This is a genomic window from Azotobacter tropicalis, from assembly GCF_059739045.1.
On sequence record NZ_AP046059.1, the window covers coordinates 2,172,450 to 2,227,684 of the forward strand.

General features: G+C 69.5%; 54 protein-coding genes and 3 pseudogenes (1 of these 57 only partly in view). 33 read left to right on the forward strand and 24 right to left on the reverse strand.

Annotated elements, in window-relative coordinates; genetic code table 11:
- Positions 1–50: 50 nt before the first annotated feature.
- The 9 genes and pseudogenes from Atro_RS10205 (at position 51) to Atro_RS10245 (ending at position 6,772) form a co-directional block, all read left to right on the forward strand.
- The gene (locus tag Atro_RS10205) at positions 51–962 is read left to right on the forward strand and encodes a glutamate/aspartate ABC transporter substrate-binding protein (protein ID WP_497927489.1); all 912 of its coding nucleotides are present in this window, start codon (positions 51–53) and stop codon (positions 960–962) included.
- A gap of 63 nt (positions 963–1,025) precedes the next feature.
- Positions 1,026–1,768, forward strand: a pseudogene (locus Atro_RS10210) (amino acid ABC transporter permease).
- Positions 1,765–2,433, forward strand: a complete 669-nt coding sequence (locus tag Atro_RS10215; protein ID WP_497927490.1) for an amino acid ABC transporter permease — start codon at positions 1,765–1,767, stop codon at positions 2,431–2,433. The pseudogene Atro_RS10210 and the gene Atro_RS10215 overlap by 4 nt, the downstream one beginning before the upstream one ends.
- On the forward strand, positions 2,430–3,164 hold the full coding sequence (locus Atro_RS10220; protein ID WP_497927491.1) for an amino acid ABC transporter ATP-binding protein: 735 nt from the start codon (positions 2,430–2,432) through the stop codon (positions 3,162–3,164). The genes Atro_RS10215 and Atro_RS10220 overlap by 4 nt, the downstream gene beginning before the upstream one ends.
- Positions 3,165–3,175: 11 nt before the next feature.
- Positions 3,176–4,272: pseudogene (locus Atro_RS10225) on the forward strand (type II asparaginase).
- 80 nt (positions 4,273–4,352) lie between these two features.
- Entirely contained in the window at positions 4,353–4,658 is a 306-nt protein-coding gene (locus Atro_RS10230) for a MazG-like family protein (RefSeq protein ID WP_497927492.1), read from the forward strand.
- Positions 4,655–5,413 carry a methyltransferase domain-containing protein gene (locus Atro_RS10235; protein WP_497927493.1) on the forward strand — a complete coding sequence of 253 codons (759 nt, stop codon included), beginning with the start codon at positions 4,655–4,657 and terminating at the stop codon, positions 5,411–5,413. The genes Atro_RS10230 and Atro_RS10235 overlap by 4 nt, the downstream gene beginning before the upstream one ends.
- Before the next feature lie 82 nt (positions 5,414–5,495).
- Entirely contained in the window at positions 5,496–6,089 is a 594-nt protein-coding gene (locus tag Atro_RS10240) for a DUF4136 domain-containing protein (RefSeq protein WP_497927494.1), read from the forward strand.
- Between the two features lie 104 nt (positions 6,090–6,193).
- Positions 6,194–6,772 carry a DUF4136 domain-containing protein gene (locus Atro_RS10245; RefSeq protein WP_497927495.1) on the forward strand — a complete coding sequence of 193 codons (579 nt, stop codon included), beginning with the start codon at positions 6,194–6,196 and terminating at the stop codon, positions 6,770–6,772.
- 20 nt (positions 6,773–6,792) lie between these two features.
- Here the strand turns inward: Atro_RS10245 and Atro_RS10250 are convergent, their stop codons facing one another.
- Entirely contained in the window at positions 6,793–7,836 is a 1,044-nt protein-coding gene (locus Atro_RS10250) for a patatin-like phospholipase family protein (protein WP_497927496.1), read from the reverse strand.
- 277 nt (positions 7,837–8,113) lie between these two features.
- On the opposite strand from Atro_RS10250, the gene Atro_RS10255 reads away from it, so the two are divergent.
- Positions 8,114–8,605, forward strand: a complete 492-nt coding sequence (locus Atro_RS10255) for a SixA phosphatase family protein (protein WP_497927497.1) — start codon at positions 8,114–8,116, stop codon at positions 8,603–8,605.
- A gap of 148 nt (positions 8,606–8,753) precedes the next feature.
- Positions 8,754–9,515: a CHAD domain-containing protein gene (locus Atro_RS10260; RefSeq protein ID WP_497927498.1), complete on the forward strand. Its 762-nt coding sequence runs from the start codon at positions 8,754–8,756 to the stop codon at positions 9,513–9,515.
- Between the two features lie 30 nt (positions 9,516–9,545).
- On the opposite strand, the gene Atro_RS10265 is transcribed toward Atro_RS10260, so the two are convergent.
- From Atro_RS10265 to Atro_RS10280, 4 genes are all read right to left on the reverse strand, one after another.
- On the reverse strand, positions 9,546–10,667 hold the full coding sequence (locus Atro_RS10265) for an eCIS core domain-containing protein (RefSeq protein WP_497927499.1): 1,122 nt from the start codon (positions 10,665–10,667) through the stop codon (positions 9,546–9,548).
- Positions 10,668–10,704: 37 nt separating this feature from the next.
- The gene (locus Atro_RS10270; RefSeq protein ID WP_497927500.1) at positions 10,705–11,070 is read right to left on the reverse strand and encodes a YidH family protein; all 366 of its coding nucleotides are present in this window, start codon (positions 11,068–11,070) and stop codon (positions 10,705–10,707) included.
- A 20-nt stretch (positions 11,071–11,090) separates the two neighbouring features.
- Positions 11,091–11,870, reverse strand: coding sequence for an arylamine N-acetyltransferase family protein (locus Atro_RS10275; protein ID WP_497927501.1), 780 nt, complete (start codon positions 11,868–11,870; stop codon positions 11,091–11,093).
- An 88-nt stretch (positions 11,871–11,958) separates the two neighbouring features.
- The gene (locus tag Atro_RS10280; RefSeq protein WP_497927502.1) at positions 11,959–12,450 is read right to left on the reverse strand and encodes a hypothetical protein; all 492 of its coding nucleotides are present in this window, start codon (positions 12,448–12,450) and stop codon (positions 11,959–11,961) included.
- Between the two features lie 573 nt (positions 12,451–13,023).
- Here Atro_RS10280 and Atro_RS10285 point away from each other — a divergent pair.
- Entirely contained in the window at positions 13,024–14,784 is a 1,761-nt protein-coding gene (locus Atro_RS10285) for an ABC transporter ATP-binding protein/permease (protein ID WP_497927503.1), read from the forward strand.
- Here Atro_RS10285 and Atro_RS10290 read toward each other — a convergent pair.
- Both Atro_RS10290 and aqpZ read right to left on the reverse strand, forming a co-directional pair.
- Entirely contained in the window at positions 14,770–15,876 is a 1,107-nt protein-coding gene (locus tag Atro_RS10290) for a glycoside hydrolase family 5 protein (protein WP_497927504.1), read from the reverse strand. The two genes, Atro_RS10285 and Atro_RS10290, sit on opposite strands and share 15 nt — an antisense overlap.
- A 109-nt stretch (positions 15,877–15,985) precedes the next feature.
- Positions 15,986–16,717, reverse strand: a complete 732-nt coding sequence (gene aqpZ / locus Atro_RS10295; RefSeq protein ID WP_497927505.1) for an aquaporin Z — start codon at positions 16,715–16,717, stop codon at positions 15,986–15,988.
- A 397-nt stretch (positions 16,718–17,114) separates the two neighbouring features.
- On the opposite strand from aqpZ, the gene Atro_RS10300 reads away from it, so the two are divergent.
- The 4 genes from Atro_RS10300 to Atro_RS10315 all read left to right on the forward strand — a co-directional run bounded on the left by Atro_RS10300 (position 17,115) and on the right by Atro_RS10315 (position 21,357).
- Positions 17,115–17,936 carry a shikimate dehydrogenase family protein gene (locus Atro_RS10300; RefSeq protein ID WP_497927506.1) on the forward strand — a complete coding sequence of 274 codons (822 nt, stop codon included), beginning with the start codon at positions 17,115–17,117 and terminating at the stop codon, positions 17,934–17,936.
- Between the two features lie 149 nt (positions 17,937–18,085).
- Positions 18,086–18,901 (forward strand): IclR family transcriptional regulator, encoded by an 816-nt coding sequence (locus tag Atro_RS10305; protein WP_497927507.1) that lies wholly within the window; start codon positions 18,086–18,088, stop codon positions 18,899–18,901.
- Between the two features lie 210 nt (positions 18,902–19,111).
- Positions 19,112–20,455, forward strand: coding sequence for an MFS transporter (locus tag Atro_RS10310; RefSeq protein ID WP_497927508.1), 1,344 nt, complete (start codon positions 19,112–19,114; stop codon positions 20,453–20,455).
- An 86-nt stretch (positions 20,456–20,541) separates the two neighbouring features.
- Positions 20,542–21,357, forward strand: coding sequence for a sugar phosphate isomerase/epimerase family protein (locus Atro_RS10315; RefSeq protein WP_497927509.1), 816 nt, complete (start codon positions 20,542–20,544; stop codon positions 21,355–21,357).
- A 67-nt stretch (positions 21,358–21,424) separates the two neighbouring features.
- On the opposite strand, the gene Atro_RS10320 is transcribed toward Atro_RS10315, so the two are convergent.
- Together Atro_RS10320 and Atro_RS10325 are read right to left on the reverse strand one after the other, a co-directional pair.
- On the reverse strand, positions 21,425–23,164 hold the full coding sequence (locus Atro_RS10320; RefSeq protein ID WP_497927510.1) for an FAD-dependent oxidoreductase: 1,740 nt from the start codon (positions 23,162–23,164) through the stop codon (positions 21,425–21,427).
- 263 nt (positions 23,165–23,427) lie between these two features.
- Positions 23,428–24,372 (reverse strand): SdiA-regulated domain-containing protein, encoded by a 945-nt coding sequence (locus tag Atro_RS10325; RefSeq protein WP_497927511.1) that lies wholly within the window; start codon positions 24,370–24,372, stop codon positions 23,428–23,430.
- 391 nt (positions 24,373–24,763) lie between these two features.
- Between Atro_RS10325 and Atro_RS10330 the strand changes: the two genes are divergently transcribed.
- From Atro_RS10330 to Atro_RS10340, 3 genes are all read left to right on the forward strand, one after another.
- Positions 24,764–25,618, forward strand: a complete 855-nt coding sequence (locus tag Atro_RS10330) for a universal stress protein (RefSeq protein WP_497927512.1) — start codon at positions 24,764–24,766, stop codon at positions 25,616–25,618.
- A 109-nt stretch (positions 25,619–25,727) separates the two neighbouring features.
- Positions 25,728–26,024: a hypothetical protein gene (locus Atro_RS10335; protein ID WP_497927513.1), complete on the forward strand. Its 297-nt coding sequence runs from the start codon at positions 25,728–25,730 to the stop codon at positions 26,022–26,024.
- Positions 26,021–27,385: an MATE family efflux transporter gene (locus Atro_RS10340; protein ID WP_497927514.1), complete on the forward strand. Its 1,365-nt coding sequence runs from the start codon at positions 26,021–26,023 to the stop codon at positions 27,383–27,385. Before Atro_RS10335 ends, Atro_RS10340 begins: the two co-directional genes overlap by 4 nt.
- Before the next feature lie 25 nt (positions 27,386–27,410).
- On the opposite strand, the gene speA is transcribed toward Atro_RS10340, so the two are convergent.
- The 5 genes from speA to Atro_RS10365 all read right to left on the reverse strand — a co-directional run bounded on the left by speA (position 27,411) and on the right by Atro_RS10365 (position 32,586).
- A complete protein-coding gene (gene speA, locus Atro_RS10345; RefSeq protein ID WP_497927515.1) occupies positions 27,411–29,321 on the reverse strand; it encodes an arginine decarboxylase in 1,911 nt (636 codons plus the stop codon).
- A gap of 47 nt (positions 29,322–29,368) precedes the next feature.
- Positions 29,369–29,740, reverse strand: coding sequence for a translation initiation factor Sui1 (locus tag Atro_RS10350; protein WP_497927516.1), 372 nt, complete (start codon positions 29,738–29,740; stop codon positions 29,369–29,371).
- A 122-nt stretch (positions 29,741–29,862) separates the two neighbouring features.
- Entirely contained in the window at positions 29,863–30,870 is a 1,008-nt protein-coding gene (locus Atro_RS10355) for a 2-hydroxyacid dehydrogenase (RefSeq protein WP_497927517.1), read from the reverse strand.
- A gap of 133 nt (positions 30,871–31,003) precedes the next feature.
- Complete coding sequence (locus Atro_RS10360; protein ID WP_497927518.1) at positions 31,004–31,537, reverse strand: NUDIX hydrolase; 534 nt, start codon at positions 31,535–31,537, stop codon at positions 31,004–31,006.
- A complete protein-coding gene (locus Atro_RS10365) occupies positions 31,537–32,586 on the reverse strand; it encodes a DUF2333 family protein (protein WP_497927519.1) in 1,050 nt (349 codons plus the stop codon). The genes Atro_RS10360 and Atro_RS10365 overlap by 1 nt, the downstream gene beginning before the upstream one ends.
- 208 nt (positions 32,587–32,794) lie before the next feature.
- On the opposite strand from Atro_RS10365, the gene Atro_RS10370 reads away from it, so the two are divergent.
- From Atro_RS10370 to Atro_RS10430, 13 genes and pseudogenes are all read left to right on the forward strand, one after another.
- The gene (locus tag Atro_RS10370) at positions 32,795–34,573 is read left to right on the forward strand and encodes a protein-disulfide reductase DsbD (RefSeq protein ID WP_497927520.1); all 1,779 of its coding nucleotides are present in this window, start codon (positions 32,795–32,797) and stop codon (positions 34,571–34,573) included.
- 166 nt (positions 34,574–34,739) lie between these two features.
- Entirely contained in the window at positions 34,740–35,183 is a 444-nt protein-coding gene (aroQ, locus tag Atro_RS10375) for a type II 3-dehydroquinate dehydratase (RefSeq protein WP_497927521.1), read from the forward strand.
- A gap of 22 nt (positions 35,184–35,205) precedes the next feature.
- Positions 35,206–35,676, forward strand: coding sequence for an acetyl-CoA carboxylase biotin carboxyl carrier protein (gene accB, locus Atro_RS10380; protein ID WP_497927522.1), 471 nt, complete (start codon positions 35,206–35,208; stop codon positions 35,674–35,676).
- Between the two features lie 17 nt (positions 35,677–35,693).
- Entirely contained in the window at positions 35,694–37,043 is a 1,350-nt protein-coding gene (gene accC, locus Atro_RS10385) for an acetyl-CoA carboxylase biotin carboxylase subunit (protein WP_497927523.1), read from the forward strand.
- A 233-nt stretch (positions 37,044–37,276) separates the two neighbouring features.
- A complete protein-coding gene (prmA, locus tag Atro_RS10390; RefSeq protein ID WP_497927524.1) occupies positions 37,277–38,155 on the forward strand; it encodes a 50S ribosomal protein L11 methyltransferase in 879 nt (292 codons plus the stop codon).
- A gap of 78 nt (positions 38,156–38,233) precedes the next feature.
- Positions 38,234–39,403 carry a DUF3426 domain-containing protein gene (locus Atro_RS10395; RefSeq protein ID WP_497927525.1) on the forward strand — a complete coding sequence of 390 codons (1,170 nt, stop codon included), beginning with the start codon at positions 38,234–38,236 and terminating at the stop codon, positions 39,401–39,403.
- Positions 39,404–39,576: 173 nt separating this feature from the next.
- Positions 39,577–40,575, forward strand: a complete 999-nt coding sequence (dusB, locus tag Atro_RS10400) for a tRNA dihydrouridine synthase DusB (RefSeq protein ID WP_497927526.1) — start codon at positions 39,577–39,579, stop codon at positions 40,573–40,575.
- Entirely contained in the window at positions 40,572–40,892 is a 321-nt protein-coding gene (fis, locus tag Atro_RS10405; protein WP_041806900.1) for a DNA-binding transcriptional regulator Fis, read from the forward strand. The genes dusB and fis overlap by 4 nt, the downstream gene beginning before the upstream one ends.
- A gap of 72 nt (positions 40,893–40,964) precedes the next feature.
- Entirely contained in the window at positions 40,965–42,572 is a 1,608-nt protein-coding gene (gene purH, locus Atro_RS10410) for a bifunctional phosphoribosylaminoimidazolecarboxamide formyltransferase/IMP cyclohydrolase (protein WP_497927527.1), read from the forward strand.
- A 119-nt stretch (positions 42,573–42,691) separates the two neighbouring features.
- Complete coding sequence (gene purD, locus Atro_RS10415) at positions 42,692–43,972, forward strand: phosphoribosylamine--glycine ligase (RefSeq protein WP_497927528.1); 1,281 nt, start codon at positions 42,692–42,694, stop codon at positions 43,970–43,972.
- Between the two features lie 132 nt (positions 43,973–44,104).
- Positions 44,105–46,884 (forward strand): annotated as a pseudogene (locus tag Atro_RS10420) (hybrid sensor histidine kinase/response regulator).
- 76 nt (positions 46,885–46,960) lie between these two features.
- Positions 46,961–48,226: an Hsp70 family protein gene (locus Atro_RS10425; RefSeq protein ID WP_497927529.1), complete on the forward strand. Its 1,266-nt coding sequence runs from the start codon at positions 46,961–46,963 to the stop codon at positions 48,224–48,226.
- Between the two features lie 125 nt (positions 48,227–48,351).
- Positions 48,352–48,726 carry a DUF6152 family protein gene (locus tag Atro_RS10430; RefSeq protein ID WP_497927530.1) on the forward strand — a complete coding sequence of 125 codons (375 nt, stop codon included), beginning with the start codon at positions 48,352–48,354 and terminating at the stop codon, positions 48,724–48,726.
- Between the two features lie 8 nt (positions 48,727–48,734).
- Here the strand turns inward: Atro_RS10430 and Atro_RS10435 are convergent, their stop codons facing one another.
- The gene (locus Atro_RS10435) at positions 48,735–49,619 is read right to left on the reverse strand and encodes an esterase/lipase family protein (RefSeq protein WP_497927531.1); all 885 of its coding nucleotides are present in this window, start codon (positions 49,617–49,619) and stop codon (positions 48,735–48,737) included.
- Between the two features lie 11 nt (positions 49,620–49,630).
- Positions 49,631–49,756: a hypothetical protein gene (locus Atro_RS10440; RefSeq protein WP_497927532.1), complete on the reverse strand. Its 126-nt coding sequence runs from the start codon at positions 49,754–49,756 to the stop codon at positions 49,631–49,633.
- On the opposite strand from Atro_RS10440, the gene Atro_RS10445 reads away from it, so the two are divergent.
- A complete protein-coding gene (locus Atro_RS10445) occupies positions 49,755–50,153 on the forward strand; it encodes a Rho termination factor N-terminal domain-containing protein (RefSeq protein WP_497927533.1) in 399 nt (132 codons plus the stop codon). The genes Atro_RS10440 and Atro_RS10445 overlap by 2 nt on opposite strands.
- A 4-nt stretch (positions 50,154–50,157) precedes the next feature.
- Here Atro_RS10445 and Atro_RS10450 read toward each other — a convergent pair whose 3' ends face one another.
- From Atro_RS10450 to nusB, 8 genes are all read right to left on the reverse strand, one after another.
- Positions 50,158–50,955 (reverse strand): cobalamin-binding protein, encoded by a 798-nt coding sequence (locus Atro_RS10450; protein WP_497927534.1) that lies wholly within the window; start codon positions 50,953–50,955, stop codon positions 50,158–50,160.
- Positions 50,955–51,392 (reverse strand): MFS transporter, encoded by a 438-nt coding sequence (locus Atro_RS10455; RefSeq protein ID WP_497927535.1) that lies wholly within the window; start codon positions 51,390–51,392, stop codon positions 50,955–50,957. Before Atro_RS10455 ends, Atro_RS10450 begins: the two co-directional genes overlap by 1 nt.
- Position 51,393: 1 nt before the next feature.
- A complete protein-coding gene (gene ribA / locus Atro_RS10460; RefSeq protein ID WP_497927536.1) occupies positions 51,394–52,020 on the reverse strand; it encodes a GTP cyclohydrolase II in 627 nt (208 codons plus the stop codon).
- Positions 52,021–52,118: 98 nt separating this feature from the next.
- Positions 52,119–52,775, reverse strand: a complete 657-nt coding sequence (locus tag Atro_RS10465; RefSeq protein WP_497927537.1) for a retropepsin-like aspartic protease family protein — start codon at positions 52,773–52,775, stop codon at positions 52,119–52,121.
- 19 nt (positions 52,776–52,794) lie between these two features.
- A complete protein-coding gene (locus tag Atro_RS10470) occupies positions 52,795–53,541 on the reverse strand; it encodes a substrate-binding periplasmic protein (RefSeq protein WP_497927538.1) in 747 nt (248 codons plus the stop codon).
- A complete protein-coding gene (locus tag Atro_RS10475) occupies positions 53,538–54,017 on the reverse strand; it encodes a phosphatidylglycerophosphatase A family protein (RefSeq protein ID WP_497927661.1) in 480 nt (159 codons plus the stop codon). The genes Atro_RS10470 and Atro_RS10475 overlap by 4 nt, the downstream gene beginning before the upstream one ends.
- Before the next feature lie 4 nt (positions 54,018–54,021).
- Positions 54,022–54,987 (reverse strand): thiamine-phosphate kinase, encoded by a 966-nt coding sequence (gene thiL, locus Atro_RS10480; protein ID WP_497927539.1) that lies wholly within the window; start codon positions 54,985–54,987, stop codon positions 54,022–54,024.
- 8 nt (positions 54,988–54,995) lie between these two features.
- Positions 54,996–55,235 carry the end of a transcription antitermination factor NusB gene (gene nusB, locus Atro_RS10485; protein WP_497927540.1) on the reverse strand. 249 nt of this gene lie beyond the right edge of the window, so the window shows 240 of its 489 coding nt (coding positions 250–489); its start codon lies off the right edge, out of view; its stop codon occupies positions 54,996–54,998.

The window sequence follows — 55,235 nt, forward strand, 5'->3', positions numbered from 1 at the left end:
GAGGGATCGGGCTGCCGCTCTCAGCCAAACAACGAGTAGAGGAAACACTCATGCGCATTGCCTCCTGCCTGCTGGGTAGCGCCCTGGCCGTCGTCCTGTCGTCCGGCCCGGCCTTCGCTGCGGAAGAGCTCACCGGCACGCTGAAGAAGATCAAGGACACCGGCACCATCACCCTCGGCCACCGCGACGCCTCCATTCCCTTTTCCTACCTGGGCGGCACCTCGCGCCAGCCGATCGGCTACTCCCACGACCTGCAACTGAAGGTGGTCGAGGCGATCAAGCAGCAGCTCGGCGTGCCCGAACTCAAGGTGAACTACAACCTGGTCACCTCGCAGACACGCATTCCGCTGGTGCAGAACGGCACCGTCGACCTCGAATGCGGCTCCACCACCAACAACCCGGAACGCCAGCAGCAGGTCGCCTTCTCGGTGGGCATCTTCGAAGTCGGCACCCGCCTGCTGACCAAGAAGACCTCGGGCATCGCCGACTTCCCCGACCTCAAGGGCAAGAACGTGGTGACCACCGCCGGCACCACCTCCGAACGGCTGCTGCGCTCGATGAACGCCGAAAAGCAGCTGGGCATGAACATCATCGCCGCCAAGGACCACGGCGAAGCCTTCCTCATGCTCGAATCCGGCCGCGCGGTGGCCTTCATGATGGACGACGCCCTGCTCTACGGCGAAATGGCCAAGGCCAGGAAGCCCGACGACTGGGCGGTGGTCGGCACGCCGCAGTCCTACGAGATCTACGGCTGCATGCTGCGCAAGGGCGATCCGGCCTTCAAGAAGGCGGTCGACGACGCGCTCATCGCCACCTACCGCTCGGGCGAGATTTACACCCTCTACGACAAGTGGTTCCTCAAGCCGATTCCGCCCAAGGGGCTGAATCTCAACTTCCCGATGAGCAACGAGCTGAAGAGGCTGATCGAAGTCCCGACCGACAAGTCGGCCGAAGAGATGTAACCCGCGGCCTGCGCGGCAACGCGCCGCGCAGGTTCTCCCTCCGCTCGACAGAGAGAAAGCCTCATGGATTACAACTGGGACTGGGGCGTGTTCCTCAAATCCACCGGGATCGGCGACGAGATCTACCTCGACTGGTTCATCGCCGGCCTCGGCTGGACCCTCGCCGTCGCCCTGGTCGGCTGGATCGTCGCCCTGCTGCTGGGCTCGCTGCTCGGCGTGCTGCGCACCCTGCCGAACCGCTGGCTGTCCGGCCTGGCCACCGCCTACGTGGAACTCTTTCGCAACGTGCCGCTGCTGGTGCAGCTGTTCCTCTGGTACTTCCTGGTGCCGGACTTCCTGCCCGAGCCGCTGGAGCTGTGGTTCAAGCAGGACCTGAGCCCGGCCACCTCGGCCTACCTGAGCGTGGTGGTGTGCCTCGGCCTGTTCACCGCCGCGCGGGTCTGCGAGCAGGTACGCACCGGCATCCAGGCACTGCCCGTGGGCAGAGCGCCGCGGCCCTGGCGCTCGGCCTGCGGACCGGGCAGATCTACCGCCAGGTGCTGCTGCCGCAGGCCTTCCGGATCATCATCCCGCCGCTGACCTCGGAATTCCTCAACATCTTCAAGAACTCCTCGGTGGCGTCCTTGATCGGCCTGATGGAGCTGCTGGCGCAGACCCGGCAGACCGCGGAGTTCTCCGCCCACCTGTTCGAGGCCTTCACCCTGGCCACGCTGATCTACTTCACCCTGAACATGAGCCTGATGCTGCTCATGCGCCGGATCGAGAAGAAGGTCGCGGTGCCGGGCCTGATCGCGGGGGGCAAGTGATGGATTTCAGCGCGATTCCCGCTTCGCTCCCGGCGCTCTGGGAGGGCATGCAGACCACCCTGCTGCTGCTCGTCCTGGGCGTGCTCGGCGGCGTGCTGCTGGGCACCCTGCTGGCGATGCTGCGCCTTTCGCACAACCCGCTGCTGGCCGGCATCGCCGCCACCTACGTCAACTACTTCCGCTCCATCCCGCTGCTGCTGGTGATCATCTGGTTCTACTTCGCGGTGCCCTTCGTGCTGCGCGCGATCACCGGCGAGGACACCCCGGTGGGCGCCTTCGCCTCCTGTCTGGTGGCCTTCGTGATGTTCGAGGCGGCCTACTTCTGCGAGATCGTCCGCGCCGGCATCCAGTCCATCCCGCGCGGCCAGATGAGCGCCGCCCAGGCGCTGGGGATGACCTACGGGCAGAGCATGCGCCTGATCATCCTGCCGCAGGCCTTCCGCAAGATGACTCCGCTGCTGCTGCAGCAGAGCATCATCCTCTTCCAGGACACCTCGCTGGTCTACAGCGTCGGCCTGATGGACTTCCTCAACGCCGCCCGCTCGAACGGCGACATCATCGGCCAGCCCCACGAATTCCTGATCGTCGCCGGCCTGGTGTACTTCGTCGTCAGCTTCGCCGCCTCGCAACTGGTCAAGCGTCTGCAGAAAAGGTTAAGCCCATGATTTCGATCCGCAATGTCAGCAAGTGGTACGGAGACTTCCAGGTCCTGAGCAACTGCAGCACCGAGGTGCAGAAGGGCGAGGTGGTGGTGGTCTGCGGACCGTCCGGCTCCGGCAAGTCCACCCTGATCAAGTGCGTCAACGCCCTGGAGCCGTTCCAGCAGGGCGACATCCTGGTCGACGGCACCTCGCTGGCCGACCCGAAGACCGACCTGCCGAAGCTGCGCGCGCGGGTCGGCATGGTGTTCCAGCACTTCGAGCTGTTCCCCCACCTCACGGTCACCGAGAACCTGACCCTGGCGCAGATCAAGGTGCTCGGCCGCGGCAAGGCCGAGGCCACCGAGAAGGGTCTGGCGCTGCTCGAGCGGGTCGGCCTCAAGGCCCATGCCCACAAGCACCCCGGCCAGCTCTCCGGCGGCCAGCAGCAGCGCGTGGCGATCGCCCGCGCGCTGGCCATGGACCCGGTGGTGATGCTGTTCGACGAGCCGACCTCGGCGCTCGACCCGGAAATGGTCAACGAGGTGCTCGACGTGATGGTCCAGCTCGCCCAGGAAGGCATGACCATGATGTGCGTGACCCACGAGATGGGCTTCGCCCGCAAGGTCGCCAACCGGGTGATCTTCATGGACCGCGGTAGCATCGTCGAGGACTGCGCCACGGAAGCGTTCTTCGGCGACGTCTCGGCGCGCAGCGAGCGCGCCCGGCAGTTCCTCGCCAAGATCCTGCAGCATTGAGGAGCGCCGCCATGAAGGACTTCCTGAGCGCCCTCGGCCCGGCCGTACTGGCCCTGAGCCTGCTGCTCCCGTCCGGTCTGCGCGCCGAAACGCCCGCGCCGGACCAGGTGCCGCCAGCGCTGCCGCGGGTGGTGATCCTTGCCACCGGCGGCACCATCGCCGGGGCCGGCGCCGGCGCCGCCAACAGCGCCACCTACCAGGCGGCCAGGGTCCCGGTCGAACAATTGCTCGCCAGCGTGCCGCAACTGCCGTCGCTGGCCGAGGTGCGCGGCGAGCAGCTGTTCCAGATCGCCTCGGAAAGCTTCGCCAACGAGCAGCTGCTGGCGCTCGGCCGGCGCGTCGCCGAGCTGGCCGAGAGCCCCGAGGTCGACGGCATCGTCATCACCCACGGCACCGACACCCTGGAGGAGACCGCCTACTTCCTGAATCTGGTCGAGCGCACCGACAAGCCCATCGTGCTGGTCGGCTCCATGCGCCCGGGCACCGCGCTGTCCGCCGACGGCGCGCTCAACCTGTACAACGCCGTCGCCGTGGCCGGCGACCCGGCGTCGCGCGGCAATGGCGTGCTGGTGACCCTGAACGACGAGATCCACGCCGGGCGCGACGTCGCCAAGGCGCTGAACATCAAGACCGAGGCCTTCAAGAGTCCCTGGGGCCGCTGGGCATGGTGGTCGAAGGCAGGAGCTACTGGTTCCGCCTGCCGGCCAAGCGCCACACGCTGAACTCCGAGTTCGATATCCGCCAGATCGCCGCCCTGCCGCGGGTCGATATCGCCTACGCCTACGGCAACCTCGACGACACCGCCTACCGGGCCTTCGCCGCTGCCGGGGCCAGGGCGATCGTGCATGCCGGCACCGGCAACGGCTCGGTCGCCGCCCCCGTGGTGCCGGCCCTGCAGGCGCTGCGCCAGCAGGGCCTGCAGATCATCCGCTCCTCGCGCGTCGACCAGGGCGGCTTCGTCCTGCGCAACGCCGAGCAGCCGGACGACCGTTACGACTGGGTGGTCGCCCACGACCTCAACCCGCAGAAGGCGCGCATCCTCGCCATGGTCGCCTTGACCCGGACCCAGGACAGCCAGGAACTGCAGCGGATCTTCTGGGAATACTGACCGGCATGGTTCATGCCGGGCCGCACTTGCGGCCCGGCCGCCGACGGCCGAAGCTATCGGCCTTTCCGTCGGAGCCGCCCATGAACACCGCCGAACTCACCCGCCGCCTGCACGCCATCCGCGACGCCAACGACTGGCGGCGCTTCCACAGCCCGAAGAACCTGGCGATGGCCGCCAGCGTGGAAATGGCCGAGCTGCTGGAGATCCTCCAGTGGAAGACCGAGGACGAATCCCGCGTCCTGCCCGCCGACGAGCTGGCCCACGCCGGCCAGGAGATCGGCGACGTGGTTCTCTACCTCCTGCTGCTCTGCGCCGAACTCGGCCTGGACATGGACGAGGTGGTGCGCGCCAAGCTGGCCGACAGCGAACGGCGCTTCGCCCGATGAACGACCGCCACTTCGACGACCTGGCCCTGCGTTTCGCCGAGAAGATCTACGGCGGTGCCAAGGGCGCGATCCGCCTCGCCGTGCTCCAGGCCGATCTGGCCGAAGCCCTGCCCGAGCGCCCGCTGCGGGTCCTCGACGTCGGCGCCGGGCTCGGCCACATGGCGCTCTGGCTGGCCGAGCGCGGCCACCTCGTGACCCTCGCCGAGCCGGCCGCGCCGATGCTCGATGCCGCCCGCGAACGCTTCGCCGCCGCCGGCCGGCCCGCCACCTTCCTCCAGGCGCCCTGGCAGGAACTGCTCGGCCAACTCGATGCGCCCTTCGATCTGGTGCTCTGCCACGCCGTGCTGGAATGGCTGGCCGAGCCGCAGCACATCCTCCCGGTGCTGCACCAGCTCGTCGCGCCCGGCGGCTGGCTGTCGCTGGCCTTCTACAACAAGGACGCGCTGATCTACCGCAACCTGCTCAAGGGCCACTTCCGCAAGCTGCGCAAGGAACAGTTCGCCGGCGAAGGCCGCAGCCTGACCCCGCAGCGCCCGCTCGACCCGCGCGAACTGAAGGCCGCGATGGAGAGCGCCTGGCGGATCGACGTCGAAAGCGGCGTGCGGGTGTTCCACGACTACATGCCGGCGGAATTCCAGGCCAAGGCGGAGCTGCTCGACCTCCTGGAAATGGAGCTGGCCTACCGCCACCACCCGGCCTTCGCCGGCCTCGGCCGCTACCTGCACTGGCTCTGCCGGCCGCGTCCGGCTTGCTAAGCTGAAGGAAGAACGGCCGCCGCGCCGCCGACGCCCCCGCCCGTGCGGGAGCGCCCCGGCTGCGCGGCGAAAGGAAGTCCCCATGCACCGCCTGGCCGCACTGACGCTCTGCCTCGCGCTCGGCGCCTGCCAGAGCCCCAACCCCTACCGCGCCGAGTCCGCCCCGCTGCCGCCGGCGCCCGCGGCTGCCGAAGCCGCCGATCCCGACGTCTACCCGGCCACCCCTCGGGACTACGCCGGCTACCGCGACTGGGCCTGGCAGGACGACCGCCCGCCGGGCGGCGGCGCCGACCTGGAACCCGGCCAGGTGCAGGAAGCGCTGTCCGCCGAGCTGGACCGCCGCGGCCTGCGTCCGGTCCGCCCGGGCGCCGCGGCGGACCTGCGGGTCGCCGCGGCGCTGGCGCTGGAGCGGCGCCTGCGCAGCTACGAGGACTACGGCGGGATCGGCGGCTACTACGGCCATCACTGGAACCACTACGGCGCCTGGGGCGGCGTGCCCATCGTCCGCTCCTACGAGGAACAGGTGCTGGTGCTGCGCATCGAACTGCTCGACGGCGCCGACGGCCAGCCGGTATGGAGCGGCACCGGCGAGGCGCCGGCCGACGACGACCGCGGCGGACGCGCCAAGGCCCTGCGCCAGGCGGTTCGCCGCGCCCTGGAAGGCTTTCCGCCGTAGACTGGACGACAGCCTTTCCCTCGCCCCCGGGGAAGGCGCCGGAATGAGAGGGGGAAAGCCGCGGCGCCCGATCCGCCGGGCGCATCGCTACCGGAGAAACCACCATGCGAACCCGTTTGCTGCTGCTCCTTCTGCCGCTGCTCGCCGCCTGCCAGAGCGTGCAGCTCGAGCGCGACTTCGATCCCAACCGCGACTTCGGCGCCTACCGCAGCTGGAACTGGCAGGAGCCGGCGCTGCAGTACCGGCCCGCCGACCCGCGCCTGAAGAGCGACCTGACCGAGCAGCGCATGCGTGCCGCGGTGGCCGACCAGCTCGACCAGCGCGGCCTGCGCCAGGCCCCGCCCGGCCAGCCCGGCGACCTCAAGGTGCAGGTCTGGCTGATCGTCGACCAGCGCCAGAACCAGGTCACCACCTACTCCGGCGGTCCCTGGGGCGGCTACGCGAGCAACCCCTGGTACGGCTACTGGGGCGGCCCCGGCTACGCCGAGACCCGCACCTACGATTACCGGGTCGGCACCCTGCAGATCGACTTCTTCGACGGCCGCGACGGCAAGCTGGTCTGGCGCGGCAGCGCTGAGCAGACCCTGCGCAGCGGCCCCTACGATCCGTCCGAACGCGCCCAGGCGATCCGCGAGACCGTGGCCAAGGTGCTCTCTCAGTACCCGCCGCATTCGCGTTATTGAGGCCGGCCGGCGCCCGGCCTTCACACCCCTTCCAGCAAGGCGTCCAGATCCAGGGTCGAACGCCGCCCCAGGTCCTTGCGATGGGTTTCGAGGAAGCCTTCGGCCGCGTGCCGGCCCTGGTCGCGCAGCATGGTCAGGAACGCCCATTCGCCGTTCAGCTTCGAGGAATAGCCGAGTTCCAGCAGCACGTCGCTGGAAATCCGGTGAATCCGCATCGACGCCCAGCGCGCGCTTTCGTCGTCGCCGAGGCAGACCATCTGCCGCAGCAGCGCGATCATCTTCAGCTCCTTCAGCAGCACCGAGTTGAAGGACACCTCGTTGAGGCGGCTGAGGATGTTGCGCGCCGTGCGCGGCGTGCCGGGCCGTTCGATGGGATTGATCTGCACCAGGATGGTGTCGCTGGAGGCGCACTCGCGGACCAGCGGCGTGATCGTCGGATTGCCGGCGTAGCCGCCGTCCCAGTAGGCGTCGCCGTCGATCTCGATGGAGCGGAACAGGCCCGGCAGGCAGGCCGAGGCGAGCAGCGCGTCGAGGGTCAGATCGCCGTTGCGGAACACCCGGCCGCGGCCGGTGCGCACGTTGGTCGCGGTCACGAACAGCTTGATCGGCCCGTCGGCCAGGTGGGCGAAGTCGATGGACTCCTCGAGAATGCGGCGCAGCGGATTGGTGCCGGCCGGGTTCAGGTCATAGGGCGAGAACACCCGCGCGATCATGTCCATCGCCACGAACAGCGGCGAATAGTCCAGCGTCCAGCGGCCCAGCAGCACATCCAGCGGACCGCGCCGGAACGGGCTGAACTGCGCGGCCCGCGAGACCTTGCGCCAGAACGCGTCCAGCGCCTTGCGGGCGCCCTCCGCCCCGCCCCTGGCATAGCCGTCGACCAGCACGGCCGCGTTCATGGCCCCGGCCGACGTCCCGGAAATCCCATCCAGTTGAAGATCCGGCTCCTCGAGCAGCCGGTCCAGCACGCCCCACGTGAATGCTCCGTGGGCACCGCCTCCTTGCAGCGCGAGGTCCACCCGCAGGGGACCCCGTGATGTCCTGTCCGCTCCTGGCGAAGGCATGGCTTCCCCCAAACGACGACGACAAAAGGAAGGGGGCCGGACAACGCTGCGCCCCGGCAGCCCGACCCGTTGTATTGGCGATAAGCAACTCGAATTTACATCGAAAAGTTATGAGCATATGCCCGACTCCCGGAAAGGCCGACAGACGGCAATGCGAAACACGGCGGCTCCGTATCCGCCCGACCGCCGACCGGAAGGCCGGACTTGCAAGCGGGCGGCGCTGATCTACGTTGATCGGAGCCTGCGTGGAAGCGGCCTACCCAGAAGGAGGAGAGCAATGAAAACGCTATTTCTGGTTCGTCACGCCAAGGCGAGCAAGAAGGGCGACCCGGGCTTGCCCGACCGCGACCGGCCCCTGACCGAGAAGGGCCGCAACGACGTCCCGAAGATGGGCAGACGCCTGGCCAAGCACGGGGTGAGGCCCGATCTCATCCTGTCGAGCCCGGCGGAACGCGCCCGCGCGACGGCGGAAATGCTCGCCCGGAGCGTCGCCTACCAGAGCGAGGACATCGCCATGGACGACGCACTCTACGCCTCCGCGGCGGATGGCCTGCTGGAGATCCTCCAAGGGCTCGACGACAAGCTGGAGGACGTGATGCTGGTCGGCCACAACCCCGCCCTGGACGAGCTCGCCCATCGCCTCTCGCCGAAGATCGACCACATGCCGACATGCGCCGTCGCCACCTTCGATTTCGATACCCGCTCCTGGTCCGCCATCGGCAAGACCAAGCCGGCGAAAGTGGCGCTCGACTATCCGAAGAAAGCCTGAGACCGGCCCGGCCGGACCGGCTTCCCTCCCGCAGGCCGGCGACCCCGGCGGCCAGGATGGCTTATAGTCCTAGCGCCGCCGCGCCTCTGGCGCACGCCGGCATGCCTCAACAACAGGCCATGGCGCCTGCATTTCGGGAGAGACAGGGATGATGGTCGACCAGTTGGTCAAGCATGTGCTGCAACGGGATGTCGCGCTGATGGCCTGCAGCGCCAGGCTGCGCGCCCGCAGCGACGGCGAGGCCCTGCACGACCTGCGCGTCGCCGTGCGCCAGTTGCGCAGCATATTGCGCCCCCTGCGCGGCCTGGCCGATATCGATACGCTGGAGGTCGTCGCCGCGGCGGTAGGCCATGCGAGCACGCCCCTGCGCGACACCGAGGTCCTCCTGCAGGAACTGGAAACCCTCGGCCGCCCCGAGCTGATCGCTCCCCGCCGGCGCGCGCTGGAGGCGGGATACGATGCCCTGCTGGCCAGCGCCGAGTGGCTGCTGCTGGGCAATACCCTGGCGGCCTGGCCGGCCGTCTGCCGCCAGGCCGAGCGGGCCGGGGAACTCCAGGGGCTGCGCAAGCTCATCGGCAAGCGCCTGGCGAAGCAGCAGCGCAAGCTGGCCGAGGCGCTGCGCGATCCGGCCCACGACCGCCACCGGCTGCGCGTCCTGATCAAGCGCGTGCGCTATGCCGACGAGGCCTACCCCGAACTGTCCGCCCTGCCGGAGGGGGCGGGCAAGCGCCTGAAGGCAGCGCAAGCGGCGCTCGGCGACTGGCACGACCGCCTGCAATGGCTGCACCGGGCCGAGCGGGAGAGCGATCTCCAGCCGCTCGCCGAGCCGTGGCGCCAGGCCCTGGCCGACGCCGAGCAGCGTGCGGACCAGGCGCTGCTGCCGCTGGGCAAGGACTTTCCCGCGCCCTGACCGGCCGCGACACGCGGCGGCCCTCCTCACTCAGGGCACCCGCCCCTCCACCTCGCCGGCCGGCCCCGGGCAGTAACAGGGCTCCCCGGACAGCAGGGGCGCGGCCAGCGGACAGCTGCCGACGGAGGTGACGCACCGGTCGTTCAGGCTCCTCTGCTGGGCGGTGCCGGGGAAGCGCCCCTGCGCCGTGACGCAGCTACAAGCGGCACCGACGCCGATCTCGCCGTCCAGCGGGCAGGTGCCGTGCGCGCTGCTGCAGGCGTTGGCCGGCGGTGCGGCGGCGTCGCCCGCCGGCTCGGCGACCAGCGTACCGGCGACCGCGCCGGTCGGCAGGTTGCACCGGCAGGGCGTGCCGACGGGGCCGGAACCCGTGACCCGGCAGGTGGCGACGGCCGTGCCGCAGGTGCTCGAAGTCTCGACCGCGGCAGGGGGCGGAGGCGCGGGCTGGACCGGACGGCTCGCCGCGCCGGCAGCGGCGGGCTGGCCGGCGTCGGCCGGTCTCTCCCGGCCGTGCTGCCGTCGCCAGGCCGCATAGCGCGTCTCGGCCGCGTAGGCCTCGCGCTCCACGACCTCGTAGTTCCGCAGGTAGCGGACGGAAAATTCCTGGACGCCCCAGCGCTGGTACTGGTCGACGTGGGTCAGCTCGTGCGCCCAGAGGCTCGGGTTGTGGAGCGCGTCGCTGGCTTCCTTGAAGATCACCACGTAATCGAGGGCGATGGCCTCGGCCTCGCCGTAGCGGATCAGGTTCCACTGCAGGGTGAAGTCGTCGCCGCCCTGCACCCGGTAGCGCGCCGCCTCCAGCACCCGCTCCGGCAGGAAGCCGGTGAGCTGGCGGCGGATCTCCGCCGGCATGGGCTGCACGCCATTGCGCAGCGCCTCGTCGCGGGAATGCACGATCAGTTCCTGGAGCATCGGCGCCCCGGTCTGCGCCATGGTCTCGTTGATCTCGGAAACACCTCCGAAGCCCTGCGCGGACGGAATCAGCGACTCGATCTGGCGGTTCAGTTCGTCCAGGTCGATCTCTTCCGCCACGCCGGTTTCGTCGAGGAAGGCGTCACCTTCCTCGGCGGCGCCGGCGACGGCCCCGATGCCGAGCGCCAGCGCCAGACCGGCCAGACGCAGCCAGCGGGCGAATCCGGAACCTCGGCCCATGCCCTGCTCCCGCGCCGCCGCTGCGCCACGCCCGGGCTCAGCGCGCATACAGGACCAGCGCCAGGCCGCCGCCGAGCAGCGCGACGATCAGGTTCACGGCGATCCCCCAGCGGGCGCCGTAACCCGGCGGAAATTCCGCCGGCGTCAGGGTTCTCAGCACCACCAAGTATTCCCGGCACGAGTAGAGCGCGGTGAAGGCGCCGAGTACGATGAACGCCAGGCCCAGCCAGAAGCTGGCGCCGGCATCCCTGGCCGCCTGGCTGTCGGGCGCGAGCGCCCGCACCAGCAGTCCGGAGCGCTCGACCACGAAGCCGAAGGCGATCAGCGCCAGGCTGGTCCGGTTCCAGGCCAGCAGGGTCCGCTCGGCGGCGAACAGCACCCGGGGATCTTGCAGGTTGGACATGGTCTCTCCTCGCCGGCCGTTCAGAGCACACCGCCCCGTCCGGGCAGTCCGAAGGTATCGGCCAGCAGCGCGTCGAGGTCTTCCGCCGCCACGCTCTCCACCCGGACCTCGCCCTGCTTCACCGTCTTCAGGGTATCGCCGAGGAGGATCGCCCGGCCGTCCGGCGCATGGCGCACGACGAGCAGCTTCTGCACGAAGATCGCCTCGGGGTGCGTGGAGTTCAGGTAGTTGGCCGGCATGAAGTCGATCCACTCCTGGGGCGACAGGTCGAAGGCGAACTGCTTGAGCCATTCGCCGTTCACCCGCGCCTGCAGCAGGTACTCCCGCCCGTCCGGGCGGCTCAGCATGAACGCATCGTCGTCCTGGCGGACCTCGACGTCGAGCCGGTCGAGGCGCATGGGCGCGCGGATGCCGTAGCTGCCGAAGCCCAGGTCGCACAGCCACTGCGTGCCCGCCAGCGTCACCACCACCGCCATGTGGGTCTTCGGCCGTCTGACCGGGTAGAACATGGGCCGCGCCGCCACGAACCGGTAGGGAATCCCCAGCGCTTCGAGCGCCATGCAGAAGAGTCCGTTGACCTCGTAGCAATAGCCGCCGCGCCGGCGCCCGACGATCTTCTCGACGATCTCCTCCGGCACCAGCGACACGATCTTGCCCGCCTGCACGTCGAGGTTCTCGAAGGGCACCGCGAACAGCTGGCAGCGCATCAGCGCGCTGAGCGTGGCGATGTCCGCCCGCGCCGTACCGCGGTATCCGATGCGCTCGAAGTAGTCTTCCAGCGCGAAGTTTTCAGCTTTCATGCATGTGTCCTTGATTTGAAATAGCGAGGGGCGGATACGCCTCGGCCCCCTGCAGCAGCCACCCCGGCCGCCCGGCGAGCGACGCCCCTCAGCGCGCCACCGCGTCGGCGCCGTGCTCGGACAGCTGGGCGCCGAACCAGCGGTGGACGGCGGTGATCATGTCGAGGTCGTGGGTTTCGAAGCGGATTTCACCGCCGTCGGGCAGGGGCGCGTAGCTGACCTTCATGCGCGTGGCACCGGCCTCCAGTTCCTTGAGGCCCGGCATGCCCTCGCCGTGCAGGCTGGCCGGCACGGAGAAGTCGCCGCCGGAAAAGCGCGCCGTCATGTGCAGAAGATGGCGCTGGATGCTCGGCAGCAGGCTCGCCGCATCGGGCTTGCGGATGACCACCTGCATGCTGCCGCCACTGTCGGTCATGCGAAAGACATGCAGGGTGCGCTTGAGGGAGAAGGGCATTACGCTGTGGCTCTGCTGATGGATATGCTCCTGCCGGCTTTGCGACGGGGCGGCATTCGCGGCCAGGGCCGGGACGGCGAGGCAGGCGCAGAAGCCGACGATCAATGACTGGGGATTGGCGAGCATAGACAGAACTCTTTCGGCGGTGGCGCCGCAGGTTACAGAGGCCGATGCAGCGCAGCCAGTGGCAGCGCCGCACACCCGCGATACAGGCCGTTGCCGAAGCCGCGAACGGTCTCCGGCACTGGGCGTACCCTCATCAGTATGGCTCCCCGCCACGACAGCCGGCAGTCTCGCTGCCACACGAGCGAGCCGGGCTCGGGCTAAGCTGTCCCTATCGACCGGCCAGACGGGTGCCATGGCTTGCCGGTGCTCCGGCAGACTTTCCCCGGGGCCGATATCGGGGCGCGCTCGCGAGCGGGCCGATGGATGTCGTGCGTCGCCAACGGGCGGCTAAGGTGAAAGGGATGTCGTTCTGCGAGTTAGTGGTGTTCTTGCAGGCGGACAGCCGCCCCCTGACGCAGGTGCCGGCCATGTCCATGCCGGGAGGGCCGCGCAGGGATGGCGGCGACGTCGCGAGCGGAGCGTTGCGCCCGTCGGCCAGGCGTCTCGACCGGCCGGCCAGCGGCCGCCCCGATAGCGCGCCCGCCGTGCGGCCAAGGCCGCTCCCGCAGCCGGCTCGGCCCAGGGGGAATGCCGATGAGCCCGAGCAGCCCGAATCCGCCCTCCTTGCGATGGCAGTTCACCCACCTGGTGAAGCCCTACTGGAACAGCGAGCGCAAGTGGCCGGTGCGCGGCGCCGTGGGCCTGCTGCTGCTGCTGACCCTCGGCCAGGTCGGCCTGGCGATCTGGACCAGCTACTGGCACCGCGAGCTGTTCGACGCCCTGGAGGCGCGCTCGCTGAACACCCTGCTGCTGCAGATCGCCACCTTCGCGCTGATCTTCGCCCTGACCATGCTGGTCACCGCGCTGCACCTGCACGTCAAGCGCTGGCTGCAGCTCGACTGGCGGCAGTGGCTGACCCTGCACCTGCTCGACCACTGGCTGGCCCGCGCCCACCACTACAAGCTGCAGTTCACCAGCGGCGAGCACGACAACCCCGACGGGCGCATCGCCGAGGACATCCGCATCGCCACCGAGAACGCGATCAACCTCGCCCACTCGCTGGTCTTCTCCCTGCTGATCCTCGGCACCTTCGTCGACATCCTGTTCAAGCTCTCCGGCAGCCTGGCGCTGCCCGGCACCGACATCGTCATCCCCGGCTTCCTGGTGCTGCTGGCCTTCCTCTACGCCGGCGGCGGCAGCATGCTGGGCCTGCTGCTCGGCCGGCCGCTGACCAAGTCCACCAACCTGCTGCAGACGGTCGAGGCGAACCTGCGCTTCGGCCTGGCGCGGGCCCGGGAGAACTCCGAGTCGATCGCCCTGATGCACGGCGAGAGCATCGAGCGCGACTACGCCGGCCGGCTGTTCGCCGACGTCGGCCACGGCTGGAACCGGCAGACCATCGGCTACCTCGGCATCGTGTCCTTCTCCGCCGGCTATGGCGCGCTGCTGCCGGTGTTCCCGATCCTGGTCGCGGCGCCGCAGTACATCGCCGGGGCGATGACCCTCGGCGTGCTGATGCAGGCGGCCCAGGCCTTCCAGCGCCTGACCTCGGCGCTCTCCTGGCCGATCGACAACCTCGGCGAACTGGCCAAGTGCAAGGCTTCGGCGGACCGGGTGGCCAGCCTCCACAATGACATGCTGCAGCTGGAGGAGCGCGAGCGCCAGCCGGTGGAGCACCGCATCGAGCTGGGCCACGGGCGGGCCAACGAGCTGGTGTTCCGCGACCTGTGCCTGGCCAGTCCGGACGGCGAGGTCCTCGTCGAGCGCCTCAACGCCACCATCCACCGCGGCGAGCGGGTACTGATCGCCGGCGACCCGGCGGTGACCATCGGCCTGTTCAAGGCGGTGGCCGGGCTGTGGCCCTGGGGCAACGGCAAGATCCTGCTGCCCGACGACGCCGGCGTGGTGTTCCTCTCCCAGCACCCGTTCCTGCCCGACGGCAGCCTGGAATCGGTGCTCAGCTACCCGCTGGAGCCCGGCCATTTCAGCCGCGCGGAGCTGCACCATGCGCTCGAATGCGCCGGCGTGGCCTGGCTCGCGCCGCGCCTGACGGAGAAAGACAGCTGGGGCCGGGTGCTGCCGCTGCGCGCCCAGCAGTGCCTGGGCATCGCCCGGCTGATCCTGCACCAGCCGCCCTGGGTGTTCCTCGAAGAGGCCACCGACGCCTTCGATCCCAAGGGCGAGGACTACATGCTGGCGATGCTCTGCCGCGAGCTGCCCGACTCGACCCTGCTGACCATCAGCTTCCACACCGGGCTGGAACACCACCACACCCGCAAGCTGATCCTCAATCGCCAGGCCGAGCCGCGCTTTCTCGCCTGCGCCAGCGAACTGTGCGCGTTACGCAAAGGATGACGGCAGCCAGCCGCGCTCGACGCAGTCGCGGAAGCACCAGGCCGGGGTGGTCTCGGTCTTGTAGTTCCAGAAGAACCAGCCCTGGTACTTCTCGAAGGTGGCCAGCTGGGCGGCGGCGTAGCCGCGGTAGGCGACGTTCTCCTGGAAGGCGTCCATGCGCTCGAGGGCATGGTTGAACGGCCCCGCGGCCCACAGCGACACCACCTTGAGGTCCAGCCCCAGGCTCCACTCGCCGCAGATGGTCGGCAGGCCCAGCTCGGTGATGATGCCGTCGGCCTCGGCCTTCCAGGCCCCGGCGGCCTTGTTCATGTGGCCGTAGATGTCCATGTCGATGTCGCAGCGCTCGAAGCACTGGTAGCGGTGGATGTCGAAGATCACGTTGCGGTATTCCGGCCCCTGCATGAAGCCCAGGTACTCGCGGAAGTCGCGGAAGCCGTCGTGGAAGATCACCGCCACCCGCTCCGGCGGGCAGTGCCGGCGGATGCGCGCGTAGGCGTCCAGGTCGTAGGCCTTGAGGTAGTCGGTGGGCACGTCCCAGCGCGGCTCGTTGAGCACCTCGATGGCGTGCAGCGCCGGGTGCTCGCGGTAACGCTCGGCCAGCCGCTCCAGTACCGACAGCGAATGCTCGCGGTATTCCGGGCGGGTGTGCCATTCGCAGACGTCCTTGATTCCGCCGTTGTCGAAGCCGTTCTGGCAACCCGGCGCGGCGTGCAGGTCGAGCACCACGCGCAGGCCGCACTCCTGCGCCCACTCCATGGCGCGGTCGAGCACCGCGATGCCGCCCTCGACGAAGGGGTAGCGGGCCTCGCCGTAGCTCGGGTGGTAGGGATAGTCGGGGCCGAAGATCCAGTGGCCGACCGGAATGCGCACGGCGTTCAGGCCGCGCTCGGCCAGCCAGGCGAAGTCGTCGCGGGTGATCCAGCGGTTCCAGTGGGCGCGCAGGCGCTCGCCGGCCCGCTCGCCCAGCTCGGCGCACCAGGTGGTTTCGTCGGTGGCCGCCAGGCCCTCGAACAGGCTCGGCACCATCCACTTCTCCAGCACCAGCCAGCTGCCCAGATTGACCCCGCGCAATTTCAGACTGCTCTTGTTCATCCTTGTGCTCCCCTGCGGAAAAAGCCTTTTCAATAGCATAGATGGCCCGTCTCGCTGGAGACGCAACGGAGAAGCTTGCCGGGAAGGCAGCGCCTTGGCGCCGCCGCGCTCAGCCGCGCGCCGGCTGACGGGCGAGGCCGGGCTCCTCGGCGATCAGCCGGTAGACGAAGGCACCGAGCACGGCCCCGACGATGGGCGCGACCCAGAACAGCCAGAGCTGGGCGAGGGCCCAGTCGCCGACGAACACCGCGACGCCGGTGCTGCGCGCCGGGTTCACCGAGGTGTTGGTCACCGGGATGCTGATCAGGTGGATCAGCGTCAGGGCCAGGCCGATGGCGATCGGCGCGAAGCCGGCGGGAGCACGCTTGTCGGTGGCGCCGAGGATGACCAGCAGGAAGAACAGGGTCATCACCACCTCGGTCACCAGCGCCGCCAGCAGCGAATAGCCGCCCGGCGAATGGGCGCCGTAGCCGTTGGAGGCCATCCCCTTGGCGACGTCGAAGCCGGCGGCGCCGCTGGCGATGACGTAGAGGACCGCGCCCGCGGCGATCCCGCCGAGCACCTGGGCGACGATGTAGGGCGCCAGGTCCTTGGCCGGGAAGCGCCCGCCGGCCCACAGACCGATGGACACCGCCGGGTTCAGGTGGCAGCCGGAGATGTGGCCGATGGCATAGGCCATGGTCAGCACCGTCAGGCCGAAGGCCAGCGAGACGCCGTGCAGACCGATGCCGACCTGGTCGCCGATGCCGGCCAGCGGGAAGGCCGCCGCGAGGACCGCGCTGCCGCAGCCGCCGAGTACCAGCCAGAAGGTTCCGAGAAACTCCGCGCCATACCTGTTCATGTTTCGCTCTCCGAGGATCCGTGGGCAGCGCCTCCCCGCCTGCGAGACGCACGGCAAGTCTAGTCAGGGGGCGGCGGCATTCTCCTGATGGGAAACTGATTCCCACGACAGGGGCTTGCGCACCTGGCCGCTCCGCCAACCGCCGGCACCGGCATGCATCGGCGAGGCGCGTCGTGCAAACCGCCCCCAACGGATACGTCCGGATTCTTCGCCGTTTCGCCACCTTGCCGGGGGTTGCGCCTCAGAAAAAATCGGAACATGATTCCAGAAAATACAAGAATTCCAGAGCCATGCTTCCAGCCTCGCCCGCCCCGCTTTCCCGACTTCCCGCCGCCTGCGCCCGCCCCCAGCCAGCCGTGCCCCCATGCCCCGACACCCATCCGCGGAGAATCCCGTCATGAACGACGCCCTGCTCATTTCCAGCCCCACCGGCAGCACCCGGCTGTACGCCGTGGTCGGCGACCCGATCGCCCAGGTCCAGGCCCCCACCCTGCTCAACCGGCTGTTCGCCGAGCGCGGCATCGACGCGCTGATGCTGCCGGTGCAGGCCGGCGCGGCGGACTTAGCCACAGTGATCGAGGGCCTCAAGCGCATCGGCAACCTCGACGGGCTGCTGATCACCGTGCCGCACAAGCTGGCGGTCGCCGCGCATGCCGACGAGCAGAGCCTGACCGTCGCCCTCACCGGCAGCAGCAACGCCCTGCGCCGCCAGGCGAATGGTCGCTGGCTGGCCGACAACTTCGACGGCGCCGGCTTCGTCGCCGGCCTGCGCCACGCCGGGCGCGACCCCGAGGGCTGGCGCGTGGCGCTGTTCGGCAGCGGCGGCGCGGGCAGCGCCATCGCCGTCGCCCTGCTGCAGGCGGGCATCGCGCGCCTCGACCTGTTCGACGTCGACCGCAGCCGCGCCGCGCGCTTCGCCGAGCGTCTGCAGCAGTACTGGCCGGGCCAGGTGCGCGTGCTCGACGCGGCGCGTCCGGGCGAGGTGGAGCTGGCGATCAACGCCACGCCGATCGGCATGCAAGCCGACGACCCGCTGCCCTTCGACCTGGAAGGCCTGGCGCCGCGCACGCTGATCGCCGACATCATCATGAAGCCGGCCGAGACCCGCCTGCTGCAGAGCGCCGCGGCCAAAGGCCATGCGGTGCAACCGGGCATCCACATGCTGAGCAGCCAGCTCGGCCTCTACCGGCAGTTCTTCGGCCTCGATCCGGCGCAGTGACCGAGCGGCGTCCGCTGACGCCCGAGGCCCGGTAGCCAGGGCGGAGGCCGCTACGCTTTGCATGCGGCTCCACCTCGGAATAGGATTCCATAAATTAACGCCAGGTCCGACCCCGTCCGGATCGGACCTCGAACCGTCAAGGAATCCCCATGAGCAACGCCCTAGAACGCGGCCTCTCCGCCCTCGAACTGCTGGCCGGCAACGCCGCCGGCCTGCCGCTGCAGAAAGTCGCCGAAACCCTCGGCATCCCGCCGAGCGCCACCCACCGGATGCTCAACTGCCTAGTCGAGCAGGGCTACGTCCGCCAGGAACACCAGCACGGCAACTACATCCTCGCCCTCAAGGTGGTGTCGCTGGCGCTCAAGCACCTGTCGCAGTGCAGCCTGGTCGATCTGGCCCGCCCGGTGCTCGAACGCCTGGCCGGCCTCTCCGGCGAGCTGGTGCGCCTGAGCATCGTCGATACCGACCGTCTGGTGTGGGTCTCCAAGGCCCAGGGCGCGCGCTCGGGCCTGCGCTACGACCCCGACGCCGGCGCCGAGGCCAAGCTCTGCTGCACCGCCTCCGGACTGGCCTGGCTGAGCTGCCTGAGCAACGAGCAGGCGCTGGAGCTGGTCTACCGCCAGGGGCTGGCCAAACCGGGCGAATACGGCCCCAACGCGCCGACCACCGTCGAGGACCTGCTCGCCCGCCTGCAGCGCGCGCGTCAGCAGGGCTACGCCAGCGTCGACGAAAGCTTCGAGGCCGGCGCGGCGGCCATCGCCGTCGCCATCCGCGCGCCGCAGCAGGGCGTGGTCGGCGTGATCAGCATCGCCGGCCCCAGCGTGCGGCTCGGCGCCGAGCGCATGGCGGCGCTGGTGCCGGCCCTGCTGGAAGCCGCCGACGAACTGGCCGCCACCAGCCTGGACAGCGTGCCCAAGCTGTCGACGCTGACCTCCTCCCAGGTGGCGGCCCCGTCCGACGCCTGACCACCGCCACCCCCTTCCCCGCCGCCATGCCCTGCCCGCCCGCCTCCGCCGGAGGCGGGGACGGCCGCTCGACGCCGACACCCACATAGGAAACTATTTTATTATTGGAATATAATTCCAATAATGTTACCGTCCGATCGTCCGGCGGGCCGAAGCGCCCGCGGGCGAGACCCTCTCTCTGCACAACAACAACAAACTGGAGGTACACGTATGGCGACTTCCGCTCGTGTGGACGTCGGCACCTTCCTCGACGCGCGCCCGATAGGCGCCCGCCAGTGGCTGGTCCTGCTGCTCGGCTTTCTGGTGCTGGTCTTCGACGGCTTCGACACCACCGCCATGGGCTTCATCGCCCCCGCCCTGCTCGACGACTGGGGCGTGCAACGCCAGGACCTCGGTCCGGTGATGATGAGCGGCCTGCTCGGCCTGGCCGCCGGCTCGCTGACCGCCGGCCCGCTCGCCGACCGCCTCGGCCGCAAGCTGGTGATCGTCGGCTCGGTGTTCTTCTTCGGCCTGTGGAGCCTGGCCTCGGCCTATGCCACCGACATCGTCAGCCTGAGCGTGCTGCGCTTTCTCACCGGCATGGGCCTCGGCGCCTCGATGCCCAACACCGCCACCCTGGTCGCCGAGTACGCGCCCCAGCGCCGCCGCTCGCTGATGGTGACCTTCATCTATTGCGGCTTCGCGGTCGGCGCGGCCCTCGGCGGCATCGGCAGCAAGGCGCTGATCGAGCACTTCGGCTGGCGCTCGGTGCTGGTCGCCGGCGGCGTGCTGCCGATCGCCTTCGCCGTGCTGCTGATCCCGCTGCTGCCCGAGTCGATCCGCTTCCTGGCCCAGCATCCGGCGCTCAGGACGCGCCTGATCCGCGCGGTGAACAAGGTCGCGCCCGGCCTGGCCGGCGGCGACAGCCAGTTCTACAGCTCCGAGGAACAGGTGCAGGGCGGCAACGCGGTCGGCTCGCTGTTCGCCCCCGGCTACCGCCTGGGCACCTGCATGATCTGGCTGACCCTATTCATGGGCCTGCTGACCATGTACCTGCTCTCCAGCTGGCTGCCGCTGATCAGCCGCGACGCCGGCCTGAGCCTGGCCGACGCGGCGATCATCGGCTCGCTGCTGCAGGTCGGCGGGGTGGTCGGCAACTTCACCGTCGGCCTGAAGATGGACCGCTGGAACCCGCACAAGGTGATCGCCCTGACCATCGCCGGCGGCGCCGTCTGCGCGGTGCTGATCGCCCTGCTGCCGCCGACCATGGCGGTGCTCTGCCCGCTGATCCTGCTGCTCGGCTACTTCGTCAACGGCGTCTCCCCCGGCTGCTACGCCCTCTCGGCGCAGTTCTACCCGACCCGGATGCGCGCCACCGGGGTGAGCTGGGCCACCGGCATCGGCCGCCTCGGCGCCATCAGCGGCGCCGGCCTCGGCGCGCTGATCCTCGCGGCGAACTGGAACTTCAGCCAGGTCTTCCTGTTCCTCGCCGTGCCCGCGCTACTCGGCGTCCTCGCCCAGTACCTCAAGGGCCGCCAGGCCCGGCCGGCACCGCTCGCCGCTCCGGCCGCCTGAGACGCCCGGCGGACCGCCCGGTCCGCCGGCTCCCCACGATCCCGTACCCGGGCGGCCGTGCCGCCCCTTCACGCCTGGAGGTTTCCATGCAACCGACCTACTCCATCGCCCAGCTCACCGCCCTGCAGCTGAGTCCGCCGCAGATGATCGAGCTGGCGGCGCGCACCGGCTACGACCAGGCCGGCGTGCGCCTGCTGCCGGTGGCACCCGGCGCCGTGGCCTATCCGCTGATGACCGACAAGCCGATGCTGCGCGAGACCCTGGCGCGGATGAACGACACCGGCGTACGCATCTTCGACCTGGAGCTGATCCGCATCGGCGCGGAGTTCGAGCTGGAGCGCTACCTGCCCTTCCTGGAAACCGGCGCCGAACTGGGCGCCAAGGCCGTGCTGGTGGCCGGCGACGATCCCGAGGAGGAACGCCTGATCGAGCATTACGCGCAGCTGTGCGACGCCATGCTGCCGTTCGGCCTGTCGGCCGACCTGGAATTCATGCCCTGGACCCCGGTGCGCGACCTGGACAGCGCCCTGCGCATCGTCCGCCGCGCCGACCGCCGCAACGGCGGCATCCTGGTCGACGCCCTGCACTTCGACCGCTCGGCCAGCCGCTTCGAGCAACTGGCCGAGATCCCTGCCGAGTGGCTGCACTACGCGCAGATCTGCGACGGCCCGGCCGAGCGCCCGACCACCGACGAGGCCCTGATCCAGGCCGCCCGTGGCGAGCGCCTGCTGCCCGGCGAGGGCGGCATCGACCTGCGCCGCCTGTGGCGCGAGCTGCCAGCTAGTCTGCCGGTGAGCATCGAGATCCCCAACGACCGGCGCGTCGCGGAAATGGGCACGGAAGCCTGGGCCCGCGCCGCCCTGCAGGCGGCCAAGGCGCTGGTGGAGGGCGTGCGCGGCTGAAGGGAAAACCCGCGGCATGAAAAAGCCCCCGCCGGGAATCCCGGCGGGCTTTTTGATGTGGCGCCCCTCAGGCGACGGCGGGCTTCACGTCCTCGCCGCGCAGCGCCCGGGCCCGCGCCACGGCGTGCTGCGCGGCGAGGTAGGCGAAGGTCAGGCCCGGCCCGAGGGTGATGCCCGGTCCCGGGTAGGTGCCGCCCATGATCGAGTGCATGTCGTTGCCGACCGCGTAGAGGCCGTCGATCGGCGCGTCGTCCTGATCCAGCACGCGGGCGTCGGTATCGGTGGCGAAGCCGGTGGCGGCGCCGATGTCGCCGGGGTAGAGGCGCACCGCATAGAAGGGCGCGGTGCCGATCGGCCCGAGGTTGGGGTTGGGCTGCTGCGCCGCGTCGCCGTTGACCCGCTGGTAGTCGGTGGTGCCGCGCCGGTAGTCGAGATCGACGCCGCTGCGCGCGTACTCGTTCATCTTGCGCACGCTGTCCTGCAACCCGGCGGCGTCGATGCCCAGGCGCCCGGCCAGTTCGGCCAGGGTCGCGCCCGCGGTCAGGTAACCGTCGGCGAGGAACGGCTTCAGCCCCTTGCCGCCCGGACGCACCATGCCCAGGCCGTACTTGCGCAGGCCCTCGGCATCGGTGACTAGGTAGGCCGGCGCCACGCCGGCCTCGCGCATGCCGAGGCCGAACAGGTGGTAGGAGGTGGATTCGTTGAGAAAGCGCTTGCCGGCGCGGTCGACGGTGATCATCCCCGGCTTGCCGCGGTCGAGGATGAAGTGCGGGAACGCCGCGGTGCTGCCGTCGGCGCGCTTGCGGATCGACACCGGCGCCCAGAAGGCGTGGCTCAGCCCCGGCGTGCCGTAGCGCGCACCCAGCGCTTCGGCGAGATCATGGGCCTGGCCGGTGTGCCCCGGCGCGCCCGGACACCACTGCGGCTCGCTGCCCGGCAGCAGCGCCCGGCGCCGCTCGGGATGGCGGTTGAAGCCGCCGGAGGCGAGGATCACTCCGCCCTTGACGACGATCCGCCGCTTCACGCCCTGCTGCGTCACCTCGAGCGCCTCGATGCCGGCGGCGCCGCGCTCCAGGCGCTCGAGCCGGCATTCGGTGAGCACCGGCACGCCGCGCGCGTCCAGCGAATGCAGCAGGCTGGCGATCAGCGCGTTGCCCATCACCAGGCGCGTGCCGCGCGGATGACGCAGGCGGTCCAGGGCATGCCGGGCGAGCAGCTTGACGCTGTGGCGGAAGGAGGCGAAGGAGCGGGTCAGCTTGAGCAGGTGGTTGACGTCGTCGCGGTCGATCATCATCCCGCCGAGCACGGTGAACTCGGGGATCGGCGGGCGCACCAGGCGAAAGCGCTCGCCGAGCAGCCGGCCGTCGAAGGGCAGCGGCTCCAGGGCACGGCCGCGCAGGGTCGAGCCTTCGAGGTCGGAGATGTAGTCCGGGTGCAGCGGACGGGCGCGGTAGCGCACCGAGGTGCCGCTCTCGATGGCCTTGACCGCCTTCGGCCCGTTCTCCAGGAACGCCCGGCGCAGCTCGGCGCGGGAGCGCTCGCCGACCGCCAGATCGAGGTAGCCGCCGGCCTTGGCCAGGCTGTCGTCGTGCACGCCGATCCCGGCGGCGTGGTGGCTGCCCGGAATCCAGGTGGTGCCGGCGGAAAACGCCGTGGTGCCGCCGACGTACTCGGTCTTCTCCAGCAGCAGCACCTTGGCGCCCTGCAACGCGCCGAACAGCGCGGCCGACATGCCGGCGCCGCCGGCGCCGACGACGACGATGTCGAAGCGCTCGCCGTCCTGAATCTCTTGAAGGGTCGTTCTCATTGTTATGGGTCTCCTGGCGGTTCGGGAAGCCGGACGCCCGTGCCTGGCAGGCAGGCAACGGGCCGGATTGCTTTTTCTGGAATTACATTCCGGAAATTAATCGAATCCACACAAGCATTCAAGAACAGCGTTCCACTTTCTTCAGGAGACAGCAGGCAACCGTCGCGAACCCGCAGCGGGCCACGCCGAAGGGCGATCAGGAAGGAAGAAGGCAATGGCCGGCAGGCGTGCCGCCGGCTTCGGGACCGGACGAGCGCGGGGCCTCAGCCCTCGCGCACGAAGACGTAGAACAGGTTCGGCTCGCTGACGATGTAGAGCCGGCCGTGCTCGTCCAGGGCCACGCCCTCGCCCTGCGGGACGTTCTTCCTGAGCCCCGCGGAGCCGCGCCAGAGGGAGCGCAGACTGACCGTGTCGCCCCGCTCGTCCAGCTCCACCAAGAGCCGCGACTCGTCGCTGAGCAGGATCAGGTGTTCGCTGGCCTGGTCGTACTCCACGGAGGACAGATCGCTGCCGACGAAGCCCTCGCTCAGCCAGGCGGAGCGGTCGAGCATGCCGAGGTTGAAGGCGCCGGACAGGCTGGCCTTGAGGCCGCGGATCTCGTAGAGCTTGCGCGGCGAGTGCTCGGTGACCACGAACAGGCGGTCGCCCTGGCGGTCGTAGGCGACACCCTCGAAGCCGCGGTTGTCGCCGTCGGGATTGTCGAAGCCCAGGGTCAGCGAGCGGTAGTCCTGGCGCCTCAGGGCGCCGGGAACGCTGGGCACCGGCACGGCGACCAGCGCCTGGTCGCGCTCCTCGGTGAGCAGCAGCAGGTCGCCGCCCAGGTAGGCGACGCCTTCGACATCGCGGAACCCTTCGAGCGGATAGCGCGCCAGCACCTGGCCCCCGGTGCTCAGGGCGACCAGTTCTTCGGGATCGTTGATCACCGCCCACAGGTGCTTGCGCGTGTCGTCGTAGCTCAGCCCGGAAAGGTTGTTGCGCACCCCGGCGATCTTCAGCGCCTCGATGCCGACCTCGTAGTCCGGCAGGCAGAAGTCGAAGCCCTGGGCGCAGGCCTCGAGCCAGCGGCTCTTGGCCCAGAAATACAGGCGCTCGTCGAGGTGCCTGTTGTGCACCTGCTGCGCCAGGAGCAGGCCCAGCAACAGGGCGATCGAGATCCCCGGACGTACTGCCGGCAGCCGTCCGAGCAGCCCCTTGGCAATCGCGATCATGGCGGTACGCTCGCAGCGAAACGAAGTGGTGACCCGGCATGCCGTGCCGGTACGGCAAAGGTGCCATCCCTCATACTAAAGGCCGGCCAGCGCTCCCTCGCCGCCGGTCGCGTTACCGGATATGTCCGTGCCAAGGCCCGCCCCGCCGGAGCATCCGCCGAGGCGATGCCCTCGCCGACCTGCCCGCGGTGCTGCTCTTCGCCAACCCGATCGGCCTTTTCCTGCGCATCGACGGCGAAAGCCGGGATAATGGCCAGGCCCGCACCTAACGGGTGGTCGGCCCGGTATTCTTCGCCTCCCCGAGCAGCTTGGCCGGAGCCCTCGACGCCCGGGAGGCGCCGTGCCGGGCGTCCTCGAGATATTCACGGAACACTGAGAAAGGAGCGACCCCATGACTCGGATACTGGCCTGCATCGACGGCTCCGCCGCCACCGCCGCGGTCTGCGACTGGGCCATCTGGGCCAGCCAGCGCCTCGGCGCGCCACTGACCTTCCTGCACGTGCTGGACCGCAGCCGCTACCCGGCGCCGGGCGACTTCAGCGGCGCCGTCGGCCTGGGCAGCAGCGAGCACCTGACCAACGAGCTGACCCGGCTCGACGAGCAGCGCGCCCGGGTGGCCCTGGAACAGGGTCAGGCGATCCTCGCCGCGGCCCGCGACCGCACCCTCGCCGCCGGCCTGGCGGCACCGGAGCTCTGCCAGCGCCACGGCGACCTGGTCGAGACCCTGGTCGAGATGGCCGGCGACCTCCGCCTGCTGGTGATCGGCCGCCAGGGCGAGGACAGCCGGCAGCAGGCCGGCCAGCCGATCGGCAGCCAGTTGGAGAACGCGACCCGCGCCCTGGCCCGGCCGATCCTGATCGCGCCGGACGAATTCAGGGCGCCGGGCAGCCTGCTGCTCGCCTACGACGCCAGCCCGAGCGCCCGTCAGGCGGTCAACACGCTGGCCGCCAGCCCGCTGTTCAAGGGGCTGCCGCTGCACCTGTTGATGGTCGACGAGGACAACGCGCTGAGCCGCACCGCGCTGCACGAGGCCCAGGCACAACTGGAGCTCGCCGGCTTCCTGGTGATCCCGGCGATCCGCGAGGGCAAGCTCGCGGCGGTGCTGCACACCTACCAGCAGGAGCGTGGCATCGATCTGCTGGCGATGGGCGCCTACGGCCATTCGCGCATCCGCCGCCTGCTGCTCGGCAGCACCACCCGCCAGATGCTGCACAGATCGCGCACGCCGCTGCTGCTGCTGCGCTGAAAGCGCCCGTCCGACGCGCTATCCTTGCGCGGCCTGTGCGGGCCGCCCGCGCGGCCCCGCCGGAACGCGGGACGGTCCGGCACCTTTCTTCGTTCGCCAGGGGGATGCAATGCAACAAGAGGGAAGTTTCTTCGAATGGCTCGGCGAGGCGGTGGGCGCGCTGCTCCGCTACCTCGTCGAGGGGCTGGGCGGACTGTTCGGCTCGATCGGCAGGGCCGGCGCGTCCTTCCTCGAAGGCCTGTCGCGCACCCTCGGCATGAACCCCACGCTGCTCGGCTTCGTCGCCCTGGTCGTCGGCCTGGCGCTGCTGGCCGGCGGAATACGCGCGCTGTTCAAGCGCGCCTTCGTCAGCGGCGCGCTCTGCCTGCTGCTGGGGCTCTGGGTACTCAGCTGGCTGATCCAGTGAGCGCGGGCGCGCTGGTCGAGGCCTGGCGCCACGCGCCGACCCGGCGCCGGGTCCGGGCGCTGGCCGCGCCGATGATCCTCTCCAACCTCTGCACGCCGCTGGTGACGCTGGTCGACAGCGCGGTGGTCGGCCACCTGCCGCACGCTCACCAGCTCGGCGCGGTGGCGGTCGGCGGCAGCCTGTTCACCCTGCTGGGCTGGGCCTTCGGCTTCCTGCGCATGGGCACCACCGGCTTCGCCGCCCAGGCCTGCGGCCGTGGCGATGGCGCCGCGCTGCGCCAGGTGCTGCTGCAGAGCCTCGTGCTCGCCGCGGCCTTCGCTCTGCTGCTGGGCCTTCTGGCGCTGCCCTTCGGCGAGCTCGCCCTCGGCCTGATGCAGTCCTCGGCGGCGCTCGATGCGCTGAGCCGCGAGTATTTCCATATCCGCCTGCTCGGCCTGCCGGCGGTGCTGGCCAGCTACGCGCTGATCGGCTGGCTGCTCGGCACGCAGAACGCCCGGGCGCCGCTGGCCATGCTGCTGCTCACCAGCCTGGGCAACGTGGCGCTCGACCTGTGGTTCGTCCTCGGCCTCGACTGGGGCGTGGCCGGCGCCGCCCGCGCCTCGGTGCTCGCCGAGTGGGGCGGTGCCCTGCTCGGCCTCATCCTGGCCCGCCGGGCGCTGCGCCGGCATCCCGGCCGGCTGCCCTGGGATGCCCTGCGCCGCTGGGCGAACTGGCGCCCGCTCTTGGCGGTGAACCGCGACATCTTCCTGCGCAGCCTGCTCCTGCAGCTGGTGTTCTTCCTGATCACCGTGCAGGGCGCGCGGCTCGGCGATGCCACGGTGGCGGCCAACGCCCTGCTGCTCAACGGCCTGCTGCTCACCGCCCACGCCCTGGACGGCCTGGCCCACGCCGTCGAGGCACTGTGCGGGCATGCCATCGGCGGTGGCGACCGTACCGCCCTGCAGCGGGCGCTGGCGGTCGCCGGGCTCTGGTCGCTGCTGGCCAGTCTGGGTTTTGCGCTGTTCTTCCTGTTCGGCGGCACGCTGTTCGTCGGCCTGCAGACCGACATCCCGGCGGTGCGCGGGCTGGCCGAAAGCTACCTGCCCTACCTGGCCGCGCTGCCGCTGATCGCGGTGTGGAGCTACCTGCTCGACGGCCTGTTCATCGGCGTCACCCGCGCCCGCGAGATGCGCGACGCCATGCTGCTCGCCGTGGCCCTGGCGCTGCCGCTCGCCTGGCTGCTGCAGGGGCTCGGCAACCACGGCCTGTGGCTGGCCTTCCTCGCCTTCATGGCGCTACGCGCCCTGGCCATGGCGGCCTTCGCCCGGCGCCTGTGGCGCCAGGAGCTGGCGGAGCAGGCGCCGGAGCCCCAGGCCAACTAGGCGGCTTTTGCACCGGAAGCGGCGCTCAGCCCGACAGGTAGGAGGAACGCGTCAGCCCCAGGCGCAGGGCGTCCAGGTACTGGGCGCGCTCGCGGGCGCCGATGCGCGCGCCGGCCACCTTGTCGCGGTAGTAGGTCATCAGTTCCTCGGGCGACAGGTGCACGTAGCGCAGCATGTCCTCGATGGTGTCGTGAGTCTCGATGCCGGCGTGGTAGATGCTGCCGTCGGCGCGCTGGTAGACGTTCACCGAGTCGGTGTCGCCGAACAGGTTGTGCATGTCGCCGAGGATCTCCTGGTAGGCGCCGACCAGGAAGATGCCCAGCAAGTATTCCTCGCCCGCCCGCAGCTCGTGCACCGGCAGGCTGGTCTCGATGCTCTGCTCGTCGACGTACTGGCGGATCTTGCCGTCGGAGTCGCAGGTCAGGTCCTGCAGCACGGCGCGGCGCAGCGGTTCCTCGTCGAGCCGGTCGAGCGGCAGGATCGGCAGCACCTGGCCGATCGCCCAGGTATCCGGCAGGCTCTGGAACACCGAGAAGTTGCAGATGTACTTGTCGGCCAGCTTGTCGTTGAGCTCGTCGAGCACCTGGCGGTGCGAGCGCTGGCGGGCCTTCAGCGAATCGTGCAGGCGCCGGCAGAGCGCGTAGTAGCACTGCTCGGCGAGCGCCTTGTCGGCCAGGCCCAGCTTGCCGTCGGCGTACATCCGCGACAGCTCGCCGAGGTACTGGGTGGCGCGCCAGTAGGTTTCGGTGACCATCTCGTCGTCGGTCGGGCCGAGCAGTTCGACCAGCCAGCGCAGGGTTTCCGGCAGGCCGTCGGGATCGGCGACCTCCGGCAGCTGGTCGTTGTGGCGCTCCACGTCGGTGACCTGCACCACCAGCAGCGCATGATGGGCGCTCAGCGCGCGGCCGCTCTCCGAGAAGATGTGCGGATGCGGCAGGCCCTGGGCGTCGCAGAACTCCTGGAGCATGCCGACCACGGTGGCGGCGTAGTCGTCCATGTCGTAGTTGATCGAGCTGGGATTGCGCGAGTGGGTGCCGTCGTAGTCGACCCCCAGGCCGCCGCCGACGTCCACGTGGTCGAGCGGCAGACCGAGGGTGCGCAGCTCGGCGTAGTAGCGGATGGCCTCCCTGAAGCCACCCTGGTAATCGGCCAGGTTGGCGATCTGCGAACCCATGTGGAAGTGCAGCAGGCGCACCCCCTGCTCCAGCCCGGCGCTGCGCAGGCGCTCGGTCACGCGCAAGAGCTGCGCCGCCGAGAGGCCGAACTTGGCCTTCTCGCCGCCGGTATCGGCCCACTTCGAGGAAGCCAGCGAGGACAGCCGCACGCGCAGGCCGAGCTGCGGGACGACTTTGAGCTCGGCGGCCTCCTCGATGACCAGCTGCACCTCCGACTCCTTCTCGATGACGATGAACACCGCATGGCCGAGCTTCTGGCCGATCAGCGCCAGGCGGATGAACTCGCGGTCCTTGTAGCCGTTGCAGACGATGGTGCCGCCCTTCGGCGCCAGCGCCAGCACGGCGAGCAGCTCTGGCTTGGAGCCGGCCTCCAGGCCGATGGAAACGTTCGGCGTGGCGATGATGTTCTCCACCACCGCCTCCTGCTGGTTGACCTTGATCGGATACAGCGCGGTGTAGCCGCTCTGGTAGCCGAGGCGTTCGATATGCGCGTCGAAGGCGCCGGTCAGCTGGCGCACGCGGTCCTGCAGGATGTCCGGAAAGCGCACCAGCAGCGGCAGCGACAGACCGGCCTCGCGCAGCTGGCCGAGCAGCTCGACGAGGTCGATCGGCCGGTCGGCGGCGCGGTTCGGCCGCGCCTCCACATGTCCCCGCTCGTTGATGGCGAAATAACCGGCACCCCAGTGACGGATGCCGTAGACGGCGCGGCTGTCGGCCACGGTCCACTGGCTGCCGTCGTCCTTGCGTGTACGTCGTGCCATGGGTCGCTCCTGTGCAGAGAAGAGATGTCTTCCGTTAGAGACTAGGACTAGCCGCCGGATTTCTTCGCCTTGAAGCCGCGCTTGGCGAGCTCTTCGAGGAGCAGCTCGACGTGCTCGCCCTGGATCTCGATGACCCCGTCCTTGAGCGCGCCGCCGGTGCCGCAGCGGCGCTTCAGGGCGCTGGCCAGCTCCTTCAGTTCGTCGCCGGCCAGCGGCACGCCGCTGACGGTGGTCACCGTCTTGCCGCCGCGGCCCTTGGTCTCGCGGCGCACCCGGGCGATACCGTCGCCGGCCGGCAGTTGGTCCTGCTTGCAGGTGCAGGCGGCGGCCGGCTGGCCGCAGCCGGGACAATGCCGGCCGCCGTCGGTGGAATAGACCAGACCGCCCAGGGCGGCGAGTGAAGAGGCTTTCTTGGCCAAGGCTGGCTCCTCGGAAATACGCGGGAAACGAGGGGGCCAGTGTAGCGGCAAGCGCATGAAATGCCGAAGACGGCGGCGGGCGGGGGGACGAGCATGCCGCATCCGCCACCGCCCGCCGTCGCTCAGGCGCCGCCCGCCAGCACGTTCCCGCAGGCGCGGCCGCCGGCGTAGCAGTCGAGGTTGTGCAGGGTGGTCTCGGCGATCTCGCGCAGCGCCTCGGCGGTGAAGAAGCCCTGGTGGCCGGTGACGATCACGTTGGGGAAGGTCATCAGCCGGGTGAAGACGTCGTCGTCGATGATGTCCGAGGAGCGGTCGTGGAAGAACAGCTGGCTCTCCTGCTCGTAGACGTCGATGGCCAGCGCCGAGAGGCGCCGCGACTTGAGCGCGGCGACCACCGCGCGGGTGTCGATCAGCGCGCCGCGGGAGGTGTTGACCAGCATGGCGCCGTGCTTGATCCGCGCCAGGCGGGCGGCATCGATCAGGTGGCGGGTGGCGTCGCTCAGCGGGCAGTGCAGGCTGACCACGTCGGATTCGGCGAGCAGCACGTCGAGCGCCACGTAGTCGCCGAGCGCGGCGAACTCGTCCGTCGGGTACGGATCGTGGCCGAGCACCCGGCAGCCGAAGCCCTTGAGGATGCGCGCCGTGGCCAGGCCGATCTTGCCGGTGCCGACCACCCCCACGGTCTTGCCGTGCAGGTTGAAGCCGAGCAGGCCGTCGAGCATGAAGTTGCCCTCGCGGACCCGGTTGTAGGCGCGGTGGGTATGCCGGTTGAGGGTCAGGATCAGGGCGATGGTGTGCTCGGCCACCGCCTCCGGCGAATAGGCCGGCACCCGGGCGACGAACAGCCCCAGGCGGCGGGCGGCCTCCAGGTCGATGTGGTTGAAGCCCGCGCAGCGCAGCAGGACCGCGCGCACGCCGTAGCCGTGCAGGGTCTCCAGCACCGGCGCATCGAGCTGGTCGTTGACGAAGGCGCACACCGCCTGGCAGCCCTGGGCCAGCGCCACGGTCTGCGCCGACAGCGCGGCCTTCTGGTAGACCAGCTCGAAGCCGCGGGCGGCGTAGTCGCGCTGCAGTACCTCGTCGAACGAGCGCTCGTCGTAGGGCTGTGCACTGAACATCACGATCTTCATGGATGAAAGCTCCTGCCGTTCGACCGGCGCCGCCACTCCCGGCGGGCCGGCTGCTGTGGGAATCGTCGACAGTGTAGGGAATCCGCATGGCTGCCCGGATGCGCCCGGTCAAGGAGCCGGAGATGTCGCCGCCTCAGCCCAGCCCGAGGTAGCGGCGCAGCGCCTGCAGCGCGTCCGGGCAGTAGGGGAGCTCCAGGGCCTCGCGCAGGGCCTCGTGGGGCCGGATGAAGCGGGCCTCCAGCACCTCCTCGGGCTGCAGCACCAGGGGAGCGTCGGAAACCGCCGAGAACACCGCGCACCATAGGCGGTTGTCCGGCTGGTCGAAGAAGAAGCGGCCGTGCTCGCGCAGCGCCACGCCGGCGATGCCGAGCTCCTCCTCCAGTTCGCGGACGGCGGAGGGGCCGTATTCCTCGCCGGCCTGCACCATGCCGCCGGCGGCCACGTCCCAGTAGCCGGGATAGATCGCCTTGCTGAAGGTGCGCCGGTGCACGCAGAGCTGCCCGGCGCCGTTGAACAGCAGGATGAAGGTGCCGCGGCCGATCAGTCCGCGCGCGCGCAGCTCGGCGCGGGGCAGTGCGCCGAGCGGACGGTCGTCGGCGTCGACCCAGGCGACCAGTTCGGCGTCGGAAGCGGCCCGATGGGCCGCCTCCCGTGCGGAGATGTCCATCAGCCCTGGGACAGCAGCGTGCGCAGGTCGATCAGCGCGGCGTTGGCCCGGGAGATGAAGTTGGCCATTACCAGCGAGTGGTTGGCCAGCACGCCGTAGCCGCCGCCGTTCAGCACCATCGGGCTCCACAGCGGCTCCTGCGCCGCCTCCAGCTCGCGGATGATCTGCTGGAGGCTGACGATGGCGTTCTTGCGCGCCAGCACGTCGCCGAAGTCCACCTCGATGGCGCGCAGGAAGTGCGCCAGCGCCCAGGCCTGGCCGCGCGCCTCGTAGAACACGTTGTCGATCTGCAGCCAGGGCGTCTTGACCTCCTCGCCCTGCTGCACCTGGCCGGTTGCCTCGTCGGGCACCAGGTCGGCGTCCAGGCGCTCCTGGCCGACGCTCGCCGAGAGCCGCTGGGACAGCGAGCCGAGCCGGGTGGAAACGTCGCCCAGCCAGCCGTTCAGGTTGTCGGCGCGGGCGAAGAACTGCGCGCTGGGCTTGGCCGGGTCGGCCAGGCGCGCCAGGTAGCTGTCGAGCAGCTTGAGACCGGCGCGGTATTCGGTCTCGGAGGCCGGCAGCGCCCAGCTGCGGTTGTCGAAGTTGAAGCGCGGCTCGGCCTTGGCCAGGTCCGGGTCCTCGGTGGACTGCGACTGCGAGCGGGCCATTTCCTTGCGCAGCGAGCGCGCCAGGTCGCGCACCTGGGTCAGCACGCCGAATTCCCAGTTGGGCATGTTGTCCAGCCAGATGCCGGGCGGAGACAGGTCGTTGGTCAGATAGCCGCCGGGCTTGTCGAGCAGGGTGCCGGCCACGGTCCTCAGGGTCTCGACGGTGGTGTAGCCCTTGACGAACTTGCGCTGTGCCTGCTCGGCCGCGGTCTGGGCGTTCTCCTGCACCGGGAAGGCATCCGGCTCCAGGCTCCAGTACCAGCCGAGCAGCCCGGTCACCAGCAGATAGAGGGCGAGCAGCAGCGCCAGGGCGCGGCCCAGCCAGTGGTTGCCGACGACGCGCCGCAGGGCGCTGTCGGCCCCGCCGTATGCACGGCTTGCGCTTTCTTTCCAATCCAGCATGGCAAAATCCTTCGTGATTCGAAAAGTCGGCCGGCCTGCGGGCCGGCTGCGCAAGCCTAGCATTAATGGGCGGCGCACCGGGACGGCACGGCGCCGCGCCGGCCTGCGACCAAGGTGGCGCTTGCCGCACCGGCCGCGGCCTGCAGCGCTTCGCCGCCTCCGGTATCATCCGGCCCTTTGTATTTCTGCACGTTTCTGCGAGAACGCCATGCGCCGCCTGCTGCCCCTGCTCCTGCTGCTGCTCGCCCTGCCTGCCGCTGCCGGCCTGTTCGACAGCCGGCCCGGCGCCACGCTGGGCGGACTGGACAACCGCGGCGACTTCCTGCCGGTCCGCGAGGCTTTCCGCCTGAGCCTGGTGGAGGACAGCCCGCAGGCGGTGAAGCTGCGCTTCGTCGCCGCCGAGGGCTACTACCTGTACCGCCAGCGCCTGCAGTTTCGCAGCGAGACGCCCGGGGTCGCGCTCGGCGCGCCGCGCCTGCCGGACGGCACGCGCAAGACCGATGCGTACTTCGGCGAGACGGAGGTTTATTACGGCGTGCTCGACGTCGAGCTGCCGCTGGACAACCCCGACGGGCGCCCCTTCACCCTGCAGGTCGGCTACCAGGGCTGCGCCGACAAGGGCCTCTGCTACCCGCCGGAAAGCGAGCGGCTGCAGATCGGCGCGGCCGGCGCTTCCGCAGCAGGCACTCCGAGCGGAGCCGCCCCGCCCGCCGGCACGCCGGCCTGGAGCTGGCGGGAGCTGGCGCTGTTCCTCCTCGCCGGACTCGGCCTGACCTTCACGCCCTGCGTGCTGCCGATGCTGCCGATCCTCTCCGGCGTGGTGCTGCGCGGCGAGATCGGCGGCGCGCGCGGCCTGGCCCTGTCGCTGGCCTACGTGCTGCCGATGGCCGCCTGCTTCGCCGTGCTCGGCGCGCTGATGGGGCTGTTCGGCGCCGAGCTGAACCTGCAGGCGCGCTTGCAGTCGCCCTGGGTCCTGGCGCCTTTCGCCGCCTTCTTCGGCCTGTTCGCCCTGGCCATGTTCGGGGTCTTCGAGCTGCGCCTGCCACAGTTCCTCGCCACCCCGCTGGAGCGCCTGGCCGGCAGTACCCGCGGCGGCTCGTTGTGGGGCGCCGCGGTTCTCGGCGTGCTGTCCAGCCTGCTGGTCTCGCCCTGCGTCTCCGCCCCGCTAGCCGGCGCGCTGCTGTATATCAGCTCGAGCGGCGATGCCCTGGGCGGCGGCCTCAAGCTCTTCGTCCTGGGACTCGGCATGGGTGCGCCGCTGGTACTGTTCGCCACCGGCGGTGGCGCGTTGCTGCCGAAAAGCGGCCCTTGGATGCTCGCGGTGCGCAACGCCTTCGGCGTGCTGCTGCTGGCGGTTGCCGTGTGGCTGCTCGAGCGGGTGCTGCCCGGTCCGCTGGCGCTGGCCCTGTGGGGATTGCTGGCCGGCGGGGTGGCGCTGTTTCTCGGCGCCCTGGAGTTCACCGCGAAGAGCCACCGGCAGAAGCTCGGCCAGTTGGCCGGGCTGGTCCTGCTGGTCTACGCCCTGGCCAGTTGGACCGGCGCGCTGCGCGGCGAGTCCGATCCGCTGCGCCCGCTGGGCAGCGCGCCGCTGTCCGCCGCCCCCGCGGCGCAGGCCGCCGACGCCTGGCGGACCCTCGACACGCCACAGGCGCTGGACGCCGCCCTGGCCGAGGCGAAGCAGGCCGGCCGGCCCTTGCTGCTCGACTGGTATGCCGACTGGTGCATCAGTTGCAAGGTGATCGAACGCGAGGTGTTCGCCGACCCGCAGGTCGCCGCGCTGCTCGGCGACTACCGGCTGATCCGCTTCGACATCACCGCCGGCACCCCGGCGCAGCGCGCCCTATTGGACCGCTACCGGCTGTTCGGCCCGCCAGCCATCCAATTCTTCGCCGCCGACGGCACGGAACGCGAGGCACTGCGGGTGGTCGGCGAGATCGACGCCGCGGCGTTTGCGCAACGCCTGCGGGAAAGTCAATCCCAGCGTTGATTTTGCAACGCATCTGCGAGGAATCGCAGGTAAGATGCAGGAAATTCCGGTTAAAATGTTTGGCTGAAGGTCTCGACGGAACGGCGCCCCAGCCAACCCGCTCGCTGCGGGGCGGGCCGGCCCGTTGCCGTGCTCCCTTATTCAGTACGCAAGGACAACAACCGACATGGCCACCTTACTGGTTCTGCACGGCCCCAACCTCAACCTGCTGGGCACCCGCGAACCCGGCGTGTATGGCGCCACCACCCTCGCGCAGATCAACCAGGACCTGGAGCGCCGCGCCAGCGCAGCCGGGCATCGCCTGCTGCACCTGCAGAGCAATGCCGAGCATGTGCTGATCGAGCGCATCCATGCCGCCCGCCAGGAAGGCGTGGAGTACATCATCTTCAATCCGGCGGCTTTCACCCATACAAGTGTCGCCCTACGTGACGCATTGCTGGCGGTGAGCATCCCATTCACCGAAGTGCATCTGTCCAACGTGCACAAGCGCGAGCCCTTCCGCCATCACTCCTACTTTTCCGACATCGCCGTAGGGGTGATCTGCGGTCTGGGCGCCAGCGGCTACCGGCTGGCCCTGGAAGCCGCCCTCGAACAACTTGAACGTCCCTGATTCGCAACCGGAGTTATTTCGAATGGATATCCGCAAAGTCAAGAAACTGATCGAACTGCTGGAAGAGTCCGGTATCGACGAGCTGGAGATTCGCGAAGGCGAAGAATCGGTTCGCATCAGCCGCCACTCCAAGAGCGCTCCGCAGCCGGTGTATGCCGCTGCACCGGCGCTGGCCGCCATGCCCGCCGCCATGCCGGCCCCGGCCATCGCCGCCGCGGCGCCGGCCGAAGCCGCGGCGCCGGCCGCTCCCAAGCTGAACGGCCACGTGGTCCGCTCGCCGATGGTCGGCACCTTCTACCGCTCGCCGTCGCCGAGCGCGCCCTCCTTCGTGCAGGTCGGCCAGAGCGTGAAGAAGGGCGACATCCTGTGCATCGTCGAAGCCATGAAGATGATGAACCACATCGAGGCTGAAGTCGGCGGCGTCATCGAAGCCATCCTGGTGGAAAACGGCCAGCCGGTAGAATACGACCAGCCGCTGTTCACCATCGTCTGAACCGCGGAGATCCTGCGATGTTGGAAAAAGTCCTGATCGCCAACCGTGGCGAGATCGCCCTGCGCATCCTGCGCGCCTGCAAGGAACTGGGCATCAAGACGGTGGCTGTGTACTCGACGGCGGACCGCGAACTGATGCACCTGGGCCTCGCCGACGAGAGCGTGTGCATCGGCCCGGCCCCGTCGGCCAAATCCTATCTGCACATCCCGGCCATCATCGCCGCCGCCGAAGTCACCGGCGCGACCGGGATCCACCCGGGCTACGGCTTTCTCGCCGAGAACGCCGACTTCGCCGAACAGGTGGAGAAGTCCGGTTTCGCCTTCATCGGTCCGACCGCCGAGGTGATCCGCCTGATGGGCGACAAGGTCTCGGCCAAGGACGCCATGAAGCGGGCCGGCGTGCCCACCGTGCCCGGCTCCGACGGTCCGCTGCCGGAAGACGAGGAAACCGCCTTGGCGATCGCCCGCCAGGTCGGCTATCCGGTGATCATCAAGGCTGCCGGCGGCGGCGGCGGACGCGGCATGCGCGTGGTCCGCAAGGAAGAGGACCTGATCAAGTCGGCGCGACTGACCCGCACCGAGGCCGAGGCGGCCTTCGGCAACAGCATGGTCTACCTGGAGAAGTTCCTCGAGAACCCGCGTCACGTGGAAGTGCAGGTGCTGTCCGACGGCAAGGGCAACGCCATCCACCTGGGCGACCGCGACTGTTCGCTGCAGCGTCGTCACCAGAAGGTTCTGGAGGAGGCCCCGGCGCCGGGTATCGACCCGCAGGCCCGCGCCGAGGTGCTGGACCGCTGCGTGCGCGCCTGCATCGAGATCGGCTACCGCGGCGCCGGCACCTTCGAGTTCCTCTACGAGGACGGCCGCTTCTACTTCATCGAGATGAACACCCGCGTGCAGGTAGAGCACCCGGTCACCGAGATGGTCACCGGCGTCGACATCGTCAAGGAGATGCTGCGCATCGCCGGCGGCGAGCCGCTGTCGATCCGTCAGGAGGACGTGGTGATCCGCGGCCATGCGCTGGAGTGCCGGATCAACGCCGAGGACCCGGCGACCTTCATGCCCAGCCCGGGCAAGGTCAAGCACTTCCACGCCCCGGGCGGCAACGGTATCCGCGTCGATTCGCATCTTTACAGCGGTTATGCGGTGCCGCCGAACTACGACTCGCTGATCGGCAAGCTGATCGCCTACGGCAAGGATCGCGACGAGGCCATGGCGCGCATGCGCAACGCCCTGGACGAGATCGTCGTCGACGGCATCAAGACCAACGTGCCGCTGCACCGCGAGCTCACCCGCGATCCGGGCTTCTGCCAGGGCGGCGTGAACATCCACTACCTGGAAAAGAAACTGGGTCTGGACAAGCACTGAGCCACGTGCCGGCGCCGCATGATGGGGGCCGCCTTCGGGTGGCCCCTGTCGTTTTCCGCTGCAACGATGATCGCCGGGTGGAAAACGCGCGCAGGGATTTTCCACCAGACTCCCTGCACCGGCGGTGGAAAAGACCTGCGGTCGTTTTCCACCCTACCGCCCCAGACTGGCAGCGCATCAGCCCCTCCAGTAAGCTTGCGCGCCTTTCCGCCCATTCCCGAAGAGGCCTCCCCATGCCCTGGCTGCAAATCCGTCTCGCCATCACCCCCGACCAGGCCGGTGCGCTGGAAGATCAGCTGCTCGAGCTGGGCGCGGTTTCGGTGACCTTCATGGATGCCGAGGACCAGCCGATCTTCGAGCCGGACCTCGGCACCACCCCGCTCTGGTCGCACACCCATCTGCTGGCGCTGTTCGAGGCCGACACCGACGCGGATGCTCTGCTCGCCCACCTGCGCCTGCTGCGCGGCGGCGAGTTGCCCGAGCACCGGGTCGAGCGCATCGAGGACCAGGACTGGGAGCGCAGCTGGATGGACAATTTCCAGCCGATGCGCTTCGGCCGCCGCCTGTGGATCGTGCCGAGCTGGCACCAGGCGCCGGAGCCCGAGGCGGTCAACCTGCTGCTCGATCCGGGCCTGGCCTTCGGTACCGGCACCCACCCGACCACCGCGCTGTGCCTGGAGTGGCTGGACGGCCAGGACCTCGCCGGCTGCAGCGTGCTGGACTTCGGCTGCGGCTCGGGCATCCTCGCCATCGCCGCGCTGCTGCTCGGCGCCGAGCGGGCGGTCGGCACCGACATCGACCCGCAGGCCCTGGAGGCCTCGCACGACAACGCCACGCGCAACGGCATCGACCCGGCGCGCTTTCCGCTCTACCTGCCAGCCGAGCTGCCGCAGCAGCCGTCCGACGTGGTGGTGGCCAACATTCTCGCCGGCCCGCTGGTGCAGTTGGCCCCGCAGATCACCCGCCTGGTCAAGAGCGGCGGCCACCTGGCGCTGTCCGGCATCCTCGCCGAGCAGGCCGAGGAGGTGCGCGCCGCCTATGCCGATGCCTTCGCTCTCGACCCCACGGCGGAGAAGGACGGCTGGGTGCGCATCAGCGGCGTGCGTCACTGATTTCCTGCTCCTCAGGTCCAATGGCTGCGCTAGACTAGCGCCCCGATCAGTCCAGACCGCCGACTGCCGGCTCGCCGCATGACAGAAACCTTCGCCACCCAGTGCCCGCACTGCCAGACCCGCTTCCGCATCAACCGCGCGCAGCTCGATGCTGCCCGCGGAGCAGTGCGCTGCGGTGCCTGCCTGCAGGTATTCAATGCCGCCAAGCACCTGATCGAGCGACCGGCGTCCCAACCCGCCGCAGCCGCCGACGCATCGACCGCCGCAAGTGCGCCGGCCGCGGCGCCTGCGAGCGAGCCGCCGCCGGCGCCCACGCCCCACTGGGACTACGACGAACTCGACTTGGGTGATCTGGATCTGGATACCCTCGACCTGGACGAGGAGCTGGCCAAGCTGGAAAGCCAGGAACGCCAGCTGATGGCGCGCCTGCAGAGCGCCGATACCGCGCCGGCGGCGCCACGGCCGGTGGTCGCCCAGCCCCGCCAGGAACCCGTCGAGCCGCTGCTGCCGCCGACCGGCAGCCTGCTGGTCACACCAAGCGCGCCGGACGAACGCCCCGAGCCGACCCTGACCCTGAAACCGCCCGCCGAGGAAGACCAGCCGTTGCGCACACCTGCGCCTGCGCCCCGGACTATCCCCGCCGCCGGAGCGGAACCGCGCCCGCCGGCCCCCCCGCAGCCGAGCAGTGAACCGGAACGCCCCAAGGAGGGACTGCTCGAGCTGACCGACGAGCCCCTTCACCTCGACTGGCAGAGGCCTCGCCAACCCTGGGGCCGCCGCCTCGCCTGGATCGCCCTGAACCTGCTCGCGGCCGGCGTGCTGATCGGCCAGTACGTCCGGTCCCACTACGACGAACTGGTGCGACAGGACAGCTACCGGCCCTGGTTCGAGCGACTGTGCCCCAGCCTCGGCTGCAGCCTGCCGCCGCGGGTCGACATCGCCCAGATCAAGAGCAGCAACCTGGTGGTGCGCCATCATCCCGAATTCGCCGGCGCGCTGGTGGTCGATGCGATCCTCTACAACCGCGCCACCTTCGCCCAGCCCTTTCCGCTGCTCGAGCTGCGCTTCGCCGACATCAACGGCCAGCCCGTGACCACCCGGCGCTTCAAACCCAACGAGTACCTGAGCGGCGAACTGGCCGGGCAGCAGGAAATGCCGCCGCAGACGCCGATCCACATCTCGCTGGAGATTCTCGACCCGGGCACACAGGCGGTGAATTACAGCCTAAGCTTTCACTCTCCGGAGTGACATCGCCGCCTGAAGGGCAGCCCGGGCTGCCCGCCGATCACGGACGCCTGCCTGTCTGCTGTTCATATTTTGTGCAGGATAGCCTTTATCCATTCATGGAGAGCAGGTATCATGCCCACCCTTTTTTTGCGGTCCCCGTTCGACCTGAAACCCGTCTCCAGCAGGGAAGACCTATGTCGGCGGTACGTATCGGCCCCTACACTTTGCCCAACCGACTGATCCTGGCGCCCATGGCCGGCGTTACCGATCGGCCGTTCCGTGCGCTGTGCCGCCAGCTCGGCGCCGGCATGACGGTTTCGGAAATGCTCACCAGCGACGTTCGCCTGTGGAACAGCCGCAAGTCCCGGCTGCGCCTGCCGCACGAGGACGAGCCGGAGCCGCGTTCAGTGCAGATCGCCGGTGGCGACCCGCAGATGCTCGCCGAGGCGGCCCGCCGCAACGTCGAGCTGGGCGCGCAGATCATCGACATCAACATGGGCTGTCCGGCGAAGAAGGTCTGCAACAAGGCCGCCGGCTCGGCACTGATGAAGAACGAGACGCTGGTCGCCGAGATTCTCCAGGCGGTGGTGGCCGCCGTCGAGGTGCCGGTGACCCTGAAGATCCGCACCGGCTGGGACCATGCCAATCGCAACGGCGTCAGCGTGGCCCGGCTCGCCGAACAGGCCGGTATCGCCGCCCTCGCCGTGCACGGGCGGACCCGCGCCGACCTCTACAGCGGCGCGGCCGAGTACGACACCATCGCCGCGATCAAGCAGGCGGTCTCGATTCCGGTGTTCGCCAACGGCGACATCGATTCGCCGGAGAAGGCCCGCCAGGTGCTCGACGCCACCGGCGCCGACGGCCTGCTGATCGGCCGTGCCGCCCAGGGGCGCCCCTGGATCTTCCGCGAGATCGAGCACTACCTGCGGACCGGCGAGCACCTGCCGGCAGTCACGGCGGTCGAGGTGGAACCCGTTCTGCTCGAGCACCTGGCCGCGCTGCACCGTTTCTACGGAGAAGAACTGGGCGTCCGCATCGCCCGCAAGCACGTCGGCTGGTACCTGGCGACCCTGCCCGGCGCGCGGGAATTCCGTGCCCAGTTCAACCGCTTGGATACTACGGACGCGCAGAGCGCCCAGGTTCGGCGCTTCTTCGCCGAACGTCACGACAAGGGAGATGGGGTGGCCGCATGACGACGACGACCGAGACTTTAGAGAGTGGAACGACACCCGTGAGCGACAACGCCAATCTGAAACAGCACCTGAACACGCCGAGCGAGGCGGGCCAGACGCTGCGCGACAGCGTGGAGAAGGCGCTGCGCAACTATTTCGCCCATCTCGAAGGCGCCGCTGTCACGGACGTCTACAACCTGGTGCTCTCCGAAGTGGAAGCCCCGCTGCTGGAAACCGTGATGCAGTACGTCAAGGGCAACCAGACCAAGGCCTCCGAGTTGCTCGGCCTGAACCGCGGCACCCTGCGCAAGAAGCTCAAGCAGTACGACCTGCTGTAACCCTATCCGTCTGAAACGGGAGCGGCCCGGCCGTTCCCGTTTCCATTCAATCCCGTTCTGATGGAACCCGAGATGACCGACCAGACCACCCGCCTTCCCGTCCGCCGCGCGCTGATCAGCGTGTCCGACAAGACCGGCGTCGTCGACTTCGCCCGCGAGCTCGCCGCCCTCGGCGTCGAGATCCTCTCCACCGGCGGCACCTTCAAGCTGCTGCGCGACAACGGCATCGCCGCCGTGGAAGTGGCCGACTATACCGGCTTCCCGGAAATGATGGACGGCCGGGTGAAGACCCTGCATCCGAAGATCCACGGCGGCATCCTCGGCCGTCGCGACCTCGACGGCGCGGTGATGGCCGAGCACGGCATCGCGCCGATCGACCTGGTGGCGGTCAACCTCTACCCGTTCGCCGCCACCGTGGCCAAGCCGGGCTGCACCCTGCCCGATGCCATCGAGAACATCGACATCGGCGGTCCGACCATGGTCCGCAGCGCGGCCAAGAACCACAAGGACGTCGCCATCGTGGTCAACGCCGGCGACTACGCCGGCATCGTCGAGGGCCTCAAGGCCGGCGGCCTGACCTACGCACAACGCTTCGACCTGGCCCTCAAGGCCTTCGAGCACACCGCCGCCTACGACGGCATGATCGCCAACTACCTGGGCACCATCGACCAGTCGGCCGAGACCCTGAGCACCGCAGGTCGCAGCGCATTCCCGCGCACCTTCAACAGCCAGTTCGTCAAGGCCCAGGACATGCGCTACGGCGAGAACCCGCACCAGAGCGCGGCCTTCTACGTCGAGGCCAACCCGGCCGAAGCCAGTGTCGCCACCGCGCGCCAGCTGCAGGGCAAGGAACTGTCGTTCAACAACGTGGCCGACACCGACGCCGCGCTGGAGTGCGTGAAGAGCTTCACCAAGCCGGCCTGCGTGATCGTCAAGCACGCCAACCCGTGCGGCGTGGCCGTGGTGCCGGACGCCGACGGCGGCATCCGCAAGGCCTACGACCTGGCCTACGCCACCGACAGCGAATCGGCCTTCGGCGGCATCATCGCCTTCAACCGCGAACTGGACGGCGAGACCGCCAAGGCCATCGTCGAGCGCCAGTTCGTCGAGGTGATCATCGCCCCGACCGTCAGTGCCGAAGCCCGTGAAGTGGTGGCCGCCAAGGCCAATGTGCGTCTGCTCGAGTGCGGCCAGTGGCCGGCCGAACGCATCCATGGGCTGGACTACAAGCGCGTCAACGGCGGCCTGCTGGTGCAGAGCCGCGATATCGGCATGATCAGCGAAGCTGATCTGAAGGTGGTCACCCGGCGCGCACCGACCGAGCAGGAAATCCACGACCTGATCTTCGCCTGGAAAGTAGCCAAGTTCGTCAAGTCCAACGCCATCGTCTACGCCAAGAACCGCCAGACCGTCGGCGTCGGCGCCGGGCAGATGAGCCGGGTCAACTCCGCGCGCATCGCCGCGATCAAGGCCGAACACGCCGGCCTCGAGGTCAAGGGCGCGGTGATGGCCTCGGACGCCTTCTTCCCGTTCCGCGACGGTATCGACAACGCCGCCAAGGCCGGCATCAGCGCGGTGATCCAGCCGGGCGGCTCGATGCGCGACAACGAGGTGATCGCCGCCGCCGACGAAGCCGGCATCGCCATGGTGTTCACCGGCATGCGCCACTTCCGTCATTGAGAACTCATCGTCCCCGCGCACTGCGAGGGGACGATCACCGATTCCGTAGGGTGGAAAACCGCGCAGCGTTTTCCACCGAATGGGCCAAAGGCCTTTGCCTCCCCTCTAGGAGACAGCAAATGAACGTACTGATCATCGGCAGCGGCGGCCGCGAGCACGCCCTGGCCTGGAAGGTGGCGCAGGATCCGCGCGTCGCCAAGGTGTTCGTCGCCCCGGGCAATGCCGGCACCGCCCTCGAGGCCAAGTGCGAGAACGTCGCCATTGATGTGCTGGCCATCGAACAGCTGGCCGACTTCGCCGCGCAGAACGTGCAGCTGACTATCGTCGGCCCGGAAGCGCCGCTGGTGAAGGGTGTGGTCGACCTGTTCCGCACGCGCGGTCTGCCGATCTTCGGCCCGACCGCCAGTGCCGCCCAGCTGGAAGGCTCCAAGGCCTTCACCAAGGACTTCCTGGCCCGCCACGCCATCCCCACCGCCGCCTACCGGAACTTCACCGAAGTCGAGCCGGCGCTGGCCTATTTGCGCGAGCAGGGCGCCCCCATCGTGGTCAAGGCTGACGGCCTGGCCGCCGGCAAGGGCGTGATCGTCGCCATGACCCTGGCCGAAGCCGAGGAAGCGGTGCGCGACATGCTCTCCGGCAACGCCTTCGGCGACGCCGGCGCGCGCGTGGTGATCGAGGAGTTCCTCGACGGCGAGGAAGCCAGTTTCATCGTCATGGTCGACGGCGAGCACGTGCTGCCGATGGCCACCAGCCAGGACCACAAGCGCGTCGGCGACGGCGATACTGGCCCGAACACCGGCGGCATGGGTGCCTACTCCCCGGCGCCGGTGGTCACCCCCGCGGTGCACCAGCGGGTGATGGACGAGATCATCTACCCGACCGTGCGTGGCATGGCCGCCGAAGGCAACGTCTACACCGGCTTCCTGTACGCCGGCCTGATGATCGACAAGAGCGGCGCGCCCAAGGTCATCGAGTTCAACTGCCGCTTCGGCGACCCGGAGACCCAGCCGGTGATGCTGCGCTTGCAGTCCTCCCTGGTGTTGCTGGTCGAGGCCGCGCTGGCCAAGGCGCTGGACAAGATCGAGGCGCAGTGGGACCCGCGGCCGAGCCTGGGCGTGGTGCTGGCCGCCGGCGGCTATCCGGGCGACTATGCCAAGGGCGCCGCGATCTCCGGCCTGGACGCCGCCGCACAACTGCCCGGCAAGGTGTTCCACGCCGGCACCGCGGTCAAGGACGGTCAGGTGGTCACCGCCGGCGGCCGCGTGCTGTGCGCCACCGCCCTCGGCGCAAGCGTGTCCGAGGCCCAGCGGGGCGCCTATGCCCTGGCAGCGCAGATCGACTGGAGTGGCTGTTTCTACCGCCAGGACATCGGCTACCGCGCGATTGCCCGGGAAGGCTGAAAGCCTGCGATAATTAGCCGGAAAAGGATCGAGCCAGCAAAGAAAGGCTATCGGATGATAGCCTTTTGCCTGTTACCTTAACCTCAGGCCATTGGTTATAATTTGGCCACTCACTCTGGAAGGGACTTCGTCGTGCGCCGGCCTTGGAATGCCATAACGCTGATTGTCAGTCTGCTGCTGGTCGTGCTTGCGGCCCTGCCGACCCTGGCTGGCAGCGTGCTGCGTTCAAGCGAAGATGCCATTCCCCATGGCGACTGGCGCATTCTCCTCGACGAATCGGCCAGCCTGACGCTCAAGGATGTCGTCGAGCGACGCGACCACTTCGCCCCGCTCGACCACCACTCCCTCACCCTGCCGGCCAACCAGGCTGCCTGGCTGCATGTGCCCATCGCCGGCCACGACACCCCCCGCTGGATCTGGGTGTTCGCCCCGCGCGTGGACCGGGTCGATTTCTTTCTGACCAGCCGGGGCATACCGGAACGCCGGATCGAAACCGGGGCGAACCCCCTGGACGGCCTGTTCTCGCCCGAACAGGCCCATCTCTTCGCCCTGCCGGCCGACCAGACGGCACGCGAGGTCTGGCTGCGGCTGGCCCCCGGCAGGCTGCGCCGGCCTGGTTCGACTACCTCGATACGGCCGGCCTGCTGGCCAAGAACAAGCTGGCCTACGCCCTGGGAGCGCTGCTCAGCGCCCTGACCTTGGGGATGCTCTACAACCTGATCCGATTCGGCTACAACAAGGCGGTCTGCAATTTCTGGCTGGCGGCCATGCAGGCTGCGCTCCTGCTCAGCGCCACCGCGCATTTCGGCCTGCTCGGGAGCTGGCTGCCGCAGCTCGCGCCGTACCAGATCCCGGCGGCGGACATCGCCACCTTCTTCAGCTTCCTCTTTCTGCTGCTGTTCACCTGCAGCTTCTTCGACCAAGTGGAGCGCCCGCGCCTGCTCGAATGGCTGCTGCGCGGCGAAATCGCCGTGCTGGCGCTGGCCGCCGTGCTCGACGGCCCATCGCCCCACGACGGACTGCGCAGCAGCCTGATCCTGCTCACCAGCCTGACCGCGACCGCTTGCGCCCTCTATCACTGGCTGCGCGGTTATCGCCCGGCACGCCTGGTGTTCATCGGCATGCTGCTCTTCCACCTGGGCTTCAGCGCCTATCTGTCGATGCTGCTGGACTTCGGCCAGTTCGGGCCCTGCTGGCAGGTCTTCGCGCTGTTCGCCTTCAGCGCCGCCAGCGGTCTGATACTCGGCTTCGCCCTGGCCGAGCGCCAGCGCAAGATCGAACGGGATCGTGCCGCCTGGCGCACCAGCGAGGCGGCGAACAGCGCGGAACTGCGCGCCAAGAGCGAATTCCTGGCCAAGCTCAGCCATGAGATCCGCACCCCGATGAACGGCGTTCTGGGCATGACCGAGCTGCTGCTCGGCACACCGCTGACCGCCAAGCAGTACGATTACGTGCAGACGATCAACAGCTCGGGCAACGAGCTGCTCAGCCTGATCAACGACATCCTCGACATTTCCCGCCTGGAGTCCGGGCAGATCGAGCTGGACGACGTGCAGTTCGATCTCAACGGTCTGATCGAGGACTGCCTGGGCATCTTCCGCGCCAAGGCGGAACAGCGCCAGGTCGAGCTGATCAGCTTCATCCAGCCGCAGGTGCCGCGGGTGATCAACGGCGACCCGACGCGGCTGCGCCAGATCCTGCTGACCCTGATCGAGAACGCCTTCCGGCAGACCGACGAAGGCGAGATCCTGCTCAAGGTATCGCTGGAAACCAGCGGCCCCCGGCCCCGCCTGAATATCGCCGTGCAGGACAGCGGCGAACCGATGCCGCAGGCCAGGCGCGAAGCGCTACTGAACAGCCGCGTGCAGAGCAGCGACCTGCTTTCCGCCGCGCAGATCGACGGCAGCCTCAACCTGATCATCGCCCGCCAGTTGGTCACCCTGATGCACGGCGTTTGCGACATCGAGACCGGCTCGCCGCGCGGCACCACGCTGTCGCTGTCGCTGCCGCTCGATCCGGCGCGCCTGGAGCATCCGGTCGCCGATCTCGACAGCCCGCTGCGCGATGCCCGCCTGCTGGTGGTGGACGACAACGACACCTGCCGCAAGGTCCTGCTGCAGCAGTGCAGCGCCTGGGGTATGAAGGTCAGCGCGGTGTCCTCCGGCAAGGAGGCCTTGGCTCTGCTGCGCACCAAGGCCCATCTCGGGGAATACTTCGATGCGGCGCTGCTCGATCAAAACATGCCCGGCATGAGCGGTCTGCAACTGGCACAGCGGATCAAGGAAGACCCCGGCCTGAATCACGACATCCTGCTGATCATGCTGACCGGACTCAGCGATGCGCCGGGCCGGGTCTATGCGCGCAATGCCGGCATCACCAGCAGCCTCGCCAAGCCGGTGGCCGGCTATACCCTGAAAACCACCCTCGCCGAGGAACTCGGCAAACGCCGTGCGGCTCATCCGCCGCTCGCCGGCACGGAAGAGAACGCGCCCCTGGAGGTGCCGAGCGACTTCCGCATCCTGGTCGCCGAGGACAACAGCATTTCCACCAAGGTCATCCGCGGCATGCTGCGCAAGCTCAATCTGCAGCCGGACACCGCCAGCAACGGCGAGGAAGCCCTGCAGGCGATGAAGTCCCGGCAGTACGATCTGGTGCTGATGGACTGCGAAATGCCAGTGCTCGACGGTTTCGCCGCCACCGAACAGCTGCGCGCCTGGGAGGCCCGCGAGCTTCGCCCGCACACGCCGATCGTCGCGCTCACCGCACATATCCTCAGCGAGCACCGCGAACATGCCCAGCGGGTCGGCATGGACGGCCACCTGGCCAAGCCGGTGGAGCTGTCCCAACTGCGTGCCCTGATCGAACACTGGGTCGAGCGCAAGGAAACGTACCGCCACGCACTGCATCCCTGATTGGCCGGCCGGCGGGTGCAGACGACCGGCAGCGGCCTGCTAGAATGCGCGCCCCTTTTTCGCCCGAGCCCGCGCCATGACCACCGCCCTGCCCGCCCGCGCCTGCGGCATCGACTTCGGCACCTCCAACTCCACCGTCGGCTGGCTACGCCCCGGCCGGGAGGCGCTGATTCCCCTGGAGGATGGCCGCATCACCCTGCCCTCGGTGCTGTTCTTCAATTTCGAGGAGCGCCGCCCGGTGTTCGGCCGCCAGGCCCTGCATGAATACCTGGAGGGCTACGAGGGGCGCCTGATGCGCTCGTTGAAGAGCCTGCTGGGCTCCAAGCTGTTGAAAAGCGAAACTACGGTGCTCGGCAGCGCACTGCCGTTCAAGGAGATTCTCAAGCTATTCCTCGGCGAGCTGAAGCGGCGCGCCGAGGCGGAGGCCGGACGCCCCTTCGAGGAGGCGGTGCTGGGCCGCCCGGTGTTCTTCGTCGACGAGGATCCGCAGGCCGACCGGGAAGCCGCGGACACCCTGATCGAGGTGGCCAGGGGCCTCGGCCTGAAGGAGGTATCCTTCCAGTACGAGCCGATCGCCGCCGCCTTCGACTACGAGTCGGTCATCACGCGGGAAGAACTGGTGCTGATCGTCGACATCGGCGGCGGCACCTCGGACTTCTCCCTGGTGCGCCTGGCCCCCGAACGCCGTGCCCTGGCCGAGCGGCAGGGCGACATCCTGGCCACCGGTGGCGTGCACATCGGCGGCACCGACTTCGACAAGCAGCTCAGCCTGCAGGGCGTGATGCCGCTGTTCGGCTACGGCAGCCGGATGAAGAGCGACGCACCGATGCCGACCAGCGTGCACCTCAACCTGGCCACCTGGCACACCATCAACGCCGTCTACGCCCAGGCCTCGCAGCGGGCGCTGGCGAGCATGCGCTACGACATCCTCGACCCCACCGGCATCGACCGGCTGTCCCGGCTGATCGAGCAGCGCGCCGGGCACTGGCTGGCGATGCAGGTGGAAGAGGGCAAGATCGCCCTCGGCGACAGCGAACGGCACCGCATCGACCTGGCACGCATCGAGGCGCAGCTGGCCGCCGACCTAGACCGTGCGCTCTTCGAGCAGGCGATCGAGCCGCTGCTGGAGCGCATTCGCACCAGCCTGGAAAGCCTGCTGGCCGACGCCGGCATAGCCCGGGAGCGGATCGACACGCTGTTCTTCACCGGCGGCTCCAGCGGCGTGCCGGCGCTACGCGCCAGCGTCGCCACGCTGCTGCCGAACGCCCGGCTGGTCGAAGGCGACCGCTTCGGCAGCATCGGCAGCGGCCTGGCCATCGAGGCCCGGCGGCGCTACGGCTGAGAAACGCCGGGCCGGCGGAGCGGGACCGCTCCGCCGGCCTGTGCGCCTGGTCGCACCGGACACCGGCCGGAGGATTCTGGCCTATGGTTTTGAAGTCACCGCAGCTTCGAACCCAGGTGCCCATCATGCACAACAATCGCCTCCTGCTGGTCTTCCTTCTTGCGCTGCTGTTGATCGCCGCCTTGATTCTCGGCGCCTCCATGGGCTTGGCAAGCCAGGGCTGGGACTCCTACGACACAGGGCAGAGACTGACCATCAAGGCGCCCCTGAAACAGGTGCTGTATCGCCGCCCGCAGACCGAAGTACGGGTCAACTATCGGGGCAAGGAGTGGACGGTGCTGCTGGGGCCCTCCTCGCGCCTGCTGTCGCGCGGCGTGATCAAGAACGATCTGCGCCCGGGCAGGCCGGTGATCCTGGTCGGCCATCCGCGCAAGGACGGCGCCGCGGAAATGCGCGCCGAGCGCCTCATCCTCGACGGACGCACGCTGGAGCTGCGCTAGGGCGCCCCCTAGAGCCCGGCCTCGGCCAGCCGCGCCAGGTGTTCGAGGTACGCGCCAAGCGGGTCGGGCTGCCCCTCCCGGGGCCCCCAGCAGCGATTGATGACGTCCAGATGGTCGAAGGGGTAGTCGGAGCGGATCACCTTGCCCAAGTGCGAACTGAAGCGCCCGACCAGACCGTCGTTCTGCCCGGCCTCGCGGACGAAGCAGCGGGCCAGCTGCCGGCACAGGACATGCCCCGGGTCGAAGCTCGGTGCGGCAGCGTCGCGGGTCTGCAGGGTGCCGCTCCAGGAGTAGTAGCGCACCCCGTCGACCTCCCCGGCGCCCTCGCCGCCCCAGTGCTCGGGCAGGCCCTGCGGGTAACGGGCGTTGAAGGCGGCCATGCCCTCGCTGGTCAACGCCAGTAGCGAAGCCGGCCCGTCGAGGGGCAGGCACAGCCCCGGCTCGGCGCACTCCAGCCGCTCCATCAACCGCGCCAGGCCTTCGAAGCCGCGTGCCAGCAGACGCTCGCGCCGGCCGCTGGGCGGCAAGCGGCCGCGCAGCCGATCGGCCACCTCGGAGCCTTGATTGGGCGTGGCCACGGTGGTCACCGACGCCACCCATTCCGGCCGGAGTGCCGCCGCATAGCGAGCGCTCAACCCACCCTGGCTGTGGCCGATCAGATTGACCCGGTGCGCGCCGCTGTCGGCGCGGATCGCGGCAATGCGTTCGAGCAGCTGCTCGCCCAGCGCCTCGTTGTCGTGCACGCCGGATAGCCGCACCGGATAGACAGACGCGCCCAACTGGCGCAACGCCCTATCGATGCCGTTCCAGTAGGAATGGCCTGGCAGGCGCACGAAGCCGAGCAGGCCGTGCACCAGCAAGATCGGATAACGGGTTTCGAGCGTCTTGCCCATGCAGTTTCCACTCACACAGCCTTGGTCGGGAAAGAATAAGGCTGTACATCTTGCAGGTCGCCGCTTGCCAGCGGCGAAACTTTGCGCGCCACACCAGTCAAAATCTCTGTAGCCATCGCATCGAGGAGCACCATCATGCCCCAAGGTGACAAGTCCAAGTACAGCGACAAGCAAAAACGCAAAGCCGCGCATATCGAAGAGAGCTACGAGTCGCGCGGCGTTCCGGAGGAGGAGGCCGAAGCCCGCGCCTGGGCCACGGTGAACAAGCAGTCCGGCGGCGGCGAGAAAGGCGGCGCCGGCAGCGGCAAGAGCGAAATCGCCAAGCGCGCCGACCGCAAGGATTCGGCACGCCGGGCGGCGGCGACCCGGCGCGGCCAGTCGCCCAACCGCGGCTCGGCAAGCGCCCGCCAGCAATCCGGTAGCACCTCGCTGAGCGCCATGACCCGGGCCGCCCTGCTCGAACGTGCCGCCGAACAGGGCGTACGCGGCCGCTCGCGGATGCGCAAGGACGAGCTGATCGCGGCACTCAGCTAGCGGCTCAGGGACGGGCCTGGCGCAGCAGCTCGCACAACTGGTGGGTGGCCTCCAGCATCTGCAGGCTGGGCCGCTCCAGACGGCGATCGGGCACTGCCCAGACCTGCCCGCGACGCACCGCCTCCAGCTGCGGCCAGGCCTGCCAGGCGTCGCGCTGCTCCGGCTGGCTAATCAGGATCACCTCGGGATCGCGCCCCAGCACCGCCTCCAAGGAGAGTTGCGGGGCCGGCAGGTCGAGGTCGGCGAAGACATTCGCCGCACCGCAAACCTGCAGGGCATCGCTGATGATCTGCGTGCCGCCGATGCTGTACAGCGGCTGGTCCCAGACCTGGTAGAAGACCCGCAACGGCACCTCGCGGCGATACTGCCGGCGCAGCTCGGCGAGCTGTCGGCGCAGCTCGGCGGCCAGCTGGCGGCCCCGCTCGACACGCCCGACCTGGGCGCCGAGCGCTTCGAGCTGCACGGCGATGTCTTCCAGGCGCCGGGGCCGCACCTCGAACACCGGAATGCCGAAGCCGTGCAGCTGTTCGCGCTGCGCCGCGCCGATGCTGTCCGGCCAGAGCAGGATCAGGTCCGGATGCAGGGCGAGCAGGGTCTCCATCTCCAGCCGCCCCCAGCGTCCCAGCGAGGGCAGTCCGGCCAGCGCCGGCGGCCGCTCGCCGCCGTCGAGCACGCCGACCAGACGGTCGCCCGCCTCCAGCTCCAGCATCATGTCGGTGAGCGACGGCGCCAGGCTGACCACCCGCTCGGCCGCCACCAGCGGCAGGGCGAAGCAGAGCAGCAGGACCAGCCAGAGGCGCATCAGGCCAGTTGCCGGGGAATACGGTAGAGCAGCAGGAGGGCCAGGCTGGCGCCGCACAGCAACAGCGCCGCGATACCCTCCAGGCCGAACCACAGGCCCACGGCGCCGCTCCAGGCCGGCAGCCCGGCTGCGCGCAGCGCACGTTGCCGGGCTACCGTCAGATGCGCCCAGGCGTCCGGCTCGGCGCCACTGTCCAGGGCGCGTCCGGTGGCGATCAGGGCATGCTTGTAGGCGCGGAACAGCGGCAGGCTGACGAACAGGGAGAGCAGGCCGACACCGAACAGGAGCAGACCCGGCTGCGGCGCCGAAGCGCTGGCCGGGCCGTGCCAGGCGATCAGCGACACCGGCAGCAGGCAGAGCGCCAGCCGGCTCCACCAGGCCCGCGCCAGACGTGCCCGCCAGCGATGGCGGGCATCCACCAATGCGGAGAGCTCCACCTCAGCCCTCGGCCGGGGTTTCCACCTCGCCCTGATGCAGGCTGCCGAGCAGATGGCCGAGCTTGCCGGCCTTGGTCGCCAGGTATTTCTGGTTGTGCGGGTTGAGCCCGGTCTGCAGCGGCACCCGCTCGGTCACCTGGATGCCGGCCCCTTCCAGCGCCTTGACCTTGCGCGGGTTGTTGGTCATCAGCTTGATCGCGACGATGCCCAGATAGTCGAGCATCGGCTTGCAGATCCCATAGTCGCGCTGGTCGGCGCGAAAGCCCAGGCGCTCGTTGGCCTCGACGGTGTCGGCCCCGGCATCCTGCAGCTTGTAGGCGCGGATCTTGTTCAGCAGGCCGATGCCGCGCCCTTCCTGGCGCAGGTAGAGCAGCACGCCGCGGCCCTCGGCGGCGATGGCACGCAGCGCCGCCTCCAGCTGGAAGCCGCAGTCGCAGCGCAGGCTGAACAGCGCGTCGCCGGTCAGACACTCGGAATGCAGGCGGCCGAGCACCGGCGCGCCGTCGTCCACCTTGCCCAGGGTGAGCGCCACATGCTCCTTGCCGGTGGCTTCGTCGAGAAAGCCATGCATGGTGAAGACGCCGAACGGCGTGGGCAGCTTGGATGCGGCGACGAAGACGACGGACACCGGAAGGACTCCTGAAAGATGCGGCAAGCGATCATTGTAACAGCCATGCCGTCCGGCGGCGCAGCCGGAATGCCGACGAGCGACCGGAAGCGGTGTCGCTATAGCTTCGACTCCAGCATCAGCATCCCCTGCTCCTCCCGCCAACGCACGCGGTTGAGGAAACTCATGCCGAGCAGGGCGGTGCCCGGCGAGTCGCCCTGCAGGACCACCGCCTCGACGCCGAGCACCTCCAGACTGCCGACCTTGACCCGACTCAGCTTGACCTGCCAGCCCTGGGCCGTGCCATTGGCCGTGCTCACCCGCACCGGCCGCCCGCCGCCGCGGTAGTCGACGCCCAGGCGCCGGGCCTGGCTTTCGCTGAGCGCCACCGTGGTGGCGCCGGTGTCGACCAGAAACTGCACCGACTGCCCGTCGACGGCGCCGGCGACCCAGTAGTGCCCGCCCTCGCCACGGGCGACGCCGAGGCGCGCCTTGCCCGGCGGAGCGAAACCTTCGCCCGTCCCCGAACCGTATTCGCGGGCCAGTTCGTAGCGGCGCGCGATACCGTCCACCCGCAGCAGCGCACCGCGGCTGTCGGCCTCCAGCAGCTGCACGCCGCCGGGCCCTTCCTGACCGACCTTGAGCAGCTGGCGTCGGCCATCGACATTGACCACCGCGGCGCCGGGGAACAGTCCCACGACCCGGACCTCGGCCGCAGCCGCCAGGCCGGCGGCCAGGAGCAGCGGCAGGACGGTGAACCAGCGAACGTACAGCATCCCTGCCTCCCGGGAGTCGTCAGTCGAACGGGTAAGGTTGTTGCCAGCGGGCGAAGACCGGCCGCAGCTCGCCGGAACGCACCAGCTCGGCCATGCGCCGGTCGTACAGCGCGGCCAGCTCGCGCCCGCGCGGCGTGTCGGCGAAACCAGGATATAAGGGCAGCAAGGTCAGATCGGTGATGCGGTAGGTTTCGGGGTTCTCCGCCCAGGCGAGCACCCCCTCCAGTTCGGCCCGGGCAGCGATCAGGTAATCGGCATGGCCGAGCCGGAGCATCGCCAGCGCGCCGTTGTAGCGCAGGATCTCCTGATAGCGCTGCAGCCGCGGCAGGTACTTGTCGAAGGCGTAGCCGCGTATCCAGGCCAGACGGAAATTGCCCAGTTCCTCCAGGCGCGGTACCGGCGCCCGGGCCAGGCCAAGCGCCGCGATCACCTCGGCGGCATAGTGCCATTTGGGAAACAGGGCCCCTTCGGTTTCCTCCGGATAGGCGCCGACCCAGGCATCGGCATCGCCACGGGCGACCAGGCCGACCGCCCGGGTATAGGGCACCGTGCTGGTGCGCACCCGCAGCCCGGCCGGCTCGAAGACCAGGCGCAGGACCTCCCAGACCAGACCGCGGGCATCGGCCCCCGTATGGTTCTTGCGCTCGACGCCGACCAGCAGGATCTCCGCCGACGGATTCGCGCCGGGCAGCAGCGCCTCTCCCGACCCGGCGAGCGCGCTGCCCAGGCAGCAGCACAGCAGCAGGAACAGCCATACCTGCCTCATAGCCAGGCCAGCCCCCAGATCAGCAGTTGCATCGCCAGCCAGGCGAATACGCCGGCCAGCACGTCGTCCAGCATGATGCCGACCCCGCCGTGCACGTGCCGGTCGATCCAGTGGATGGGCCAGGGCTTGACGATGTCCATCAGGCGGAACATCGCGAAGCCGAGCAGCAGCCACTGCCAGCCCTCCGGCACCAGCCAGAGGGTGATCCACATGCCGACCATCTCGTCCCAGACGATGCCTTCGTGGTCGTGCACTCGAAGATCCTCGGCGACCCTGCCGCACAGCCAGAAGCCGAACAGCATGGTCAGCCCGAGCAGCAGCCAGTAGCCCCAGTCCGGCAGCATCTGCCAGAGCGGCACGAAGGGCAGCGCAACCAGCGAACCCCAGGTGCCGGGGGCCTTGGGCAACGTCCCGGAGCCGAAGCCGAAAGCCAGGAAGTGCCAGGGATTGCGCCACACCGAGGGCGGCACGCGCACGGATTCAGTCACGCGGACTCCCGAAATGTTGATAACCGGCGGCCGGCGGCTCGATTTCGCGGCCGGACTCGTCCAGCAGATGCACGCCCGAACCGGCCTCGACCCGGCCGATCACCCGCAGCGGCCAGTCGGCCTGCAGGGCGGCCAGGAAGCGCGGGGACAAGGTGAAGGTCAGCACGTAATCGTCGCCGCCGCCGAGGGCGCAGGCCAGCGCCGCCGGCGCGTCGAGCAGGCCGCGCAGCGGCGCCGACAGCGGCACGCGGTGGCGCTCGATGCACAGGGCCACGCCGGACGCCGCGGCGATGTGTCCGCAGTCGGCGAGCAGGCCGTCGGAAATGTCCAGCACCGCGCTGGCCCGGCCGCGCAGCGCCAGCCCCAGGGACAGCTGCGGCCGCGGCGACCAGTAGCGCGCCAGCAGGGGGCCGGCGATCTCGGCCGGTGCCTGGCAGCGGCCGAGCACCAGCGCCAGCGCGCCGGCGGCATCGCCGAGCGGGGCGCCGACGCAGAGCAGATCGCCGGGGCGCGCGCCGTCCCGGCGCAGCGCCAGGCCGGCCGGCACCCGGCCGAACACGGTCAGGGTGATGCACAGGGAGCCGCGGGTGGTATCGCCGCCGATCAGCGCCAGGCCGCATTCGCGCGCCTTGCAGTCGAGACCGCGGGCGAAAGCCGCCAGCCAGCCCGGATCGGCCGCCGGCAGGGTCAGGGCGAGCGTGAAGCCGACAGGCGCGGCGCCCATCGCCGCCAGATCGCTGGCGGCCGCGGCCAGCGCGCGCTGGCCGAGCAGGAAGGGATCGCAGGGGTCGGGGAAATGCACCCCGGCGACCATGGTGTCGGTGGAGATCGCCAGCTGCTCGCCGGCGGGAACCTCCAGCAGGGCGCAGTCGTCGCCGATGCCGAGGGCCACGCCGGGCGCCGCCTGCGCACAGGCGGCGGCGGCGAAGTAGCGACGGATCAGCTCGAACTCGCCCATCGGCGCGCTCAGCGCCTGCCGCCGCGGGCTTCGTCCGCGCGCAGGCGCGGCGCCAGCTTGTCCAGCACGCCGTTGACGAACTTGTGTCCGTCGGTGGCGCCGAACACCTTGGCCAGCTCGATGCCCTCGTTGATCACCACCCGGTAGGGCACGTCGAGGCGGTTGCTCAGCTCGTAGGTCGACAGCCGCAGGATGGCCAGCTCCACCGGGTCGACCTCCGCCAGCGGACGGTCGAGCAGCGGCGCGAA

Excerpts from the sequence above, each read along its gene's own strand:
- Atro_RS10235 (WP_497927493.1), top strand. The coding sequence starts at position 4,655 with ATGAACGACCGCCACTTCGACGACCTGGCCCTGCGTTTCGCCGAGAAG.
- Atro_RS10280 (WP_497927502.1), bottom strand. The coding sequence starts at position 12,450 with ATGCTCGCCAATCCCCAGTCATTGATCGTCGGCTTCTGCGCCTGCCTC.
- Atro_RS10230 (WP_497927492.1), top strand. The coding sequence starts at position 4,353 with ATGAACACCGCCGAACTCACCCGCCGCCTGCACGCCATCCGCGACGCC.
- aqpZ (WP_497927505.1), bottom strand. The coding sequence starts at position 16,717 with ATGAACAGGTATGGCGCGGAGTTTCTCGGAACCTTCTGGCTGGTACTC.
- Atro_RS10360 (WP_497927518.1), bottom strand. The coding sequence starts at position 31,537 with ATGGACATCTCCGCACGGGAGGCGGCCCATCGGGCCGCTTCCGACGCC.
- thiL (WP_497927539.1), bottom strand. The coding sequence starts at position 54,987 with ATGGGCGAGTTCGAGCTGATCCGTCGCTACTTCGCCGCCGCCGCCTGT.
- fis (WP_041806900.1), top strand. The coding sequence starts at position 40,572 with ATGACGACGACGACCGAGACTTTAGAGAGTGGAACGACACCCGTGAGC.
- Atro_RS10330 (WP_497927512.1), top strand. The coding sequence starts at position 24,764 with ATGACTCGGATACTGGCCTGCATCGACGGCTCCGCCGCCACCGCCGCG.
- Atro_RS10370 (WP_497927520.1), top strand. The coding sequence starts at position 32,795 with ATGCGCCGCCTGCTGCCCCTGCTCCTGCTGCTGCTCGCCCTGCCTGCC.
- Atro_RS10465 (WP_497927537.1), bottom strand. The coding sequence starts at position 52,775 with ATGCTGTACGTTCGCTGGTTCACCGTCCTGCCGCTGCTCCTGGCCGCC.
- Atro_RS10220 (WP_497927491.1), top strand. The coding sequence starts at position 2,430 with ATGATTTCGATCCGCAATGTCAGCAAGTGGTACGGAGACTTCCAGGTC.
- purH (WP_497927527.1), top strand. The coding sequence starts at position 40,965 with ATGACCGACCAGACCACCCGCCTTCCCGTCCGCCGCGCGCTGATCAGC.
- Atro_RS10240 (WP_497927494.1), top strand. The coding sequence starts at position 5,496 with ATGCACCGCCTGGCCGCACTGACGCTCTGCCTCGCGCTCGGCGCCTGC.
- Atro_RS10450 (WP_497927534.1), bottom strand. The coding sequence starts at position 50,955 with ATGCGCCTCTGGCTGGTCCTGCTGCTCTGCTTCGCCCTGCCGCTGGTG.
- Atro_RS10305 (WP_497927507.1), top strand. The coding sequence starts at position 18,086 with ATGAGCAACGCCCTAGAACGCGGCCTCTCCGCCCTCGAACTGCTGGCC.
- Atro_RS10250 (WP_497927496.1), bottom strand. The coding sequence starts at position 7,836 with ATGCCTTCGCCAGGAGCGGACAGGACATCACGGGGTCCCCTGCGGGTG.
- Atro_RS10365 (WP_497927519.1), bottom strand. The coding sequence starts at position 32,586 with ATGCTGGATTGGAAAGAAAGCGCAAGCCGTGCATACGGCGGGGCCGAC.
- Atro_RS10435 (WP_497927531.1), bottom strand. The coding sequence starts at position 49,619 with ATGGGCAAGACGCTCGAAACCCGTTATCCGATCTTGCTGGTGCACGGC.
- Atro_RS10325 (WP_497927511.1), bottom strand. The coding sequence starts at position 24,372 with ATGATCGCGATTGCCAAGGGGCTGCTCGGACGGCTGCCGGCAGTACGT.
- Atro_RS10260 (WP_497927498.1), top strand. The coding sequence starts at position 8,754 with ATGATGGTCGACCAGTTGGTCAAGCATGTGCTGCAACGGGATGTCGCG.
- Atro_RS10310 (WP_497927508.1), top strand. The coding sequence starts at position 19,112 with ATGGCGACTTCCGCTCGTGTGGACGTCGGCACCTTCCTCGACGCGCGC.
- accC (WP_497927523.1), top strand. The coding sequence starts at position 35,694 with ATGTTGGAAAAAGTCCTGATCGCCAACCGTGGCGAGATCGCCCTGCGC.
- Atro_RS10395 (WP_497927525.1), top strand. The coding sequence starts at position 38,234 with ATGACAGAAACCTTCGCCACCCAGTGCCCGCACTGCCAGACCCGCTTC.
- Atro_RS10320 (WP_497927510.1), bottom strand. The coding sequence starts at position 23,164 with ATGAGAACGACCCTTCAAGAGATTCAGGACGGCGAGCGCTTCGACATC.
- Atro_RS10440 (WP_497927532.1), bottom strand. The coding sequence starts at position 49,756 with ATGATGGTGCTCCTCGATGCGATGGCTACAGAGATTTTGACTGGTGTG.
- Atro_RS10355 (WP_497927517.1), bottom strand. The coding sequence starts at position 30,870 with ATGAAGATCGTGATGTTCAGTGCACAGCCCTACGACGAGCGCTCGTTC.
- Atro_RS10285 (WP_497927503.1), top strand. The coding sequence starts at position 13,024 with ATGAGCCCGAGCAGCCCGAATCCGCCCTCCTTGCGATGGCAGTTCACC.
- Atro_RS10315 (WP_497927509.1), top strand. The coding sequence starts at position 20,542 with ATGCAACCGACCTACTCCATCGCCCAGCTCACCGCCCTGCAGCTGAGT.
- Atro_RS10205 (WP_497927489.1), top strand. The coding sequence starts at position 51 with ATGCGCATTGCCTCCTGCCTGCTGGGTAGCGCCCTGGCCGTCGTCCTG.
- Atro_RS10335 (WP_497927513.1), top strand. The coding sequence starts at position 25,728 with ATGCAACAAGAGGGAAGTTTCTTCGAATGGCTCGGCGAGGCGGTGGGC.
- Atro_RS10300 (WP_497927506.1), top strand. The coding sequence starts at position 17,115 with ATGAACGACGCCCTGCTCATTTCCAGCCCCACCGGCAGCACCCGGCTG.
- speA (WP_497927515.1), bottom strand. The coding sequence starts at position 29,321 with ATGGCACGACGTACACGCAAGGACGACGGCAGCCAGTGGACCGTGGCC.
- Atro_RS10290 (WP_497927504.1), bottom strand. The coding sequence starts at position 15,876 with ATGAACAAGAGCAGTCTGAAATTGCGCGGGGTCAATCTGGGCAGCTGG.
- prmA (WP_497927524.1), top strand. The coding sequence starts at position 37,277 with ATGCCCTGGCTGCAAATCCGTCTCGCCATCACCCCCGACCAGGCCGGT.
- Atro_RS10470 (WP_497927538.1), bottom strand. The coding sequence starts at position 53,541 with ATGAGGCAGGTATGGCTGTTCCTGCTGCTGTGCTGCTGCCTGGGCAGC.
- dusB (WP_497927526.1), top strand. The coding sequence starts at position 39,577 with ATGTCGGCGGTACGTATCGGCCCCTACACTTTGCCCAACCGACTGATC.
- accB (WP_497927522.1), top strand. The coding sequence starts at position 35,206 with ATGGATATCCGCAAAGTCAAGAAACTGATCGAACTGCTGGAAGAGTCC.
- Atro_RS10265 (WP_497927499.1), bottom strand. The coding sequence starts at position 10,667 with ATGGGCCGAGGTTCCGGATTCGCCCGCTGGCTGCGTCTGGCCGGTCTG.
- Atro_RS10425 (WP_497927529.1), top strand. The coding sequence starts at position 46,961 with ATGACCACCGCCCTGCCCGCCCGCGCCTGCGGCATCGACTTCGGCACC.
- Atro_RS10255 (WP_497927497.1), top strand. The coding sequence starts at position 8,114 with ATGAAAACGCTATTTCTGGTTCGTCACGCCAAGGCGAGCAAGAAGGGC.
- Atro_RS10430 (WP_497927530.1), top strand. The coding sequence starts at position 48,352 with ATGCACAACAATCGCCTCCTGCTGGTCTTCCTTCTTGCGCTGCTGTTG.
- Atro_RS10245 (WP_497927495.1), top strand. The coding sequence starts at position 6,194 with ATGCGAACCCGTTTGCTGCTGCTCCTTCTGCCGCTGCTCGCCGCCTGC.
- Atro_RS10275 (WP_497927501.1), bottom strand. The coding sequence starts at position 11,870 with ATGAAAGCTGAAAACTTCGCGCTGGAAGACTACTTCGAGCGCATCGGA.
- Atro_RS10445 (WP_497927533.1), top strand. The coding sequence starts at position 49,755 with ATGCCCCAAGGTGACAAGTCCAAGTACAGCGACAAGCAAAAACGCAAA.
- Atro_RS10270 (WP_497927500.1), bottom strand. The coding sequence starts at position 11,070 with ATGTCCAACCTGCAAGATCCCCGGGTGCTGTTCGCCGCCGAGCGGACC.
- purD (WP_497927528.1), top strand. The coding sequence starts at position 42,692 with ATGAACGTACTGATCATCGGCAGCGGCGGCCGCGAGCACGCCCTGGCC.
- aroQ (WP_497927521.1), top strand. The coding sequence starts at position 34,740 with ATGGCCACCTTACTGGTTCTGCACGGCCCCAACCTCAACCTGCTGGGC.